This is a genomic window from Pseudomonas sp. PP3, from assembly GCF_905336995.1.
GTDB lineage: Bacteria > Pseudomonadota > Gammaproteobacteria > Pseudomonadales > Pseudomonadaceae > Aquipseudomonas > Aquipseudomonas reinekei.
Genome location: NZ_HG995459.1, coordinates 3,780,506 through 3,838,176, shown reverse-complemented (window position 1 = coordinate 3,838,176; position 57,671 = coordinate 3,780,506). Strand labels below are relative to the sequence as shown.

Below are 57,671 nucleotides of genomic sequence, written 5' to 3'. Positions count from 1 at the left end.
ACGGTCGGGCGGCGCATCACCGCGCTGGAAAAGTCCTTGAGCGCGACGCTGTTCCTGCGCACCTCCGAGGGGTACGCGTTGACGGCTGTCGGTGAAGCGGCGTTGAAGGCGGTTGAGAAAATGGAGCATTCGGCGCTGGAGTTGGAGCGGCGTATACAGGGGCTGGATGATCGGCTGACCGGCACGGTGCGGGTGACCACCACCGACACCCTGGCCATCGATTTTTTGATCCCGGCCATCGCTCGTTTGCATCAGCAACACCCGGACGTGCGGGTGCAACTGGACGCTTCGACGCAAATTCTCAGCCTGGCCAAGCGCGAAGCCGATATCGCGGTGCGCAATACCCGACCGGACAACCCGGACCTGATCGCCCGGCGGATTGCCCGTTGGCCGTTGGGATTGTTTGCTTCGCACGCCTACGTCGAGGCGCATGGCATCCCGGAACCCGGGACGGCGTTCGACGGGCATGATCTGGTGGTGTATCAGCCGTATCTGCAAAGCGGCAAGGACATGACGCTGGTCGGGGAACCGATCGGTCGCGGGCGAATTGTCTCGAGTCTGAGTTCCAGCCTGCTGGTGCGACGGTCCATTGCTGCGGGAATCGGCATAGGGGAGGTGCCCATCCACATGGGCGAGTTGGACGGGCTGGTCAGGCTCTGGCCGGAGCGGACGAATCCGGTGCCGTATGACATCTGGCTGGTGACCCACGCCGATTTGCGGCATACCGCCAGGGTGCGGGTGGTGATTGACGAGATTGTTGCGGGGTTTGCCGGGACGGGTGAATAAAAGATCGCAGCCTCGGGGAGCGAGGCTGCGATCTCTTCGGTTACGGCATTTCAGGCAGTTCCTGCGGGCGCAGGTCGAACACCAGTACTTCGGCATCCACGCCGTTGTTCAAGGTCAGCACCTGTTCTTTGCGAACCCGCACGCCGTCGCCTTCCTGCAACGGCATGCCGTTGAGTTCGACACTGCCGCGTGCCACATGCACGTAGGCATAGCGGTCGGCGGCCAGTTCCAGGGTGGCGCTTTCCTTGCCGTCTATCAGGGCGGCATACACCCGCGCATCCTGGCGCACCTTCAGCGAACCCTTGGCACCGTCGGGCGAGATGATCAATTGCAGGCGACCGCGTTTTTTCTGCGTGCTGAAGTGCTCTTGCTGATAGCGCGGTTTGGCGCCACTGACCTGCGGCACGATCCAGATTTGCAGGAAGTGCACGGGCCGGGTGTCCGAGTGGTTGTATTCACTGTGGGCCACGCCGCTGCCGGCGCTCATCAACTGCACGTCACCGGGGCGAATCACCGAACCGGTGCCCAGGGTGTCCTTGTGTTCCAGCGCGCCTTCGAGCACATAGGAAAAAATCTCCATGTCGCGGTGCGGGTGCTGGCCGAAACCTTTGCCGGCGGCGACACGGTCATCATTGATCACCAGCAGGTCGGAAAAACCCTGTTCTTTCGGGTTGCGGTAGTTGGCGAAGGAAAAGGTGTGGAACGACTTCAACCAGCCATGGTTGGCCATGCCACGATCAGAAGCTTTGCGAAGGGTCAGCATGATGGAATCTCCTGCGGGGACGTTGATTCGTCCGAGTGAGGAGAAGGTTAATGGTTACCCTGAGATGCAATAAGTAGATGGAAATTGAAATACTGTCTCTTTTGAGTTGACAGTCATGGGTGGATTTAATCGCCGATTTCACCCGATACGGCCATAATGAACAGCATCAAAACCTGTGGGTGCGAGCTTGCTCGCGATGGCTGCTTCACATTCAATACTTGTGTCGACTGATCCACCGCTGTCGCGAGCAAGCCCGCTCCCACAGGGAACCGCGTTCGCTAAGCCTTTTGTTCAATTACTGTGATCTCTAACCCATGAAAACCGTGGCAATGGTGCTGTTCCCCGACTTCCTCCTGCTCGACATGGCAGGCCCCTTGGAGGTGTTTTCCATCGCCAATCGCTATCTCAAACCCGACGATCACTACGTGCTGACGACCATCGGCACCGAGCCGGGCGCATTGCGGGCCTCCAACGGTGTAAGCGTGCACGCCGACCTGTTTATCGATCAGGCCTGCGACGGCTATGACTTGCTGCTGGTGCCCGGTGGCCCCGGTGCCTACAACGAAAAACATCCGCCGTTGCTTGACTGGCTCAGGCACAACATTGGCCGGTCCGCCGGTTACGGCTCGATCTGTACCGGGGCGTTTGTGCTCGGGCATGCGGGGCTGCTCGACGGGTATCGCGTGACCACGCATTGGCATTACACCGAACGCCTGATCAAGGCATTCCCGTCGGCCACCGTCGAAACCGACCAGATCTTTATTCAGGACCGCAACCTGATCACCTCCGGTGGTGTCACCGCCGGCATCGATCTTGCGCTGTCGGTGGTCGCTCGGGACCATGGCAAAAAAGTTGCCCAGGATGTGGCCAAAGTGTTACTGGTGGTGATGAAACGCCAGGGTGGCCAGGCGCAGTTCAGCCCGCTGATGGCGGCGGTGGCGCCCCACGAAACGGCGATCACCCGCGTGCAGAATCACGTACTCGAACACCTCGACGAAGCCTTCAGCATCGAACGCATGGCCAGTCTGGCGACCATGAGCCCGCGTCACTTCGCCAGGGTGTTTGCCCGGGAAGTGAACATGACGCCCATGGAGTTTCTGCAAAGTGCACGCATCGATTGCGCGAGGAATCTGCTGGAAACCACGGAGCTGCCGCTCAAGACCGTGGCTTTCAAAAGTGGCTTCGGCAGCGTGCGGCACATGCGTTTTCTGTTCGGAGAAAAACTTGGCCTCACCCCGACCCAGTACCGCGAGCAATTCAGCTAGCCTCCTTGGCCGTCGCGCGCACCGTTATGGCCGTGACGCTCCCCCCGTGGCAGTTGTACCTTCGCCGAGGCCTGCCAAGATACCGTTGAACTCTTTGCATGGACGGTACGGAGCCTGGATGGACCCACGTGCCGGGCAGGTTCCTGTGGGAGAAGCATGAACAGCCTTAGAGATTTTCACGGTGAAACGGTACTGCGCTTCGGCCCCTACGCGTTCCACCTCAACCAGCGACTGGTCTTGCACGGTGACCAGCCGCTGCGTTTGGGCGGTCGGGCCCTGGATATCCTGCAAGTGCTGGTCGAGCACGCGGGCTCGGTGGTCAGCAAGCAAGCGTTGATCGCTCAAGTCTGGCCGCGCTCGGTTGTCGAGGACATCAACCTGCGCGTGCACATTGCCGCACTGCGCCGGGCCTTTCGCGACGGGCAGAACGGTGACTGCTACATCGTCACCGTACCCCAGCGCGGCTACAGTTTTGTCGCCTCGGTGCAGTCCGCATCGCCGGCAATACCGCTGCCGATCGAAACCCCCTATCAACCCCGGCACAATTTACCGGCGCGACTGACCCCGGTCACCGGGCGTGATGCGGTGGTTGGCAACCTGGTACGCCTGCTGCCGTCGCGGCGCTTCATGACCCTGGTCGGGCCATGTGGTATCGGCAAGACCACCGTGGCGTTGCGGGCCGCCGAACTGTTGTTGCAGCACTATCGCGATGGCGTGTGGCTGGTGGATCTGGCGATGATCGACGATCCGGCGCAGGTGGTTGATCACCTGACGCGCACCCTCGGTCTGGACACTGGCACGACCCTCGAAGCCTTGGGCTCATGGCATGCGCTGTTGATCCTCGATAACTGTGAACACTTGCAGGACAGTTGCCGGACGTTGATCGAAGCATTGCTGTCCTCGGCACCGTGCCTGTCGCTGCTGGTTACCAGTCGCGAACCGCTGTTGGCCCCGGGGGAAACGCTGCTGCCGTTGCCGCCGCTGGTGGTGCCACCGGCATCGGCGCTACGCAGTGTCGAAGAGTGCATGGGCTATTCGGCGGTGCAATTGTTTGTCAGCCGTGCCCGGGCACGCCAGCAGGGTTTTGCCCTGCGCGAACAGGATCTCAAGGCGGTGCGGGAAATCTGTCGGCGGCTCGATGGCTTGCCCCTGGCGATTGAATTGGCGGCGGCGCAGATCGATGCGTTGGCGCTGGTGGGCTTGCGGGCGCAACTGGACAACTGTTTTCAACTGCTGACCCAAGGACGTCGCACCGCGGTGCCCAGACACCAGACCCTCAAGGCGGCCCTCGACTGGAGCTACGAGCGGCTGAGTCCGCAGGAGCAAACCGTGTTGCAGCGTCTGTCGGTGTTCAAATCGGCGTTCACCCTGCAAGCGGCCAAGGGCGTGATCAGTTGCGCTACGCTGCAACCGGCGAGCCTGACCCGCGCGCTGGAAAACCTGGTGCTCAAGTCGCTGTTGTCACAGGAAACGGCCAGTGGCATCAGTCGCTATCGCTTCCTCAATACCACCCGCAGCTATGCCCTGGAAAAACTCGAAGCCAGCGGTGCATTGCGCACGTTCGAAATGCGCTATGCCGGTCACATCAATCACGCGCGGTCCTCAGATCGGCAGGTGGCCCTGTAGCTCGTCGAGCACGTGCCGTGCGGCCTTCAAGTCGGGCGTGGCATGACCTTCGGTGAAACGCTGATAGATCGGCGCCAGTAATGTATGGGCTGGCCCGTAGCGACCCTGACGCTGCCAAAGCCGCGCCAGCGAACTGGCGCTGCGCAGCTCCCAGGCCAGGGCGCCCTGGGATTTCGCCACGTTGATGGCCTTGATCAGCACGGTTTCGGCGGTGCAGTTTTTCACCGGGCAATCGGCGGCCAGCAGCGCATCGGCGCGGGCGCGCAGAATTTCCGCCGTGCTCCAGCCCGCGGCACCGCTGTCGGCGCGTTGCAGCAAATCGTCATCGACGAGCGCGGTGTCCAGGGTCACCATGATTTCCTTGATCAGACCGACCGCCGCCCGGGGCGAGGGTGGCGCCTCTGCGCTGTCGATCACTTGCGCGTAGTGTTGCGCCCAGGTGTAGAACAGCTGCACCGAATGCTTTTGCGCCTGTTCCAGCAGCAGCCGCAGCAACTCACGGGCGGTGCGGGTGTTGCCGTTGTAATGGGCGATCAGGCAGCCGGAGAGGGCCAGGGTGTAGCAGATCGAAGTGCCATGGTTGATCTGCAATGCGATGTCCAATGCCTGCCGCGCCGTGCGCCACGCCTGTTCCGGTTGCCCCTGCAACCAGAGGGTGCGCGCGAGGATGGTCAGGGCGGCGACGCTCTGGTCGTATTGCACGCCAAAACCATGGGTGAAACGGTTGAGATGGCCGCTGTGGGCCATGCGCTGGAGCACTTCCTCGGCATTCACCCGAGCCCGATGCTGATCCCCGGCGAAGTGCAGGGCCAGCACCCGCAAACGATGCATGCTCAGCGACAGCAGCGGATCGCCGTCCAGCCCCAGCCGATCAAATTGCTGACTCTGTTCCAGGGCCATTTGATAGTTGCCACAACTGAGATTGACCGCCAGATGACCGGAGATGGCGCGCAATTCTCCGACCACGTCCTGGCACTGTCTGGCCAGGGTTCGTGCGGTGACGAAGGCGCCAATGGTTTCAGCGCTGCCGCCCTGGGCGTGATAGCAGGCGCTGCCCAGCGCCAGTTTCAGGGACATTTTCAGTGGCAGACAGGGCTCTGCTGATGCATCCAGCATGGCCAGGGCCTTGCGCACGTAACCACCGTGTTCCTTGAGCAGCGACAGTTCCTGCCAGAGGGGCGTGGACGCCGCGGTCAGGCGAATCGCCAACGCCTCGGGTCCGCGGGCATTGAGGCCCCAATCGAGCGCCGCGCGGATGTCTTCAAGGCCCCGGGCATAGCGCTCGATCCACAGCGCTGTGGGGATGTGTTCCCAATCGGTCTGCGCTTGTTGCATCAGCGCCAGGCAGCGTTTTGCATGGCGCGCTCGGGTGTCGGGCAACTCGCGGGCCTGTTCGAGTTTTTTCAGCGCATAGCTGCGCGTGGTGTCGAGCAGGCGGTAGAACACCTCTTCGTCACCGACGTCCACGCTCAACAGGGACTTGGCCACCAGTTGCGTGATCGAGCCAAACACCTCGCGCGGCGCGATCTGTTCGCCGACGATCACCGCCGCGGCCGACGCCAGGGTAAAGCCGCCACGGAACACACCCAATCGGCGCAAGCAGGTTTGTTCGCAGGTGTTGAGCAGTTCAAAGCTCCAGTCCAGCGTGGCGTGCAGCGTCTGGTGCCGGGCGAGCGCCGACTGGCCGCTGTGGGTGAGCAGACGAAAACTGTCTTGCAGTTGCGTGAGCAAACCGTCGAGGCCAAGGCTGGCGACTTGTGCCGCCGCCAGTTCCAGGGCCAGAGGAATGCCGTCGAGACGCCGGCAGATGTCGATAGCCAGTGGCAACTCGGCATCGCTCAGTTCGAAACTGTCATGGCTGGCCATGGCGCGCTCGACGAACAACTGCAACGCGGAAAAGGTCAGCGCCCGGGTGCGGTCCAGCTCGGCAGCGGGCGGAGGGCAGTCCAGGGACTCCAGGCGCTGGACGAATTCGCCCTCGGCCCGCAGGCTCTCGCGGCTGGTGGTCAGAATGTGTAAGTGCGGCGCGCCGCGCAGCAGGCTTTCACAGAGCAGCGCGACGCTGTCGATCAGGTGTTCGCAGTTGTCGATCACCAGCAGCATCTGCCGATCGCGCAGGAAGGTCGCGAGATCGCTCATCGGTTCGTTGTCGTGCAGGGACAGGTCAAGCAGCGCGGCCAAATGGCCGGGGATCAGCAACGGGTCGTTGACAGGGGCGAGGTCGAGCAGCCGAATGCCGTCGCGGTAGCGGCCGATCAATTGTTCAGCGACGCGCAAGGCTAAGGTGGTTTTGCCGATACCGCCGGGGCCGATCAGGGTGATGAAACGCTGTCGCGGCAGTTGCGCCACGAGGTTGTCGACCAATGCCTGGCGACCGATCAGGCGGGTGCGGCGCAAGGGCAGGTTATGACCGTTCGTTACCTTGGGAGGGCAGACCGGATGTTGCCCGACCTGCTCCAGCGAGTAAGGCGCGACAAAACTGTAGCCGCGCTGGGCCACGGTAATGATGTAGCGTTGCCCGGCCTGACCGTCGCCGAGGGCTTTGCGCAGGGCTGCCATGTGCACGCGCAGGTTGATTTCTTCGACCACGCTGTTGGGCCAGACTTCGGCGATCAGTTGCTGCTTGCTGACCACGTTCCCGGCGTGCTCCAACAGGATCAGCAAAATATCCATGGCCCTCCTGCCCAGGCGCAGGGGCTGATCAGCCTCCATCACCAGGCGTTGTTCAGGGTAGATTCTGTAGGGGCCGAAAAGCACGGCCCGCTCATGGGAAAGGGTCAACAACACGCTCCTGCCTGCATCCGTCTAGTTCGCGGTTTGCGAGCATGTTCCTCAGGTTTTTCAATCCATGCAAGGTGCTTTCGGGATGACTGTGCGGTGCCTGTCTCGACTGCTGCGTTTGCGCACCGTCGGGCATCGCGCCAGCAATATCGTGGAAAGGTTCTACGCTGAATGTCTGCCCCAATACGCCGACGGCGTTACCCACGGGTTGATACACCCCGACGCGGGCGTAGATCAGCGTCGGTTTTCGCTCCTGATGAGCCGCAGTCCATTGAGAATCCATTCATGAAAAAGCTGACCAACGCCACCGGCGCCCCGGTAGCCGATAACCTCAATATCCAGACCGCCGGGCCACGCGGTCCGGCGCTCCTGCAAGACATCTGGTTGCTGGAAAAACTCGCTCACTTCGACCGTGAACTCATCCCTGAGCGGCGTATGCACGCCAAGGGTGCGGGTGCTTATGGCACCTTTACCGTCACCAATGACATCACTCGTTACACAAAAGCAAATATCTTCAGCTCAGTGGGCAAGCAGACCCCGCTGTTCGTGCGTTTTTCCTCGGTGGCCGGGGAACGCGGTGCCGCGGATGCCGAGCGTGACATCCGTGGTTTCGCAGTAAAGTTCTACACCGACGAAGGCAACTGGGACATCGTCGGCAACAACACCCCGGTGTTTTTCTTTCGCGATCCGCTGCGTTTTTCTGACCTCAACCATGTGGTCAAGCGTGACCCGCGCACCGGCCTGCGCAATGCCACCAGCAACTGGGATTTCTGGACGCTGCTGCCCGAGGCGTTGCACCAGGTGACGATTGTCATGAGTGATCGTGGTATTCCCACCAGTTTCCGCCACATGCACGGCTTCGGCAGCCACACTTTCAGCCTGATCGACCGGGACAACCAGCGGGTGTGGGTGAAGTTTCATTTCGTCTGCCAGCAAGGCATCGAAAACCTCTCCGATGCCGAGGCTGCGGTGGTGGTCGGCCAGGACCGGGAAAGCAATCTGCGGGATTTGTACGAGAACATCGAGCAGGGGCATTTTCCGCGCTGGAAACTGTGCATCCAGGTCATGGAAGAAGAGCAGGCCATCCACTATCGGCACAACCCGTTCGACCTGACCAAGGTCTGGCCACACGGCGAGTTCCCGTTGATCGAAGTCGGCACCATGGAGCTCAACCGCAACGCCGAGAACCATTTTGCCGAGATCGAACAGGCGGCATTCTCGCCGGCCAACGTGGTACCGGGCGTCAGCTTTTCGCCGGACCGCATGCTGCAGGCGCGGCTGTTTTCCTATGGTGATGCCCAGCGCTATCGACTGGGGGTGAACTTCAATCACATCCCGGTCAATGCACCGCGCTGCCCGCACCATAGTTACCACCGTGACGGCGCCATGCGCACCGACGGCAATCTGGGCGGAACGGCCAGTTATTTCCCGAACAGCGTCGGCGAATGGGAGGATTCCAAGGAATTGTCAGAGCCGCCGCTGCCGCTGGAGGGCTTTGCCCAGCACTATGATCATCGGCTTGAAGAGGATCATTACGAGCAGCCGGGCAACCTGTTCCGTCTGCTGGACCCGGCGCGTCAACAGCTGTTGTTTGAAAACACCGCACGGGCCATGAACGGTGTTCCGCAGTTGATTCGCCAGCGGCACATCGATAACTGCACGAAGGCTGATCCGGCTTATGGGCGTGGGGTGGCGGACGCGCTGGAACGGTTGGTGCCGTTGGGCTGAAGCAAGGCTCGCTCCCACAAGGGATCGGCGGCGTACGTCAATCTCGTATACGACACCAATCAACTGTAGGAGCCAGCTTGCTCGCGATGACGGTCGCACATTCAGCATCACCGTTGACTGCTGCACCGCTATCGCCAGCAAGCCGGCTCCTACAATGAATGTTTGCCAGGCACAGATCTTGTGTTCGTCGCAGATCCCCTGTGGGCGAGCCTGCTCGCGAGGGGGCCGGCATTTCCAACATGGATGTCGCCGGCATGGCCGCCTTCGCGAGCAGGCTCGCACGAGCTTCTGATGTCGCGCATGACCTTGCAACGCCAGGCAAACGGATTGATGCCCTCACTGCGGGTGAACATGTGGCAGAAGTGTGCCTGATCGCAGAAGCCGCACTCCAGGCTGATTTGCGTCAGGCTCAGGTCGGTGTGCTGGATCAGCAGCTTGGCGCGGGCGATGCGTTGCTGGCGAATCCACTCTTGAGGCGAGCAGCCGGTGCTGGTTTTGAAGGCACGGGAGAAATGGCTGCGTGACAAGGCACAGGCCTGGGCCAGTTCGGTGACCTCAAGGGTTTCACCGAGGCGTTCGAGAATAAGTTGTTTCACCAACCGTTCGCGCTGGGGGCTGAGGCCGCCAGCGTTTTTCTTTGGTGCTTCGGTGACGGTCGCGCGGGCGGCGGTTTGCTGGAAGTGAGCCATGGCGAAGGTCCGTGTCAGTAGGCTTCATTCTTTGATCCAAGGGCTCTGGCATGCGAGTTAAACGTTGTTAATTCCTTCTGCGTTACGGGATGTCTTGAATAAAGTCAGACACAATCGGCACACTCGAAGCTGACTGAACTCACTCACAAGGAACCCGTGTCTATGAACCGTAACGATCTGCGCCGCGTCGACATGAACCTGCTGGTGATTTTCGAAGCGCTGATGTTCGAAAAGAACCTGACCCGCGTTGCAGAAAAGCTGTTCATGGGCCAACCCGCGGTGAGTGCGGCGCTCGGTCGGTTGCGCGATCTGTTCGACGATCCGTTGCTGTTGCGCAATGGTCGCGGCATGGAGCCGACAGGGCGGGCGCTGGCGATTCTCAAGGAGTTGCAGCCGGCGATGGACGTAATTTCCGGAGCGGTCAGCCGGGCCAAGGAGTTCGACCCGACGACCAGTTGCGATGTGTTCCGCATCGGGCTCTCGGACGATGCCGAGTTCGGCTTGTTTCCACCGTTGTTGCGCCAGTTGCAGGAAGAGGCGCCGGGTATTGTCGTGGTGGTGCGGCGGGCCAATTATCTGTTGATGCCGGCGTTGCTGGCGTCTGGGGAAATTTCCGTCGGGGTCAGCTACACCACCGACCTGCCGGCCAATGCCAAGCGTAAGAAACTGCGTGATATTCCTTGCAAGGTGCTGCGCGGAGACGACCGGCCCGGTCCGTTGACGCTGGACGAGTACTGCGCACGGCCCCATGCGATGGTGTCGTTTTCCGGTGACCTGAGCGGCAATATCGATCTGGACCTGGCCAAGGTCGGACGCTGCCGCAAAGTGGTGCTCGGCGTGCCGCAGTTCAGTGGATTGCGGGCATTGCTCGCGGGCACCGAGATGATTGCCACGGTGCCGGATTACGCAGCCTGTGCGCTGGTCGAAGGCTGCGGCTTGCGCGCCGAGGACCCACCGTTCGAGATCGAAGCGGCACAGTTGTCGATGGCCTGGAGCGGGGTGCACGACAACGACCCGGCGGAACGCTGGCTGCGCTCGCGCATCAACCAGTTCATGTCCGTGCCACTGGACATCCCTGAACCCGCCTGACTGGCCCCGGCCCATAAAAAAACCGCGACCCTCCCCCGAGGGCCGCGGTTTTTTACGCTGCGCGATTATTGCTGCAACACTGTTGCCTGGTTGGCCGAACCAAACTGCTGCACGTTGGCGGTCTGGCTCATGCCACTCTGGTCGACACTGGCAATGTTGCCGGTGCCGCCCTGGGTGACGTAGGCCACGTTCATGGTGTCAGCCTGTTTGACGGTGATCATGTTGTCGTCGCCGTACAGCTGTGTGGTGTACGCCTGGTTGCCCAGGCCTTCCTGATTGAACTCGGTGCTGTTACCGCTGCCGTTAGTGCTGCCCTGGGCCAGGTTGGTGGTGCCGCGCTGATCGGAGATCAGGATGTTGTCGCTGCCGTTCTGGTCGAAGTACAGCTCGTTGAACGAGTCGGCCTGGCTGACCGTGGTTTTGTTACCGGAGCCGGTCTGGTTGGTGGTCATGATGTGGCCGATGCCGTCCTGGGTGAAGCTGGCAACGTTACCGGTGCCGGCCTGGTTGACGGTGGCGCGCTGGTTGCTGCCGAACTGGCCACCCGATTGCGGGCCTTTCCAGTTGCTGGCGTAGACCTTGTTGTCGTTACCCACCGACGTGGCATTGAGCACATGGCTGTCGCCGCTCTGGTAGGTGAAGTGCACGTTGCCGGTGCCCTGTTGATAGAGCGCGACGGTGGAGCCGAGCGATTCGAACTGGTCGGCGTAGATCGCGTTGAGGTCACCGACTTGCAGCACGGTGGCGACGTTGTCCTGGCCGAAGCTCTGATCGACGATGGTTTCGTTGGCGCCGCCGTATTGGTTGATGGTGGCCTGGGCGTTGACCTGGGTGTCCTGCCAGACTTCGGTGCCGTTGCCATCGCCATATTGATTGATGGTCAGGGTGCCACCTTCGCCATAACGCTGGTCGCCATAGGCGTAGTTGGTGCTGCCGGCCTGGTTGATGTTGATCTGGCCGTTCATGTGGCCGATCTGTTCGGCAGTCGCGTAGTTGGTGGTGCCGTACTGGATGATTACGGCATTGTTGGCCATGCCCGGTTGTATCTGTTCGATGTTGGCTTCGTTGCCGTCGCCGAACTGGAAGGTCTGCCCGGACGTGTTTTCCTGACTGTCCTGATAGACGAACGAGAAGTTGCCGGTGCCTTCCTGTTGCTGCAGGGCTTCGCCATTGCCAAGACCAATCGACTGGCTGGCGTGGGCGACGTTGAAGCTGCCGGTCTGGGTCTGGGTGATGGTGCTGTTGTCTTCGAACAGTTGCTCGGCATAGCCGGCGTTGAAGTCCCCGGTCTGGGTCTGGGTAATGACACTGGTGGCCGTGTCTTGCACGGCGGCCGCGTCGTTGCCCTCGCCGAGTTGCTGTTGGGTGGCGGTACTGAACGGAGCACTGCTCTGTTTCACATCGGCGATGTTGGCGGTACCGAACTGGTTTTGGGTGGACACGCTGTCATCGGCCATTGCCTGGGCACTGACTATGACCAGGATGGCGGCTGTGAGGGGCGTCAGTTTGAACATGATGAAACCTCCAAGTGGTGCAGTGCTTTAGCGATATTGAGTGACCGATACGCTCATGCCATTACCTGCCTGGGTCACAGCACTTTGCTGCCCCGTGCCGGCCTGGACGATGTTGGCGTCGTTGTTGTTGCCGTTTTGGGAAATCTGCGCACGGTTATGGCTGCCGGTCTGGGTAATCGACGCGGCGTTGCCGGAACCTTGCTGGTTGATCAAAGCCATCAGGTCGCTGCCTTGTTGCATGATCCAGGCTTCCTGATTGCTGCCTGACTGCACGATCTGGCCGAGCAGCGACTGGCCGTTCTGTTGCAACAGCGCGACGTTGGCCTGGCCGTTCTGGTCGATCAAGGCGTGCTGGCCCACAGGGGGTGGCAGCTCGCCGAGATCGGCACCGGGTGCCAGGTCGTCGTTCTCCATCAAGTCGTCGGCGCGCACGCCGGCACTGCTGCAAAGCAGGAGCAGGCAGAGCAGGGCGGCGGTCGGCGTATTCATGGACGTGGTCCTTTGGTTGAGGGCTTGCCCCACCAGCCGGGTCGGCCGGTGGGGCGAGCGTTTACTGCACGTTGACGTTGACGGTACGCACGGTGCCTTGGGACGAAGTGATGGTGGCTGTCGGGTTCGCCGACGGAATCACCGTTGTGCTGTTGCTCACGGTCAGCCTCCAGCGTCCAGTGAGCGGCACCGTGGTGCTACCGAGCGTTACCAGTCCGGTCGGCGTGGTCACCTGGACGGTGATGGTGTTGCCGGTGGTCACCGATGAGGTCCCCGTGAAGTCCCAGTTGAAGCGGTTGTTGGAGCGGGCCGTCACACTGGCCGCCGTGACCGCAAAGGTTTCCGCAGCAGGTCGTGGCGAGACTTGCACCGTGACCGTGGCCGGTGACGTCGCCAGGGCGCCGAAGCTGTCCCGGGCGATGTAGGTGAAGGTCGTGGTGAACGCCGTGGTGACCGTGGCCGGTGGGTTATAGGTCAGGGTGGTGCCGTTGCTGGTCACCGAGCCGCGATTGAGCGGTGGTTGAGTGAAACTGGCGATTGCGAGCGGCACGTTGCCTTCCGGATCGGTGTCGTTGGCCAGCACGTTGATTGGAATCGACACACCCAGGGTCGCAATGCTGTCGGCGACGGCCACTGGAGGCTGGTTAGGTGCCACGGTGATGGTCACGGTCGCAGCAGCGGTCGAGGCCAGGCCTTTGATGTCTTGCGCCTTGTAGGTGAAGGTCGTGGTCAGCGGTGCATTGACCACGGCTGGCGGGGTGTAGACGACGGCCGTGGTACCGCTCAATGCCACGGAACCCTGGCCGTCGGCTGGTTGGGTCAGCGCGGTGATGCTCAGTGGTGTGTCGCCGTCCGGGTCGCTGTCGTTGGTCAGCAGATTGAGGGTTATCGGCAAGCCGAAGCTTGTGCTACCGCTGTCAGCGACAGCAACCGGGGCCTGGTTTTCACCGGTGTCCGGCGCGGTGCCGACCACGACGACGGGCTCGGTATCGCTGCCACCGGAGGCCGATTTGATCGTCACGGTGGCCGGTGGTTGAGGCAGGTCGGCGACGGTCAGGCGCTGCAGGGTGCCGGACTTGGTCAGCCGTCCGTAACCCTGGGCAACCATGTCCGGCACGACCACTTCGTCGGACGAGGTGGCTTCGATCAGCAGGCTTTGGTTGCTCCAGCTGTAGCGAGCGGTTTGTACTTTGACCACGTCGGAGACTTTGCTCGAGACCGCTGTCGGCCGGGTGGTACTCGTCGGGTCGGTCGCGGTGAGCACAACCACCGGCGGCACGGTGCTGCCGGTCAGACGGTGGCCGAAGAACTGGCCGGTGTTATCGCCGAGCATGCTGGTCAGGCATGGCGTCTGCGGTGGTCCGGGAACCAGGGCCACGGTTTCGCGGAAGCACAGGCTCGAGTTGTTCGACGATTTGCCGAACACTTCTACCCGGGTACTGCTGGTGCCCGGGCCTGTAGCAACGCGACGGTACGTCGCGCGGCTGATTTCCGCAGGGGTTTGTGCACGACTGTCGAGGACTTTGCCGGACACGGTAAAGAGCGTGGTCTGGATGGTCCCGGGTGGGCCCTGGACAAGCAGGAAGTTGGTGTTGTTGGGGCTGCCGGTGACCGCTTCGGTGAGGTTCGGGTCACCCACGAACGTCTCGATGGCGCCGGTGTCCGGGTTCACTTCGGTGTAAGGGCCGTTGACACTGCGCAGGAAGGGCCCGACTTCACCATTGAGCGCGCCGGCGAAGTTGCCCGGCGCGCCGATGCCGATGTCGCGAGTGATGTTGATCGCCCGACGACCCGGCGTGGTGACATTGACCGTTTCCACGCCATACGGGTGAGTAATGGTGTAGGTGCCCGCCACGGGTACGTTTATCCGCAGGCGAATCCGCGCGAAGCTTGCCTGATCGCCGTCGACCGGGTTTTCCGCCGCGAAGGCCGCTTCGATCCCGGCCACATAGGCGTCGACGCCATACCCGCCGACATCGGCGATAGTGGTTTCGGCGAGGTACCAGAAGGTTTCCGGTGGCCAGTTATCCGGAAATACCATCGGCAGGGTGTCGTCATAAACCCCGGGTTCCGGATTCAGGATGCACATGTAGGCTGGCGCGCCAGGAGCGCCAGGTGACCGCGAACTGGTCGCCCGCGACTGGCACAGTTCCAGCGACAGCGAATTGTTGTCCTGATACCACATGGGGAATTTCCCCGTGGCATAGGTGTAGGGGCCAGGGTCGACGGCAGCGAGTTGCGCGAATGCACTGCCGGACAACGATAAAGTCAGTCCCAGGGCGTTGAGCGCCAGGCGTGGCAATTTGTTCATGATGCCTCCTGATGAGGATCTGGGCATATGTGCGTTCATTGCACGACGACCACTTCTTCGGTATCGCTGCCGCCATTGGATGACGTCACTCGAACCTTGGCCGGTGGAATCGGCGAGATGCCGGTCGACAGCGATTTCACCGCGCCGTCGCCGCTGAGCGCGCCGATGGCGACTCCGGTACCGGTGGTGACGGTCAGGACCGGTGGCGATGTTTCATCGCTGGTCGAGGCCACGACGCTGATCTGCCCGCTGCTCAGGCTGTACTGCGCCTGCGAGATCACCACCAGGTCGGTCAACGGCATGGAGATGGAGGTCGGCGTGCTGGTGGGAATGGCCAGGTGGTTGTCGGCGGTTACCGCAAGGGTGCTCGGCAGCGTCGGGTTGGTGGCGGACTGCGCGTACCAGTGGCCGGTGGTATCGGCCTCGGTCAGGTTCAGCACCGGGCTGTTGCTGTCGAGGGTCACGGTGGCCGGTGGCGGCGGGGCCATGACGAAGACGTCCTGTTGCGCCTCCGGTGCACTGGCACCGGCTTTGCGCGAGTAGGTGCTGCGCTCGGCAATGATCGGAGTGGGGCGCACTACCGTCGACAGCTTGCCGGAAATGGTCATTACCGTCGTGCGCAAATCCAGTCCATTAGGGCCTTCGATGCGGATGAAGTTGGTGTTGAAAGGACTGCCGGTGAAGGCCTCGGCCAGGTTCGGATCGCCAATGAATTGTTCGGCGGCACCGGTGACCGGGTTGGTCTCGGTGTAGGGGCCGTTGACGCTGCGCAGGAATGGACCGATGTCGCTTCTGAGCGCGCCGTCGTAGGCTTGCGGCGAGCCGATGCCGATGTCCCGGGTCATGTTGATCGCACGGGTTCCAGCGGCGGGAACGTCAAATATGTCTACGCCGTAAGGGTGAGTGATGGTGTAGACACCGGCAGTGGGCACATCGACCCGAATGCGGATTCGGCCAAAACTGACCTGGTCGCCTTCTTTCACTTCTTCCGCGGCGAAGGCGGCTTCAATAGCGCTAACGTAGGTCAGGTCGATGCCACGGGCGGCGTCGACGATGGCGCCGTCGCCAGTGAACCAGAACGTTTCATCGGGAAAGTTGCTTGGGAAAGCGATGGGCTGCGTGTCGTCGAAAACGCCGGGAGCCGGATTGAGGACGCACATGTAGCTCGGCGCACCGGGTGCACCTGGAACCCTGGAACTGACGGCTTTTGATAAGCACAAGTCGAGGGTTCGGCCGTGGGAGTCCTGATACCAGGCAGCGAACCCACCGGTGGCTGGCAAATAGGGACCGGGATCTACAGCAAACAACGCCGCCTGGGCAGCGCCTTGGGCCAGAGCGGTCACAGCCAGTGCGATCGCGGTTTTGGACAGTAAAGGGTGCATGTGTATTCCCTCTATCAGAGTACCTGCCCCTTGGATGTGGGTCAGTTGACAGGTCTTCGGCAACTCCCATGCCAACCGGTAAAAATGGCCATGAGAGGCCCGGAACAAAGGTGTTTCGTCAATAAGTGATGGCACTTCCCCGATTGTGGGAACGGGCCTCTTTCCCCAGCATTGGGGGAGATTGGGCAACGGGAAAGTCGGGGGAACCGGGGAGGGGGAAAAGACCCGGCAGCCGGGCAAATTGCCAGCAGTGGGCTATAAACCCTATAGGGCTTTTCCGGGAACAACATCCAATGACCACGCTTGCCAAAACCCTGGCCACCGACAAGGCCGACATGCGATTGAGCACGCGCAAACAGCCGTTCAACCTGCTGCGCTGGTTTTCGCTGATCAGCATGGCGGTGATCGGTACGGTGGCGGTGGCGTTGGGCTCGGTGTCCACCAAATTCGTGATTACCGAAAGCGTGCAGCGCGATGCGTTGCTGACCTCACAGTTCATTCAGGCAATCGCCGCCGCCGAAGTCCGCCACGTTGCAATCCCTAACGTGCGGACCATGGGCGAGTTGCTCGACCCGCGCAAAGACCGGGATTTTCCCGACGTCGATCCGATGGCCCGGGCCAACGCCCGGGGGGAATTTCTCGATCACATCGAACATTTGCCCGACGTCATCCTGGCCAATATTTACGCCCCAGACCGGATGATTATCTGGTCGACCAACCCGGCCCTGATGGGCACCACCATTCATGTCGATGAAGACCTGGATAAGGCCTTCGCCTCGAAGACGCCGGTATCGGCCAGTTACCACGACGTCGACCATGCCCGCATGGAACAGAAGTTCATCACACCGCCGGAATACATCTTCATCGAAAACTACATTCCGCTGTTCGATGCCGAAGGCAACAACGTTACGGCGATGGTCGAGATCTACAAGGAGCCCAAGGACCTGATCAATCGCATCGAGCGTGGGCTGGTGTTGATCTGGTTGGCGACGGCGTTGGGCGGCGGGCTGATTTACCTGGGGTTGTACTGGATCGTGCGGCGTGCAGCGATTTTGCTGGCGACGCAACAGAAGCAACTGATCACCAACGAAACGTTCGTGGCGTTGGGCGAGATGTCCTCAGCGGTGGCCCACAGCCTGCGCAATCCGTTGGCGACCATTCGCTCAAGCGCCGAGCTTGCGCTGGAGTTCGACAGTGGTCCGGCGCACAAAAACATCAACGACATCATCGGTCAGGTCGACCGCATGTCGAAGTGGGTCCGGGAATTGCTGCAATCCTTGCGGCCGCTCAACGACGAAGCCGAACCGGTCAACCTGGTCGCGGTGCTACACGACAGCCTCAACGCGTTCGAACAGCAGATCGCCAAGGGTCGGGTCACGGTGGTGTTCACCCCCAAAGAGACACCGATGGTCTTGAGTCAATACGTGCAACTGACGCAAATTCTCAACAGCTTGCTGGCCAATGCGCTGGAGGCTATGGACGCTGGCGGTACGTTGACGATCGCTCTCGACCCCTGCGATTCCCGGCGGGTGTGTGTGACGATCAGCGACACCGGCAAAGGCATGACCGAAGAACAACGGCGCATGGCGTTCCGACCGTTTTTCACCACCAAGCAGGGCGGGCTCGGTGTCGGGCTGGTGCTGGTCAAGCGGATCATGGAGCGCTTTGGCGGCTCGGTGGCGCTCGATAGTCGTGAAGGCGAGGGCACCAGCGTGCGACTGGTGTTCAAGTTAATCCCTTGAAAATGGGGAATGGCTTTCCCCGTTAGCGGGTGACATTCCCCAGTCGTTTTTACGGTCGTGATGCATTGATATCGATAAACGATTGTTTTTTAAGCTGTTAGTGTTTTTGTATAAAACAGTTACAAAGATGGCGAGCTCCTTGCAATCCTCCCATCACCCCTTCCCGTATTCGAGGCGGTTGGTGATGGCCACAAACGCAGTTTCGACTCGCTCACGTGCCTTGGGCATGCACCTGGTGTTGGTGTTGTCGGTCTGTTTACTGGCCAGCCAGTTGCTGGTCGCGAAACCGGCGCCACCGACACCCGTACCGGCGAAAGAAACCGCCGTCGCCGATACCGCCACACCATGGAGTGGCGACTATGTCCCCAACACCTTGCTGACCGACCAGGACGGTCGGCAGGTGCGCTTTCTGTTCGAGCGTTTCGACAAGATCCCGATGTCCAACCTGCGCATGGATGAACATGCCGCGCAGTCGGTCATCGCATTTTTACCAGCACAAACCGATCGCCAGCATCCGCCGGCCAGCGCGTTGGCGGCCGGCAACGATGAGCCCGAACACCGCAACGCAATCGCCGGCCCCGCCAAGGCTACGGTGCAATAGTGGCTAAATAGCTTCATTGCTCAGGCATTGCGAGCAATGCCACCTACACTGATTCGAAACACAGCAGAAAAGGCTTGCAGATCCGCCACCAGGACAGTCCCATGCAGACACTGGAAGAACAAAAAACCGCGGCGCCGACAACACCGGCAGCCGCAGAAGGCAAGGATTGGCGTCCGCCCTTCAATCTTGTCCGCTGGTTTTCCCTGGCGAGCTTTTTCATCATTGCCGCGGTGGCATTGGGGCTCGGTTATATCTCTACACGCTTCGTGGTTGAAGAGAGCATCGAGCGCGACTCGATGCTGACAGCGCAGTTTATCCAGGCCATTGGTGAAGCCGAAGTTCGTCACGCGTCGATCACGCCGACCAGAACCATGGCCGAAATGCTCGACCCCCGCAATGACAATGCTTACCCCGACGTCGACCCTGGTGCCCGTGCCTCGTCGCGCATCGAGTTCCTCGATCATGTCGAGCATTTGCCGGACATTCTGCTGGCCACGGTATACGCCCTGGATCGCACGGTGGTGTGGTCGACCAACCCGGAACTGATCGGTGTGCGCATCGAAGATGACGAGGAACTGGACGAGTCCTTCGAGATGAAAACAGCGGTTTCCACCAGCTATCACGAAATCGATGGGGAACGGCCCGAGCAGCGTCTGTTGCGAGAGCCCCAATACCTGTTCATCGAGAACTACATTCCGATGTTCAACGCCGACAAAAGCAAAGTGATCGCCATGGTCGAGATCTACAAGGAACCGGTGGATCTGGTTGAACGGATCCAGCGCGGTTTCAAGGAGATCTGGCTGACAACGTTGCTCGGCGGGGCGGTCATCTACCTGGGGCTGTTCTGGATCGTGCGCCGGGCGGCCATGCTGTTGCAGAGCCAGCAAAAACAACTGGTGGCCAATGAAACCTTCGTCGCCCTCGGCGAAATGTCTTCGGCGGTGGCGCACAGCCTGCGCAATCCGCTGGCGAACATTCGTTCCAGCGCCGAACTGGCCCAGGAAATCGCCAGCCAGACGGCGCAGAAAAACATCGGCGACATCATCAACCAGGTCGACCGCATGTCGCGCTGGGTCCGTGAACTGCTGGTGTCGTTGCGACCGGTTAACGACGACTTCGAACATGTGGATCTGGTCCTGGCCATCGACGACACCCTGAGTGCGTTCGAGCCGCAGATCAAACGCTCGAACGTCGAGGTGCGATTCATCCCCACGACAGTCCCTGCGGTCGTCAGCCAACAGGTGCTGCTCACGCAAATTCTCAATAGCCTGTTTGCCAACGCTCTGGAAGCCATGCCCAAGGGCGGCGTGTTGAGTATCGATATTGAACAGCCGACGGCCGATGAGGTGTGCATGATTCTTAATGACACCGGCAAGGGCATGAGCAAACAGCAGCAGCAAATGGTCTTCAAGCCATTTTTCACCACCAAACAAGGGGGACTGGGCGTGGGCCTGGCCCTGGTCAAAAGAATAATGGAGCGTTTCGATGGCTCGGTCGAACTGACCAGCCAGGAGCAGGAAGGAACCCGCGTTTGTCTCAATTTCAAAGTGGCAACGGGAGGGGAATATGGAACACAGCATACTGCTGGTCGAGGATGATGAGCTCCTCGCCGAGAATATTCAGACCTACCTGGAGCGCAAAGACTTCGAGGTTACAGTCTGCCACTCGGCTGAGGATGCACTGGAGCAACTGAAGACCTTCGCACCGGATGTCGTGCTCACCGACAACTCGTTGCCAGGCATGAGCGGCCACGGGCTGATCCAGAAGCTGCGCATCAGCGCGCCGGATCTGAAAGTGATCATGATGACTGGCTACGGCAATGTCGAAGACGCCGTGGTGGCGATGAAAGAGGGCGCTTTTCACTACGTCACCAAACCAGTGGCCCTGCCCGAACTCAAACTGCTGCTGGACAAGGCCCTGGCCACCGACCGGATGGAACGCACACTGTCGTTCTATCAGGAGCGCGAGGCGCAGAAATCCGGGGTGCAGGCGCTGATCGGCGATTCCGCGCCCATGGTTTACCTCAAGGGCACCATCGCCCAGCTGCTCGACGCCGAGCGACGCATGGCCAACAGCGATCTGCCCCCGGTCCTGGTGGAAGGCGAGACCGGCACGGGCAAAGAGCTGGTCGCCCGGGCGCTGCATTTCGATGGCCCACGCAGCAAAGGCCCGTTCATTGAATTCAACTGCGCCTCGATTCCGTCCAATCTGGTGGAATCCGAGCTGTTCGGTCACGAGAAGGGCGCCTTTACCGATGCCAAGGATCGTCGACTGGGGCTGGTGGAAGCGGCGGATGGCGGGACACTGTTCCTCGATGAAATCGGCGAGATGGATTTGATTCTGCAGGCCAAACTGCTGAAACTGCTGGAAGACCGGACCATCCGCCGGGTCGGTTCGGTGAAGGAACGCAAAGTCGATCTGCGGGTGATCAGCGCCACCAACTGCAACCTGGAACAAATGGTCCAGCAGGGCAAATTCCGCCGCGACCTGTTTTTTCGCCTGCGCATCATTTCGATCAAGGTGCCACGCCTTTACGCCCGTGGCGAAGACATCCTGCTGCTGGCCAGACACTTCCTGGCGGCCCATGGCAAACGCTATGGCAAGCCAAACCTGCATTTCAGCGATCAGGCCGAAGAGCTGCTGCTCAATTACACCTGGCCGGGCAACGTGCGTGAGTTGCGCAACATGCTCGAGCAAACGGTGTTGCTGGCACAGAACGACACCATCGCCGCGCACCAGCTCAACGTCTGCATGAGCCTGGTGGACGAGCCGCCAATGTTTGCGCATGAAATGCCACCGAGCGAACCACGCCCGACCTACAACGGCAGCGAGTCGATGAACCTGCCGGAAGTCGAACGCGACATGGTGCGCAAGATGCTCGACAAGACCGACTGGAACGTCACCAAATCCGCTCGACTGCTGGGCCTGAGCCGCGACATGTTGCGTTACCGGATCGAGAAACTCGGCCTGGCGCGTCCGGACAAGCGGCAGTGGTAAGCGAGAGCGGCCGGGTTACAAGGACGGCCCCGGCGCACTCAGGCAGGCCAGCATGCAGGTCGGATCGATGACCTCCTGGTTCACGTAGACGCCACGCACCTGATCGTAGGTGCGGATGAACACGCGCACGGTGGCATCCGCTACCGTCGGCAACTGCGAGTCGGAAAACACGTGCTCGCTGGACACCGGAATGAACGTTTGGGGTGAGGTCGGGATGTACGCCCCCGGTGGCACGGTACTCAGCGAAGGTGGCGCGGGGTGGGCGAAAGGCTGATCGGCCCCGTAATAGTGGAATTCAGTGTTCGATTGCTCGGTTTGCATCAGGCTGTCATCCGCCTGCGCAACGCTGGCGGCAGTCAGGCAAAGGGCAAGCAACAACGTGTGTCCGGATTTGTTCATGGCAGCACCTGCGAAGTCGGTTTATCCGCATTCCCCCGAGGTCATTAACTATAGCGCTCCATTGGGCGGGCCACCCATCACAGGCAGCTTTCCATGAATTGCGGCAGCAGCACTGAGCAGAACAGCAGCGCTTGGCAATGCCCAATCGCCACTTCAGATCAGATAGCCCATCCCTCCGAAGTTTCAGCTGATTAGTTACGCCATGTACTAACTGATATTTCAGATCGTCCGTTTATCTTGATGATCGTCATAAATATAGTGACCCCATCGTTCTCCAGAAGCACTGCCAGTTTCAATTTTCAATAAAAAAAACGGCGATGTTGGCTGGCCGGCAGAAGGGGATATCACAAGGTTGAGCATCGACATGACCACAGCGCGCCTATATTTGCCCAAACGGTACTGCTAATTCGAGCATCAACGGGTGCTCGTGGTCCTGAACAGAACTCAGGTCATTTCATCGCTGTTCATTCCATAAAATGGGAGTTCCACCATTATGAAATCACGACGTATCGTAAGCGCCACACTCGCCTTTAGCATGCTGTTGGGCGGGAGCACCCTGGCTGGTCAAGCCCTGGCGGCCGACACTGCTACCAGCCCCCCAAAATCCGCCAGCTCCTCCCCCAACCAGTTTCTTATTGAAAAGGTCAGCCCCGAATACTGGCGAGTGCAGATCAACAACCCGCCTTTCAACATCTATGGCCCGGATTCTACCTTCCAGTTCGAGAAGGTGGTCAACGCGATAGAAAACGACACCAAACTCAAAGTGGTGGTTTTTGAAAGCAAGGTGCCTGGCTTTTTCCTGACCCACTACGACTTTGCGGAGCCCCTGGAGCGGACCCTGGAAATGCCCAACGGGAAGACCGGCCTGCCGCCCCTTCCGGACATGTTGGTACGCCTGAGCAAGTCCCCAGTGGTTTCCATCGCGATGATCAACGGCCGCGCCTCTGGCGTGGGCAGCGAACTGGCCCTGGCCAGCGATATGCGTTTTGCCAGCGACAAGGCAGTGCTTTCCCAATTTGAAATTGGCGCCGGCTTTGTTCCAGGCGGAGGCCCAATGGCGCGCCTGCCACGCCTTATCGGCCGCGGCCGTGCATTAGAGGTCCTGCTAAGCGGTAACGACATCGACGGCAAGCTGGCCGAGCGTTATGGTTACGTAAACCGCAGCTTTCCCGAAAACGAGCTGAACAGCTTCGTCGATGCTCTGGCCCGCCGCATCGCCACCTTCGACAAGCAATCTCTGGGCGAGATCAAAGAACTGGTGAATGTCGCTTCCCTGCCTTCGAACGAAGACATCGGGAAGGAATGGCCCGCTTTTCTCAACTCTGTTCGACGCCCTGCCGCCCAACACCATATCGGCCGCCTTATGCAGCTAGGCCTGCAACAAAAAGCTGATGTGGAAATTAATCTGCCCAAGTATACCGGCCAGGTCAGTGCCGAGAAAAACTAAGGCGCAGGGATCGTGGCGAGCATGATGACGCACGGTCGGGTGGGAATTATCGAGTCGCGTCGAGTGGCAGCAAATGGTCGTCAAGTGGGGCCGGGGTGGCCCCACTCGATTCGTTGATCAAGCCTGCGCCGCCGCCGTCACCACTGGCCGGCCCGGTTTGCGCAGTGGGTCCAGGCGGGAGCCGCTGTAGCGGGTTTCGCGGAAGAAGCGCCAGCGCCCAAAGAGGCCGTAGACGTGGGTGACCCGGCCCTGTTCCTGATAGCCCATGCGGATGTGCAGTTTCAGCGCGGGGATGTTGTGGGTTTCGCACACGTCCACCACCTTGTTGCAACCTTGCGCGGCCATCGCTTCCCACAGCGCGACCTGCACGTCCACTGACAGGCTGCTGCCGAAGTAGGCGCGGATCATTTCTCCGCCAAACTCGAAGAACTCGCCGGGTTTGACCGGAAACCAGCAGCCGTAATAGTGGCGGTCGTGGTAGTCACGGGTGCTGCCCCAGATGAAGCCGATCGCGTGACCTTCCTCGTCCAGGTACATATGCCCGGTGTGACCTTCGGCAGCGAGCTCGGCCATGGTTTGCACGCGGTCACCGAAGTGCTTGGTAAACGCAACTGCGTTTTCCGGGGTGATGGTGACCCTGCGCACGCCGGAGTAGGGGCGCAACTTGTGCGGCGGGACCGGGCTGACCAGGTCGCGCTCCATCCACAACAACTCCCAGTGAAAAAACACATAGCGTTTCCACAGTGTGCTGAACGCGCGGCTCAAGCCTTTTTGTTTGATTCGTTCGCGGAGTTTGTCGATCAGGCTCATGAAGCCCTCCTTGGCCGGGACTGGCCGTGCTTTTGGATGAAGGTACTGATGGGTATAGATCACCATGGCAATTGCATGGCACGTCCTTTAACAGTGTTTTGTTTCAATTTGTGTTTCAGTATTGACACAGTTTTTCCGGCGTCAAAAAGCTGCGCTCCGGCACCTCTGGAGAGGCTTTGAACGGGCAAAAAAACGCGGCTCACGGTCACTCCGTCACGACCTCCACCCGCCTGATGACACGGTCGCCGGCCTCGCCGTAGGCCACCCTCGGCACCCCGGGCAAGCGTTGTTCGAGCAGGGCGCTCAATGACTCCCCCGGTTCCAGATAAGCATCGCCAAAATCGGCGCCGAGCTGGTTGGGGTGGGCGACGATTTCCAGCAAACCGTCAGTGGGCGGCGCGGCGTTGCGCAGATCCACCGGGGTGCAGACGTAGTCGGCGGTCGAGCCGGCCAGGCTGTTCAAACGGTGGTTGAGCAATTGTTTGAACAGGCGCTTGGGCAGGCTGAGGTTTTGCCCCAGGTTGCGCGCCAGCCGCACGGGGACGCCTTGCCGGGCGGCGAACCGCGCGACGATCTCGCCGATGGGCCAGATGTTGTGCACGTGTTGATGGGAGTCCAGATGACTGGGGCGCACGCCGTTATCCAGGCAACGTTGCCATTGCGCTTCGAGTTCTTCCTCGACGGCCAGGCGGTCCTGATGACCGAGCCACAGGCGAGTGCGCGACAGGTTGAGGTCGAACACGCCGGCACTGTCACAGAAGGTCCGGCGGGTGAGAATGCGTCGGCTCAACGGGCTGCCGTAGGTCAGGTTGAAATGCAGGCCGATACGCCCCGCCAGCAACGGATGCTGGGCCAGGGCACACGCCGCTTCGAAGGCTGGCATGTTGGCCATGGCCGTGGCGGAACTGATGATCCCGGCCTGGAACGCTCCCAAAATCACCGCGTTTTCGCAGGCGCTGAGACCGAAATCGTCAGCGTTGACTATGACTTGGTGTGGCATGTTCGCCCTCCATGAGTGTGTCGGTGGATGCCGGCGCCTTGACCGCCGGCGCCGCGACAGGAGCAGGGCTGCTGGCCGCTGCCGCGCGCTTGGCCCGCCACTGTTGCAACCGCGGTTTGATGTGCTGCCAGAAGCGCAAGGCCAGGCCCAGGGCCAAGCCGCTCGGGCGCCAGGAATAGAAGCTCCAGCGCCAGTGTTCCATGTGCCCGGTCATGCGTTCATGCAGTTGATGACTGGAGTTTTCCAGGCTGACCCGCGACGCGTCGATCCAGAGCCAGTTGTCCTCCAGGCCCCAGCGAATCCATTCTTCGAGCAGCACCCGGCCGCTGCCAAGGTCGGCGTACTGCGGCAGGAATGCGAGGTTGTAGTCGTACAGCCGGCCCTGTTCCAGCAAGCCGAGGCGATAGCTGATGCAGCGCCCGTCCAGCTCCAGGGTCACCACCCGCACCAGGCCTTGGGCGGCGAGGGCGGTGAAGGCGGTGTCCATCCATTGGCGGTGACGCTCATCGGCAAAAATGCCCACGCCTTCATCGCCTTTCCAGCTCACCGCTTCCACCTCGGCGATGACCTTGAGCAACGGCCCCATAGTCGTTGCATCGGGGGTAATGCGGCGCACTTGCGCGCCACACGCGGCAATCCGCTTGCGTGCCCGGCGCAGTTTGTAGCGCGGGTCGCCGGACACTTCCTGGCGATCCGCATCGGTAATCAGATGCACCGGCGCGCGACAACTGAGGCGCCGCTCGGCAGTTGAACTGCGCGCGCGCCACGCCGTCAGCACAGTGTCTTCGCCAGCCAGTTCATTGAGTTGCAACAGGGCATGGGGCAAGCGCCGCCGAACCTCGGTCAACGCCTTGCGCATGCCATCGGCATCCACGCACGCGAGCAGCGCAAGACGGTCAGCCAGTGGATAGCCCAAGTGATGCAGCACCCGAAACGGCAGCCCGCCGAAGCGTGAGATGGACGCCACCAAGGGCAGACACAGGACCAACTCATCAGCCTGCCAGCCCAGCAGAACGTGCAGCCGTTCCCCAGCCGTCAGTGCCTGTTGCGACGCAACCATCCAGGCCAGTGCGTTGAACGGCGTGTGGTCCATCACTCGCAGACGCAGCGCTTCATAGGCTGCTGCGGGAAAGTCTGCTGCGCACAACGAAGTACGCCATTCAAATCGCACAGTCATAGGCTCAGGCCACCGAAGGTTTTGCAGGTGAACGTTCCGGTTTGCGCAAGGCATCCAGGCGCGAGCCGGTGTAGCGGGATTCACGGTAAAAACGCCAGCGACCAAACAGTTCATACACGTTCATGATGCGCCCCTGTTCCTCGTAACCGGTGCGTATGTGCAGTTTCAGCGCCGGGACGTTGTGCCACTCGCACACATCCACCACCTTGTTGCAGCCTTGCGCGAGCATGGCTTTCCACAGCTCGGTTTGCAGGTCCATCGACAGCGACGTGCCCCAGTAGCCGCGGCTCAGTTCGCCGCCGAATTCGAAGAACTCGCCTTCTTTGACCGGGAACCAGCAGCCGTAGTAATGGCGGTCGTGGTAGTGGCGTGCGGCACCCCAGATGAACGCCACCGCATCGCCTTTTTCGTCCAGGTGCATGTGACCGGTGTGACCTTCGCGGGCCAGTTCGGCCATGGTTTCCACGCGGTCGCCGAAGTAGCGGGTGAAGGCCACGGCGTTTTCCGGGGTGATCCTGACCACTTGCAGCGGCGGATAAGACTTGAGTCTATGCGGTGGTATGGGACTGACCAGGTCACGCTCCATCCACAGCAGTTCCTGGTGGGAATACACGTAGTGCTTCCAGATTTTTTTCAGGGTGGCCCGCAGGCCTTTCTGTTTGATGTGTTGGCTGAGCTTGTGCAATGCACTCATGTTATTGGCTCCTGACGGGTTGACCCGTAAGTGGAGTGAACCAGCGCGCGGCAATAGGCCTGCGCGGCCAAACAGACGAGCGGCGGTCATGAAGCGCTCCAGCTCAGGGCGAACAGGGTTTGCCCTGGCAGCTCGAAGCTCACGCGACCGTCGGCGCAAGTGAACGGTGCGTCGCGGCTGCGGTTGTCCGCGCCGAAGTAACGCAATGAGCCTTTGGCCAATGGGCACGCCGCACCATTGACGCTGACATGCTGCACGCGCGAGCCTTTGTTGACCCCCAACAGGCTGCGTTTGAGATCGTCGGCCATGGCCAGCACGTCGACCTCGAATGCGTTGTTTTCCAGACGCATCACAGAATGCAGCCAATGCTGCTGGATGAACTGCTGGGCGAGAGCGACCGGTTTCAGTTCGAAACGGTCGTCGCCGAGCATTCGCAGCATGCCCTTGGGGTACTCGGGCTCGTCGGCGGCCTGGAACCAGTTGAGCATCTCCAGCAAACCATCCTGGGACGCGTTGATCACCACCGAGGCCCACCACAACGAGGTGAAGTGGGTTTCCTGATCGTAAGGGCTCAGGCTTGAACCGCTGGACAGGTTGGTCTGGTCCAGCAGCAGCGCCTTGCGTGGCCGACCGTTGGCGTCGAGACCGACGAGGTCGGCGGCCCGGCGCACGCTGTCGCGATAAACCCGGGTCGCCAGCAAATCGCGAATCATCCACTCGTGCCAGGCCAGGGCATCGATCTGATCGCCGGATTCTTTCAACAGGCGTGCGGCCCAGTCGATGCCACGCTTGTCGGCGGCGTTGTCGGCGAACGGGCCGTTGACCAGCCGCGAACTGGCCGGCATGGCGATGCGCACACCGGCCTTGGCGTTGTCGGGGTTGCTGCGCACCTGCCGGGCCATGCTGGTGAAAATGCTCTGGTAGCTGGCGTAGTCCGGGTAGTTGAGGTTCGGCTCGTCGGCGAAACCGATGTAATGGGTCCCTTTGCCACCGAGGGCGCGGGTCGCGGCAAGCCAGGCGTCGAGGCCGGCGTTGCTGGTGGTGTCGGCGCGCAGATCGGCCTGGCGCTGGCTGCCGGCGAGGAGGGTGATGTCTTGGGTGATGCCGAATCGATCCTGATACAAACGACGGAACGCGTCTTCGTAATGCGGCTGTTTTGCCGTGATGTCGACGAAACTGTAATAGGCACCGGCCTGGGGCTTGATGGCGTCGAGCACGGCATAACTGGAGGGCGGCGGCATCACGTAGGGCAGGGCGATCCCCAGCTTCGGCGTGTTGCCGATCACATCCTTGTGCAAGGTCAGGCGGGTTTCACCCTCGTCCTCGCGCAGGGGTTTGAGCTGCTGCGGATTCTGCGCGAACAGGTTGGCCGTACCGTCGAGCCAGAACGCCGCTTTACCGCTGCCTTGCAGGCGCAGGCGCCAGACTTGCTCGGTGCTGGCAACCGGCAGGGCGACCTGATCGAACTGCCAGTAAGCACGGTACGGTTTCAGCGTCAGCGAGACTTGCTGACCGCCGCCGACACGCTGCGCTTGCAGGGCGCCGACACCCCCGTGGAACTTGCCCGCCAGCACCGCGTGTTCACCGGCGCCGACCTTGAAAAACAGCTCGTCGCCGTCGCGGGTTTCCGCGCTGAAATGCACCTTGGCCGGTGCGAACAACGCCACCGTGCGTTCGTCATGTTCGACCTTGTAGCGGCGAAAACTGTAGCCGGGAATCTCCAGTTGATAACTGCTGGCACCCGGCAACAGCGGCCAGCTCTGGCTGCCCCGGGTTTCGCTGGCGGCAATCTTGCGTTCGCCCGCCAACTTGCCCTTGCCGTCGAGCAGATACAGGTGTTCTTCGTTGGCATCCGCCTGCCACGCCGGCACCCAGCGCACGGTCACGTTATCGGGGCGATCCGCTTGCAGATACAGGCTGCCGTCACGAATGTCGGCCCAGCGCATCGGCCCGGCATAAGCGTCGAGCGACAGACCCAGACCCACCGCCAGGGCAAAATATTTCATGCCGATTTCCGTTGCAGGATTTGCAGCATCGGTGCCACGTCGCTGGGCAGGATGATCAGGGTTTGCCACAGCGGCACATGGCTCAAACGGCAATACATCACCAGCAATGCGACGGTCACCGCCAGGTACGCGATGGACGAAGCGGCGGCCGCGCCGACGATGCCATAGGCGGGGATCAGCAACAGGTTCAGCGCCAGGTTGAGCAAGGCGCCGAGGCCCATCAGCAGCGAAATCGAACCGGGTCGATCCTTGCCCAGCAAATCCAGGCGCAGGATGCTCGCGTAGCACAAGCCGAGCAGCCCCGGCAGCAGCGCGAGCAAGGCCGGATACGCCGGCTGATAGGCGACACCGAACAGGGTGACGATCAGCCATTCGCCGATCACCGCCATGGTCAGGCACGCGCCGAGCATCACCGTGGCCGTCAGGCGCAGGGCCAGTGGTGTGACTTTTTCGATGCCTTCTTCTTGTTGCAGCAAGCGTTTCATCAACGGCGTGGTCACCGCTTCCGGGACGATCAGCAGCAACTCGGCGGCGGCGCTGGCCATGGCGTAGTGACCCAGCGCGGTGCTGCCGAGCAGGGCGCCGATGAACAGGTAGTCGGAGCGCAGGATCACTTGCTGGAACAGCATGTCCGGATGGCTGCGGGCGCTGAAACGCAGCAGCTCGTTCTGACTGGCGCGATCCCATTGCAGGCTCAGCGGTTGATTGCGCTTGAGCCAGACCCAACCGACCAGCACCACCAGGCTGATGCCCGCCAGCCAGCTGATCAGCGCCGCTTCCAGCGCGGCGCTTTTCCACATCCAGAACAACGCGAGGAACAGCAACAGCGGTGCCAGCGACTCGATCAGGCGCAGCGCGTTGAACGCCATCACGCCGCCCGAGGCGTTGTGCAATGTCAGCAGCCCGCTCTTGAGCACGGTCAGCGGCACCGCCAGCAACAACAACCAGGCCAGCAGGCCGAGCTGCGTGGTGATGTCCAGTTCGCTGCCGAATTCACGGGTCAGCGCCACCACCAGCAAGGTCAATAACCCCGCGAGCAAACAGCCGAACACTAACACCTGACTGAGCAACAAGCCCATCGGCCGTTGCTTGGCCGCCTGGTAACCCACCGCCGAATTCAGCCCGCCACTGGTGGCGGCGCTGATCAGGTCCGGCAGGGTACTGAGCAACGCGAACAGGCCGCGTTCACTGGGCCCGAGAATCCGCGCCAGCAACACGTTGCGCAGCAAGCGCAAGCCGATCATCGCCAGCTTGGTGCCCATGCTTAGCGCCAGGTGCTTGAGGTAATGGCTGCGACTCATGGGCGAGCCCCACGGTAGATGCGCCAGGACAACAGATCCGGATTGCGCGCGGTGCGCTGGCTGACACCAAAACGCGGCAGGGCCAGGGGATCGTTGGCGCCCCGGTAGATGCCGGTGCCGGTGCCCAGGGCAAACGGGAAGTCGTGGTCGGCCACGTGTTGCCGCACCCGCTCGTCGTTGTCACCGTTGGGGTAGCAGTAGACCGGCAACGGCCGGTTGCAGCCATTCAACAGGGCCTGACGACTGCGGCTCAGTTCTTCATCCAGGGTTTGATCGTCGAGGCCGGTAAGGATCGCGTGACTGGCGCCATGGGGCCCGAAACGAATCAGGCCGCTGGCCTCCAGCGATCGCACCTGTTGCCAGTCCAGCGCTTGCGGCAACGACTCTTGCGGGCACTCATCGGTCAGCCGATTGAGGTCTTGGGGCGACAGGGTTTTCAGGTCCTGCAGAAAGTGCAGCAATGCCAGGCTGCGCCGTTGCACATCCGGGTCATCACACAGTGCCGGCAACGGCCGACCCAGTTGCTGCAAGCATTCGATCAGGTGCGCACGGGCCTTTTCACCGTGGCTGTTCCAGAGGGTTTCGCCGATGCTTTCCCACCAGAAACGCTGGCGGCTGCCGATGAAGTCCGTGGACAGGAAGATACTCGCCGGCACCTGGTATTTCTGCAGCAGCGGGAAGGCGTTCACCGCGTTGTCGCGCCAGCCGTCATCGAAGGTCAACGCCACTTTCGGCCGCTCGGACCTGAGGCTGCCCGGTTGCAGGATCTCCATCAGCGGCACGCAATCGAAGTGTTTTTTCAGCCAGGCCAGCAGGTGCTCGAAAGCCTTTGGTCCGACGCACAGTTCATTGCGGTGGGGCAGGTTGGCGGCGTGGTCGTTGGCCAGCACCCGGTGCAGCATCAGGATCACTCCGGCGCCATGCAATTGCTGGCGCCCCACCGAGGAATTGAGGTAGAGCCAGCCGCTGGTGCGCTTGAGTAACTGTTTGATCGCCATGGCACGTGCCTCTCATCGATTTTGCTCGGGGTTCCATTGCGCATAACGCTGACCGCGCAGGAACTGCCACAGACCCATGCTCATTCCGGCGAGGGTCACCAGGAGGAACGCGGCGAGGCGAAAGGGTTTGGGCAAGCGGTGTTGCGAGTCGAGCAAACCGGCGATGGCCGCCGAGTACCCGAGCAGTTGCGCGATCAGGCTCAGGCGATAGAAACCGTGGTCGTTCCACAGCCAGAAGTTGCTCAGCAGCAGCGGCAGCAACAGGATCGGCGCCAGGCGGCGGATCAATTTGTGGCTGATCAAGGCAATCGCATACAGGCCATGCTTGAGCGGATTGAGCAGTTCGCGGCGCTGGGCCAGGCTCTGCAAACCGCCCACGGTGACCCGCTGGCGCCGACGAAATTGTTTGTCGGCCTCATCGACGCCGGTGTCGATCACCCGGGCTTCGGGCACGTAGATGATCCGCTTGAACGCCACCGGCGCGCAGGTGCTGATAAAGAAGTCGTCGTTGACCTCCGCTGGCACGTTCTGGAACAACTCGCGGCGCAGGGCGAGCAGGGCGCCGTCGGCGGACACCATGCAACCGGTGCGGTTTTCCACGTAGCGCAGCCAGCCTTCGTAGTGCCGATACAGACTGTCGCCGATGCTCAGGCCTTTGCCGGTCACCGGGATCAGCATGTGCCCGGCGCAGGCACCCACCTGAGGGTCGGCCAACGGTGCGAGCAAATGGCCCAAGGTGTCGTGGGACCATTGGTTGTCGGCGTCGGTGAACACCAGGATCTCACCAGTGCTCAGCGCCGCACCGGCATTGAGGGTCGCGGCCTTGCCCTGACGGGGCAGGTCGAGCACGGTGATGCGCGGATCGACGACCTTGCGCGCGCAGGCCACGGTGTCGTCGGTGGAACCGTCGCTGGCGAGGATTATTTGCAGCGAGCGCGCCTGATAATCCTGGGCCAGCACGGTGCGCAGTTTTTCTTCGATGTGCCGCGCCTCGTTGTGCGCGGCAATGACGATGCTCACGTCCATCGGTGCCGCCGGGCCGTGGCGGCGCGCGGCGAAGAACGGCGCGAGCAAGGTCAGCAGCAACGGGTAACCGACGTAGGCGTAGACCGGCAGCAACAGGCACAACCAGAAAATGAACTCAGCCACGGGCGGGCCTCCTGGCATTCCAATGACACAGACTGAGAATGAACGCGGCACCGGCCAGGTGCAGGCGTACCCAATGCAGGCCCCACAGTTGCACGGTCAGGCACGGGTTTCGGTGCTTGGCGGTCTGGCGCACGCTCAGTACCAGCGCTGGAGCAGTGGTCAGCAGCACCATGATCAACGCATGGTGAGGAAAACCATCCAGCAGCGCAGATATCGCCAGAAAGTCCAGCAGCCAGGCACCCAGCGACAGCAGCGGAAAGCGCAGCAGACGCAGGCTCATGCCATGGGTGCGCAGCAATTGCAGATGGCTGCCCTGGCGCCACATTTCCTTGCCCATCCACTCGCGCCAGTTCATTTCGTAGCCCCAGTGCAGGGCGACGTTTTCGTTGATCGACATCAGCCGCGCGCCGTTGGCAGACAGGCGCAAGGTGAAGTCCTTGTCCTCACCCGTGCGCAGGGTTTCGTTGAAACCGCCGACCTTGTCGAACCATGAGCGGCGCATCAGCAGGTTGGCGCTGGGCAGCCAGTCCACCGACTGCACGGTGTGGCGCGAGGGACGCAGGGTGCGCCGTTGCCAGGCGGTGGCATACCAGGGCGCTTGCGCCGGGGTGTGCAAGTCCAGGCCAAACACGTCGGCGACACCGGCTGCTTCCAGTTTCAGCAAATGGGTGAGCCAGTCTTCGGGCATTTCGATGTCGGCATCGATGAAGGCCAGCCATTCGCCCGTGGCGGCCGCGGTGCCGCGGTTGCGCAGGGCGCCGATCAGCACGCCGGGCACGACCAGCACTTGTGCACCGGACTGCCTGGCAATCTCCGGGCCCTGATCCTGTGAGCCGTTGTCGACCACGATCAACTCGCATTCCAGGCCGGCAACATTGGCGGCGCGTTGCGCTGCCAGCAGGGTCCGGGCGATGTGCCGGGCTTCGTTGTACATCGGGATGACGATACTGATGCGGCTCATGCCTTGGCCTCCAGGACTGGACTTTCTTCGGCTTTCAGACGCAGGACGCTGGTCAGGGCGAGCATGATCCACACGTACTTCTGGTTCGGTGCACTGAGGAACATCAAGAACAGCGTCAACGACAGAAAGCTCATGCCCAGGTGCGTCATCAGGTCGGCCTGCTGCCAGTTGCGGCGCTGCATCCAGGCTCGACGGGCGCGCATCAGGTTGTACAAGCCGAGGCCGAGCATGCCGACGAAGAACAGGCCGGCGGGAATCCCCAGTTCACTGAAGATCTCCAGATAGGTGTTGTGAGCGCGGCGGTACAGGTCGCCGACTTTGCGGTTGGCGGAAAACGCTTTGGCGTAACCGGTGGTGGCGTAGTGCAGCGGGAAGGTCCCGGGGCCGGTACCCAGCAATGGGTTTTCGCGGATCATCTGGCTGCCGACGACGATGTACGAAGCCCGGCGACCGAGGGATTCGTCCTGCGCCTTGGCGCCGGAACTGAGGATGCTCAAGGACTGGATGCGTGCCACATAACCCGCCGGCATCGCATAGATGGCCAACGGAATCACGATGGCCAGCCCGACCATGGCAAAACCCAGGTGACGCGGGCGAATGCGTGTCAGGTGCGAGCGGTAGTGCCAGGCGCCAATGACCAGGCTGAGAAACAACACCACCAGGCCCGAACGGGACTCGGTCTTGGTCATGCCGCCCAGCAGCAGGATAAAACAGCCCAGCCAGAACAGGCGATGCAACAGGTTCGGGCTGCGGATCACCAGCAGCAGCGCCAGCGGCACGGCAAATGCGATCAGCATGGCAAAGGCGTTCGGGTCTTCCAGCAGGCCGGCGGCGCGACCCTGGTCCTGGTACTTGCTGGAAAACATCGCCAGCGCGCAGGTGAGGGTGACGCTGAGGGTGACCAGTCGGGCGAACAGGTCCAGGTTCATTTCACGGCCGATCAACAGCGTGATCACAAACAGGATCAGCCCCACGCTCATTTCCCGCAGATGCCCCAGCGACATGCCCAGGTCATCGGTGTTCAGCATGCTCAGCAGATAAAGCACCATGAAACCGATCAGCAAGCGCCAGATGTTGCTGCGCAAACGTTCCGATGGAATCTGGTGCAAGACCAGTTGCAGCATCAGGATCAGCGCCAGAGACGCGCCGATCATCTTGGTGCCGGACAGCGCGCTGTCCTTGAAGAACCCTTCGAGCGGCACCAGCGCCGCAATGCCCAACAGGCCCCAGGCGGGCTTGCGGAACAGCACGGCGACGCCCACCAGGCCCAACACCGCTCCCGGCGCCAGAAAGGGATAAGGGCTGGCCAGCAATGCGAGGCAGACCAGACCGAGAAAACTGACGATCGAGAGCGGAAAAATCACGCGCGTGCCTCCCGTGCAGTACGGATATAAAGCTGCGACCAGCGTTCGGCCAGGGCCTTGAGGTCGTAGCGATCCAGTTGTGTGCGTCGTGCGTTGTCGACCAGCTTGTGCGCCAGCGCCGGGTCACGTAGCAGGGTGTCAATCTGCCGGGCGAGGGCGGCGCTGTCGGCGGGTGTGGCCAGCAGGCCGTTGTGCCGATCCTCCAGCACATCGGGAATCCCGCCGACGCCAAAAGCCACCACCGGCACCCCGGCCTGCATGGCTTCGAGCAGAATCATCGGCGTGCCCTCGGTGCGCGAGCTGATCACCAGCGCATCGAGTTGCCGCCACCACACACGCATGTCGGTCTGATACCCCGGCAGCGTGATGCGCTCCTGCAAACCGGCCTCATTGATTCGTGCCAACAGGCTGTCCCGTTCCGGGCCGTCGCCGAGCATCACGGCGTCCAGTTGCGGGTGTTGCTGACACAGCGCAATCAATGCGTCGAGAAACAGGTCCGGGCCTTTTTCGCTGCTCAGCCGGCCGACGTAACCGGCCAGCCAGCGTGGCCGTTGCGCGTTGTGCGGTTGCAGATCGTGGGTGGCCGGCAGGCCGTTGGGGATCACTTGCAGCTTCTGCGCACTGACGCTGGCCTGACGGTGCAGCGCGGCAATGCTTTCGGCGACACAGACCACGCGATTGACCGACGCGGTCCGGCACAGTTGCAGGCTCAGCCAGGTGTAGAACTTCTGCTTGCGACTGCGCGGAGTGAAGCCGTGCTGCGTGATCACCAGCGGCAGGCGCAACACAGTCGCGCCCACCCAGCCAAACAGCAAACCCTTGAAGTTGTGCGTGTTGATCAGCGGCCGCTCGGCCCGTCGCTCACGCAAATGCGCAAGCAACGCCCCCAGCCCGGTGCAACCGCGACAGTCGACCCCCGCCTCGCGAAACCGTGCGAGCAACTCGTACGGTGCATCGAGAAACAGCACCTGATGTTGCCCCGGCGTCGCCAGGCAGTGGTCGAGCAACATCCGCTCGGCCCCATAGAAGCCGCCACTGCTGAGCAAATGAATGATCGGCAGTGATGGGCTGCTGTGCCCGGTCGACAGGGGCGCGTTCAATTGCGCACCCAATGGACGAAGCTCGGCACGCTCCAGTTCTTGTGCGGGTTGCCCGGCTCGGCGTTTTGATCGTTGATCACCAACAGCACCGGCAGACCCAGTTCATGGGTGATTTGCGCTGGATGCTTGAAGCGATGATCGAAGAACTCACGCACGTAGACGAAGGCAATCGCCAACAACAGACCGGTGAACAAGCCGAACGGAATGATCAACAGCGGTTTGGGGAACGCCGCCTCGGTCGGTTCGAACGGCGGGCTGAGTACCCGGGCGTTGGACAAGTCATTGTCCAGCGAACGGGCGGTGCTGCTTTCGGCAAAGCGCTGGGCGTAGGTGGAGAAGGCCGCGTGCAGGGCGTCGATCTCGGTGTCCACCTGGCGCAGCTTGCTCTGGGTTTCCTGCAACTGGTGGATGCGGTTCTTGAACTCGGCAATGCGCGCGGTTTTCTGGTCGATCACCGAGCTGACAATCGCCAGGTCATTGGTGCGTTCCTGAATCCGGTTGCTGACCACTTTGAGGAACTGCTGGCGGGTGCGGGCGATTTGCTCGCGGGTCAGCAGCATCGGCTCACTGCCGGGCTGGAAGATCGCCAGATCGTTCATGTAGCGACTGACCTGGGCGGTCAGCGCCTCACCCATTTGTTTGATCTCGCGGTCTTCGAATGCCACGTTGTCGACGGTGGTGGTGAAGGTGTAGGGGAAGGTGTAGTCGTTGAGTTTGGAGTCCTTGGCGGCGGCCAGGCTGGTTTTCAGATAGTCGAGCCAGCGTTGGCTTTGCAGCAGGCGATCACGGTACAGGTTGAGCGCTTGCTCCTCGGTATTGATCGCGTTCAGGCGAAAGGTAATTTCTTCCTTGGGATCGGACGCACCGATAGCGCCCAGCAAATCCTGGCGGTTGCCTTCCAGGCCATCGAGACGCACCTGATATTGGGTTTTCTTGGTTTCGTAGAAGCTCTGCGGCAGGTCGATCGATTGCAGCGCCTGACGGCTGACCAGGTAGTTTTGCAGCAGCGACGCGACAAACCTGGTGCCCTGGGCCGGGTCGGGAAAGCTGTAGATGATCGAGATCACGTTGGAGCCCGGCAGGGTTTCGATCGTCAGGCTGTCGATGGCTTCTTGCGTCAGGGCGTCGAGCGCGGTGTCGCGCACCGGATCGGTTTCCATCCCCAGCGCCGATTTCACCGGGTTGATTACGTGCTCACGCAGTGGCGTGCTGACGTAGTTCTTGAACGGTTGCGCCAGCAGTTTATTGAACAGGCCAGGGGGCGGGGTGTACTCGCCCTTGTCGCGCAATTCGCTGATGGTCTGCCGGATCAGGGCCGGGGAGCGCAGGATATTGCTCTCGGTTTCCATGTCGGCCAGTGATGGTGGAATGAAGGTTGCGTTTTCCTGATTCAGCGACGTGGTGGCGTCACCCTGGGAGAGTTTTTTCGACTGCACGATCACCTGTGCGGTGATATCGAAGCTCTGCTTGAGCATCAGCGGCAGTACCAGTGCGATCACTGCAAAGACCAGGAACACGCGCTTCACCAATTGTTTGTTGGCGAAGAAGATCCTGAAGAACTCGTGCAGGTAGTTTTCCTTTGGATTCATGTCGGGTCACCTGAGAGTAAGTTAGTCGTCACTGTCTTTGTTATCGACGCGGTAGCCGAAGCTGAAACCCACACCCTGGAACAACACCACATCCGCCAGTTGCCGTGCGAGCTCACCGGCGCTGGCCAGTTTGGTCTTGGGCACGTAGAGCATGTCGTCCGGTTGCAGGTAGGCGATCTGCGAGGCATCGCCGGCCAGGGCTTTTTCCACGTCGTAACGACGGGCTTGGACCTGATTGCCGTTGCGGCGCATGATCACCACCGAATCCAGGCGCGCCTTGACGTTGGAGCCACGGGCCAGGGTCAGCGCTTCGAGCACCGAGACCGGACGGCGGATCGGGTAGGAACCCGGCTGGCCGACTTCACCGAGCACGTAGATTTCGTTACCGGCGGTGGACTTGAGCAGCACGTCGACGGTCATCCGCCCCGGCAGCTGTGCGTACTTTTTATTGAGGAAGGCTTCCAGCTGATTGACCGTCATGCCTTGCAGCGGCACGGCGCCGATCTCCGGGAAACTGGCGTAGCCGTCGGTGCCCACGGTGATCTCCCGGCTCATGCCGGTGGCCGGGTGGTTCAGCGCGTTTTTGAGGTTCTGCTCGTTGGTCAGCGGACTGATGATCTGCACGGTCAGCTGATTACGGTTGGGCTGGAACAACTGCTTGCGCTGATAGGCTCGCTGGATTTCCTCGCGCGCTTGTTCACTGGTCAGCCCGGCGATTTTCACCGAGGTGTTGGCGCCCGGCAGTTCGATGGTGCCGTCGGGCAGCACCAACTGGTTGCCGTTGAGCTGGCTGGCAGCGGTGAAGTTCAGGCCGATCTGGTCACCGGACTGCACGCGGTAGGCATCCGAGCCACTGGTGCTGATGTGGAAGATCACGTCCAGCACATCCTGCGGGCGCAAGGTCTGTTCGATCTTGGGCATGTCAGTGGCCTGGGCGTTGGCCGGTGAGGCCGTGAGGATATTCACCGGCATGTTCTGGGTTTCCGAAGTGCTGGTGCAACCTGCAAGCGGCAGCAACAGCAGGACAAGCAATTTGGCGTTCATGGCGTCATCCTTTTTGCGAGGGCTTACAGGTTTTTGTAGAGCCACTTGGGCATGTAGTACTTGCGCCGGTTGAACACGCTGCCGACCAGTTTCGCGCCGGCCTGGGTCAGGCGTTGAACCGCCGCCTGCGCCACTTCCCAACGCGTGTCTTCAGAGCGCACGACCATGATCACGCCGTCCACCTGAGTGCTGATGACCAGCGTGTCGGCGGCCGAATACACCGCGTCACCGTCGATCACCACGAAGCGGTACTGACTGCCGAGCTGATCGAGCAACGGGCTCAGGCGCTCCGGTGTCAGGTGTTCAGTGCCCCGCGAAAAACGCCCGAACGGCAGGACGTGGAAGGGCAGGCTCGACACGTTGACCACACAGTCCTGCAACAGCGGCGGGCTCTGCTCGTTGAAGAGCAGGTCGCGAAAACCGCGTTCCTTGCCGAGCCCCAGTTGTTGGGTAAGGTTGGTCGAGGACTGGCTGGCATCGACCAGCAGCACCTGGCCGCTGCTCATTTGCGCCAGTTGGCTGGCCAGCGCCAGGGCGCTGGTGGTGGTGCCCGCGCCGGGGTTGGCCGCGGTCAGAAACAGGATGCGCAGATCCTGATCCAACACGGCCGACGTCAGGTTGGACTCGCTCGGGTTAGCGATGCTGAGGCTTTTTGCAGTTGAACCGTCCATTAGCTTGCTCCGTGGCCGCTGAATACTTTGAAGGGGGTTTTCAACAGGATCTTCAGATCAAGCAGCAGGCTCTGCTCGGCGATATAGCTGAGGTCCAACTCAACGCGCTGGTCGAAGTCGATATTGCTGCGCCCGGAGATCTGCCAGAGACCGGTCATGCCGGGGTAGATGCTCAGGCGCGCGAGATGATTGTCCTTGTAGCGATAGGCGTTGAACGACGTTGGCCGTGGGCCTACCAGTCGCATGTCGCCCGTCACCACATTGATCAGGTTGGGCAGTTCGTCGAGGCTGGTGCGCCGCAGGAAACCACCGATGCCGGTGATCCGCGGGTCCTTGTCGATCTTGAAGTCGATCGCGTCCTTCCCGTGTTTGTTCAAATGCCGCAGCGACTCCTTGAGCTCCTCGGCGTTGGCCACCATGGTGCGGAACTTGTACATGCCGAACATCCGGCCGCGATAGCCGGTGCGTTTCTGCACGAACATCACCGGGCCCGGGCTGGTGAGCCTGATGGCCAGTGCCAACACCAGCAGGACTGGCGAGATCAGCAGCAAAATCACCAGTGCGCCGAAGCAGGCAAACACCCGGTTGGTGCGCGACAACGTCCATGGCCGGCCACCGTCACGGCCTGTCACCCAGCCGCGTCCCTGCATATGAATGGCGGCGTCGAGGCGCATTCGGTGTTCGGGATCCAGGCGCTTGTCACGGCGCAGGTGTTGGATGGGTACACCTTGTTCATGTCCAGTCATTGAGCAGTCCTCCGCTGGAATTCAGCCGCGAGCGGCGCTTGGGCGATAGGCAGTGGGTAGTAATCACGAAACCAGGCGATGAACCGCCCGAGTCCTTCATCCAGCTCGATACGGGGCTGGAAACCGGTGGCGCGGGCCAGATCGCTGGCGTCGGCGCAGGTGTTCAAGACATCGCCGGGTTGCAGTGGCAGCAACTCGACCCGGGCTTTTTGCCCCAGGTGTTTTTCCAGCAAGGCCAGGTAATCCTTGAGCGCTACCGGGTGCTGGCCGCCGATGTTGTAGATCCGCCATGGCGCCATGCTGCTGGCCGGGTCCGGTTGTTCGCGGTCCCAGTCGGCGTTGGCTTGCGGCGCGCGGTCGATCAGCCGGGCGATGCTTTCGATGATGTCGTCGATGTAGGTGAAGTCGCGCTGATGCTCGCCGTAGTTGAACAGCTTCAACGGTTGCCCTTGGGCAATCGCCCGGGCGAACTGGATCGGCGACATGTCCGGCCGGCCCCAGGGGCCGTACACGGTGAAAAAGCGCAGGCCGGTGCAGGGAGTGCCGAACAGATGGCTGTAACTGTGGGCCATCAGTTCGTTGGCTTTCTTGGTCGCGGCGTACAACGATAGCGGGTGGTTGACGCCGTCTTGTACCGAATACGGGGTGTGCTGGTTGGCGCCGTACACTGAGCTGGACGAGGCGTAGATCAAATGCTTGACCGGGTGCCGGCGGCAGCTTTCGAGAATGTTCAGGAAACCGTTCAGATTGCTGTCGAGGTAGGCCCGGGGATTGTCCAGGGAGTAGCGCACGCCGGCCTGGGCCGCGAGGTGAATCACCACGTCGGGTTGTTCCTGGGCAAACAGTGTCTCGATGGCCGGAGCATCGGCCAGGTCAACCGTTGAGAGCTGGAAAGGGCCGACCTGCTCCCGCACCCATTGCACACGGTCGTGCTTGAGTTGCGGGTCGTAGTAGTCGTTGAAGTTATCCAGTCCGAATACCTGATGCCCGTCGCGCAACAGCCGCAACACACAGTGGGCACCAATGAATCCGGCGGCTCCGGTCACGAGAATCTTCATGGGCGCGGCGCCTCGGGCACGACGTGACGCAAACCGATGCCGCTGTAATGCAGGCCCGCCGCCGCAACGTGTTCGGGGTTGTACAGATTGCGCCCGTCGATGATCACCCGCGAACGCAGCTTGCTCGCCAGCAGGTCGAAGTCGACCACACGGAAATTTTTCCACTCGGTGCAGATCACCAGCGCATCGGCATCTTCCAGGGTGTCGTCGCGGGTGGCGCACAGGTGCAGGTCGTTGCGATAGCCATAAATGCGTCGGCATTCGGACATGGCTTCCGGGTCATAGGCCTGAACGCTGGCGCCTTCGGCCCACAAGGCATCCATCAAATAGCGGCTGGGTGCCTCGCGCATGTCATCGGTGTTGGGCTTGAACGCCAGGCCCCAGATCGCAATGGACTTGCCGGCCAGCCCTTGGGGAAACTGCGCCTTGAGTTTGCTGAACAGGATGTGGCGCTGGCTGTCGTTGACGTCGGTAACGCTACGCAACAGACGCAACGGCATGCCGTTGTGTTCGGCAGTGTGCAGCAGGGCGCGCAGATCCTTGGGGAAGCATGAGCCGCCGAAGCCGCAACCGGGATAGATGAAGTGATAACCGATGCGTGGGTCCGAACCGATGCCTTTGCGCACCGCTTCGATGTCGGCCCCGAGCAATTCAGTCAGGTTGGCCAGTTCGTTCATGAAACTGATGCGAGTGGCGAGCATCGCGTTGGCCGCGTACTTGGTCAGCTCGGCACTGCGGTTGTCCATGAACATGAGTTTTTCATGGTTGCGGCAGAAGGGTGCGTACAGCTCGCTCATCTGGCTGCGGGCGTCGTCATCGTCGGTGCCGACGATGATCCGGTCCGGACGCATGCAATCGGCCAGGGCACTGCCTTCCTTGAGAAACTCGGGGTTGGACACCACCCGCACCTTGAGCGCGCCCTTGTCCCTGCGTTGCAGTTCCTTGAGGGCGGTGGCGGCGACCTGGTCGGCGGTCCCGACCGGCACCGTGGACTTGATGATCAGGGTGCGATCGGCCTCCATGTAGCTGGCGATCTGCCGCGCCACATTCAGCACGTGGGTGAGGTCGGCGGAACCGTCTTCATCGGCGGGTGTGCCGACGGCGATGAAGATCAACTCGGCGTGCTCGACCGCGTCACTGGCCTGGGTGGAGAACAGCAACCGTCCTGCCTTGATGTTTTCTTCCAGCGTGCCGGAAAGTCCCGGTTCACTAATCGGTGGAACGGCTTGTTGTAGTTGCTTGATCTTATTGGGATCAATGTCGACACATAAGACACGATGTCCGACATCGGCCAGTGCCGCTGCTTGTATCAGGCCAACATAGCCCGTACCAAATACGCTCACGTCCATATTGGCGTGCCTCGTAAGTTCGCTGGAAAGATCAGAAATGAGACTGTCAAAAGGGGTATAGCCCAGCCTTGGCAAACCGTGTCAGCAAAATGACATGTTAAAAGAGTAAGACACCCCCGCTTTTGGGGGGCCAATTGCCATCAAAGGCTTGCCGCAGTTGGGTTTACGTTGAATTTGAGCGGGTGGAACATTTTTCGGGAATGCGATAAACGGTCGTAAGGCTTGAATTACAAGGCTTGTAGGCACTTGAGTGTGTCAGATTTGAGACGTTTTTTTTTTGACGCTTTTGTCTCTTTTACGTCATTGCTTGCGCTTTGATGGCCCGGTGCTAGTGTCAAAAAATGGCCGACTACTTATTGACCGTCATTGTGAACGAGTATTGGAAAACTAATGATTGGATATCTCAAAGACATATTCATAGCTGTCTATTTTATTACCCATTACGACTATTACTTTGGGCGTATCAGCGCGATCGGAATCAGCTATCCATTAGTTTTATTTGCGGGAATGTTCGTCGTATTGACAGTAGCGCTGTTCATGTCGGCTTATATTCGCCAAACATTTATTCGGCATTTCTTCGCCCTCGGCATATTTGGCTCGGCGGTGTTCTTCGATGTGTATTCGCGGGTTACTGCCGATTACCTGACCTACAGCAGCTTTGTTTCGCTGGTGTATTCCGGTGGTTTTATCCAGGAGGCGCTCATCCAGTACCGCGATGCGATCATCTGGGGGGTGCTGGGTGGTTTGCCGCTGCTGTTCGGTATTGGCTTGAAGCCGCGTCGACGCCTGCCTCTGCCGGGAGCGCTGCTGGTGGCAGCACCGGTGCTGGGTGTGCTGCTGCTCAGTGCGGTGCTGTTCGTGCGCGCGGGCGAGGGCGCCCGTGGCCTGCCCCAGATGTACACGCCGCTGGCCTATCTGAACCTGTTCGCCTATGAATCCCTGCACAACACCGTCGGCCCGCGTGAACCGGTAGGTCTGGCGCGCGTCGACAAAGCGGTGAGCCACGACATTGTGCTGATCATCGACGAGAGCATCTCCGGCAACTACCTGGACATCAACGCGCCGTTCGGCGTGCACAGCAACCTCAAGGCGCCGCGCCCCGGGGTCGACATCTTCAACTATGGCTACGCGGCGTCCATCGCCAATTGCAGCGCCGACACCAATATCACCTTGCGTTATGGCGGAACCCGCGCCGATTACATGCGCATCAACAGCACGATGCCGTCGATCTGGCAGTACGCGAAGAAGGCCGGGTTGCGCACGGTCTACATCGATGCCCAGCGCACCGGCGGCAATCTGCAGAACCTGATGAGCGACACCGAGAAAAGGGACATCGACGAGTTCGTGCAATTCGACCAGACCAGCGTGCGCGAGCGTGACATGGCCGCAGCGGCGAAACTGATCGAACTGCTAAACGACGACAAGGCGCAGCTGGTGGTGATGAACAAGGTCGGCGCGCATTTTCCGGTGCACGACAAGTACCCGGATGCGTTCATGGCCTACCGCCCGACACTGCCTCGCGGGCAGTTCGTCGAGGTGGCCGATACCGGCGAGCGCGATGGTTTCAATGGCCAGCCCGATGACTGGGAGCTGTATCGCAATGCCTACAAAAACACCTTGCTGTGGAACGTCGGGGAATTTTTCTCGCGGGTATTCGCCCAGGCCAACTTGAACAACGCGTTGCTGATCTACACCTCCGACCACGGTCAGGACTTGCATGAGCGAGGCAACCCCGGCCTGAACACCCATTGCGGTGGCGACCCGGTGGAAGAAGAAGGCCTGGTGCCCCTGGTGGTGATCCAGGGCAGCGGTTTGAAAACCCTTGATTGGCAAGCGCAACTGGCCGACAACAAGGATCGCTCCAGCCACTACAACATTTTCCCGACCTTGTTGCAGCTGATGGGCTACGACCTGGCGGGAGTGGAGGCGGTGTATGGCAAGCCGCTAAACGTGGCCACCGGCGATGAATTCACCTTCAACTACCGGTTCAATGCGCGGCTGGGGGCCAAGCCTGAGTGGAAGTTTATCGATCTGAACAGCATTGTGACGCCAACCGAGGCGCCAGCCAGTGTGGCGGCGGGGCAGTGAGGTTTTGAGCGGTTGGGCTGGCCTCATCGCGGGCAAGCCCGCAGGGATCTGAAGTGGACACAAATTTTGTGCACACCGCCGAACACTGTAGGAGCGGGCTTGCCCGCGATGAGGCCAGTCCAGTCAACGCACTTTGCCCGCGATGACAGGGCGGCGTTGGGTCGCGGCGGTTATCGCCAACGGACAAAAAACATCCAGGCCCGCTATCCTTGGCCCACGCTCATCGAACGGGTCTTTCCATGCTTGAAGTCCAGGGTGTCTTTAAAAGTTACGCCACGCCGCAAGGGCCGTTGCCGGTGCTGCAAGGCGTCGACCTGACGCTCAAGCCCGGCAGCAGCCTGGCGCTGATGGGCGAGTCGGGCAGTGGCAAGAGCACCTTGCTGCACCTGATCGCCGGGCTGGACAAGGTCGATCGCGGCAGTATCCGCAGTGGCGAGCATCGGCTTGAGCTGATGAACGAAGGGCAACTGGCGAGCTGGCGGCGCACCGAGATCGGCCTGGTGTTCCAGCAGTTCAACCTGATCGGCAGCCTGCGGGTGGAGGACAACCTGGCTTTCCAGGCACGGCTTGCCGGTCGTCATGATCCACGCTGGCAGGCGCATCTGGTACAGCGTTTGGGGCTTGGCGATTTGCTCAAACGCTATCCGGAACAACTCTCTGGCGGTCAGCAGCAGCGGGTTGCACTGGGGCGAGCGCTGGCCTCGCAGCCGAAACTGTTGCTGGCCGACGAGCCCACCGGCAGCCTCGATGAAACCACCAGCGCCGAGGTGTTGAGGTTATTGCTGGAGTTGCTCGATGACAGTGCCACGACGTTGTTGATGGTCACCCACAGCCCCGGCGTGGCGGCGCAGCTGGCCGAAAAAGTGGTGCTGCACGGTGGTCGCCTGGCCGCTGTGGACGGTCGCTGAGGTGCGCATCTTCGGTGAAACCCTGCGGGCGCTGCTCAGCCACTGGCGGCAACACCCGGTGCAGTTTTTCAGTGTACTGACCGGGTTGTGGCTGGCCACCAGTCTGTTGACCGGTGTGCAAGCCTTGAACAGTCAGGCGCGAGAAAGCTATGCGCGCGCCAGTCAGTTGATTGGCGGCGAACCTCAGGCCAGCGTCAGTGCTATCGCTGGCGGCACGTTCCCCCAGCAATGGTTTGTCGACCTGCGCCGCGCCGGTTGGCCGGTGTCGCCGGTGTTGCAAGGACGACTGACGCTCAAAGGCCATGAAGATCAGCGACTGCAACTGATGGGCATCGAACCGGTGTCGCTGCCGAGCGGTTCGCCAGTGGCGGGGCAGGCGTTGGCGATCGAACAGGTTGTCGAATTTTTTACACCACCGGGCAGTGCCTGGATTTCGCCATCGACCTTGCAGTCGTTGGGCCTGCGCGAAGGTGATCGGCCGTTGAGCGCCAACGGGCGGCCATTGCCGCCACTGCGTGTTCAAACCGATATGGCCCCCGGGGTGTTACTGGTGGACATCGGTTTCGCCCAACAGATTCTCGGCTTGCCGGACCAGCTGTCGCGCCTGCTGCTGCCCACGGATTTCACCGCGCCGCTACCTGACGCGTTCAAGGGGCAACTGCAATACAAAAGCAGTGCTGAAGAAAACAACCTGGCGCGCCTGACCGAGAGCTTTCATCTGAATCTCAATGCATTGGGGTTTCTGTCGTTCGTGGTCGGGCTGTTTATCGTCCATGCCGCGATTGGGCTTGCGCTGGAACAACGCCGTGGTTTGCTGCGGACAATGCGCGCCTGCGGGGTCAGCGCGCGGATGTTGATCGCTTGCCTCGCGGTTGAACTGGGTGGGCTGGCCTTGATCGGCGGCGTCGCCGGGGTGGTCAGTGGTTATTTGCTGGCCGGCGTGCTGCTGCCGGATGTCGCCGCCAGCCTTCGCGGCCTGTACGGCGCGGAAGTGGCGGGGCAGTTGAACCTCAGTCCGCTGTGGTGGCTCGCAGGTATCGGCTTGAGCCTGTTCGGCGCTTTGCTCGCCGGGGCCAGCAGTTTATGGCGGGCGTCGCGTTTGCCATTGCTGGCCCTGGCCGATCCGCAGGCGTGGCATCAGGCGCACGCCCGCTGGTTGCGGCGCCAGGGTTGGGTGGCGACGCTGGCCTTGGGCATCGCCGGGCTGGCGCTGATCTTCGGTGACAGCCTGATCAGTGGGTTTGTGTTGATGGCGACACTGTTGATCGGCGCCGCACTGGCGTTGCCCGTGGTGCTCAATGTGCTGCTCAACTTGTTGCTGCAACGCAGTCGCTCGGTGCTCGGCCAGTGGTTTCTCGCCGACTGTCGCCAACAGTTACCCGCCCTGAGCCTGGCGTTGATGGCGTTGTTGTTGGCGTTGGCCGCGAACATCGGCGCCGGCAGCATGACCGCCGGTTTTCGCCAGACCTTCAGCGACTGGCTCGAACAACGGCTGACCGCCGAGCTCTACCTCAATCCGCAAAACCCGACCCAGGCCCGTGAGCTGCACAGCTGGCTCGCGCAGCAGCCGCAGCTCACGGCGGTGTTGCCCAACTGGCAGGTGTCGATTCAATTGCAAGGCTGGCCGGCGGATGTGTTCGGGGTGATCAATCATCCGACCTATCGTCAGCACTGGCCGCTGCTGGAAGCCTTGGGTGACAAACCGTGGGAGCAGCTCGCGACGGACGATGCGGTGATGCTCAGCGAACAGCTGGCCCGGCGTTTGAAAGTTGGCTTGGGCGATCATCTGTCGATCTCGACCCCTGGCGGTCCGTGGTCGCCGCGCATCGTCGGGATCTATGCCGATTACGGCAATCCCAAGGGCCACGTGCTGGTCAACATCAACCATCTGCTGCGCGGTTGGCCGCAATTGACGCCCAACCGGTTCAATCTGCGCATCGAGCCGGCGTTGATTGCGCCGTTCCTGCAAACGCTGCAAGCGCGTTTCGACCTGGAAGACAGTCGCATTGTCGATCAGGCACGGCTCAAGGGTTGGTCCACGCAAGTCTTCGAGCGCACGTTCGCCGCCACCGCCGCGCTCAACAGCCTGACCCTGTGCGTAGCCGGCGTGGCGTTGTTCATCAGCCTGCTGACCCAAAGCCAGAGCCGCCTCGGACAACTGGCGCCGTTATGGGCGCTGGGGGTGACGCGACGGCAATTGATGCTGCTCAACCTTGGGCAAACCTGGTTGCTGGCGGTGCTGACACTGGTGCTGGCGCTGCCGCTGGGCATTGCGCTGGCCTGGTGCCTCGACACGGTGATCAACGTCCAGGCGTTCGGCTGGCGCTTGCCTTTGCGGGTGTTCCCCCTGCAATTGCTGCAGCTGATGGGGCTGGCATTGATGGCGACGTTGCTGGCGTCGGCATGGCCGCTTTACGCGTTGTATCGCACGCAGCCGGCGGACTTGCTGAGGACCTTTGCCCATGAGGATTAAGCTCGCCGTGTGCCTATTGGCGTTGTGGTTGAGCGGCTGCGATCAACCGGCGCCAACGGAAAAAGGCTTTGCGGGGCTGGGCAACCAGGCGGCCGCGTTCACGCCGGTGGTGCCGGACCGGGTGTTCAGCTTCCCGACGGATCATGGCCCCCACGACGGTTTTCGCATCGAGTGGTGGTACGTCACCGCCAACCTCAAGGACGCACAGGGTCACGAATTCGGCGTGCAGTGGACGTTGTTCCGCAGCGCCTTGAAAGCCACGCCCGAGGTGGCGGGGTGGGAGAACCAGACGATCTGGCTCGGGCATGCGGCCGTCACTTCGGCGACGGTGCATCACGCGGCCGAGCGTTATGCCCGGGGGGGCGTTGGTCAGGCAGGTGTCAGCGTGGCGCCGTTCAATGCGTGGATCGACGACTGGGCTTTCAGCAGCCAGGCCTCTTCTGATAATCCGTTGGCTGACCTGCAGCTCAGCGCCCGCGACACATCCTTCAGCTACCAGTTGCGGCTGACCTCGACACGACCGTTGGTGCTGCAAGGCGACAAGGGCTTCAGCCAGAAATCCGAGCAGGGCCAGGCGTCGTATTACTACAGCCAACCGTTTTTCCAGGCCAGCGGTACCCTGGAGATCGACGGCCAGCACTATCAGGTCAGCGGCCCGGCATGGTTGGACCGTGAATGGAGCAGCCAGCCCCTGACCGCTAACCAGACCGGTTGGGACTGGTTTTCCCTGCACCTGGACAGTGGCGAACAGGTGATGCTCTATCGCATGCGGCACAAGGACGGTGAGCCTTATCTGACCGGGACATGGATCGATGCTCAAGGCCAGACCCAGAGGCTCGGGGCCGGCGACATCCGCCTCGTCCCGCAGGACACCGCTACCGTGGCGGGCCGCAAGATGCCGGTGCGCTGGTCGATCCAGATCCCCGGCAAACACCTCGACATCGTCATCAACGCCCTCAACCCCAATGCCTGGATGGATTTGCGCATTCCTTACTGGGAAGGCCCGGTGCGCTTGAGCGGCAGCCACGGGGGGCAGGGCTATCTGGAGATGACCGGGTATTGAGTCGGAACTCTCGGCAGCGCGCGGGCCTCCTAAATCATGAAGGCCATTAATGTGGCCCGGGAAGTTGACGACCCCGAGGCCTGAGGAAAATCCCCATGAACCCTGCACCGGAAACAGAAAACCCCGACGAACCACGACCACCCGGAGAAACCGAGCGCGACAACGATGCCCTGCGTCCCACCGACCCGACGCGGCGCAAGGAAAGCGGCAAAGGCACGTCGAGCGGCGAATCCACTGCGCAAGAAACAGCAAAGAATGCAGATTAGCGTCGCTCTTCCGGAACAGCGTCTATGCTCATTCGCACGCGGCGTTGAACGTGGGTTCAACGCCGTTTGTCGCCAATGATCACAGGGAATGTTCTGCCTATGAAACGCCACGCACTGACCAAAGCCATCACCCTTGCCACCTTGCTCTCTGCCACCAGCCTGAGCGCCGTTGCCGCGGACATTCCGCTGTCTGCCGTCGTGGAAGCGGATCAAGTCACCACCAAGGTCGTTTCTGTCGATGCCGCCAACCATCAAGTCGTACTTGAGGGGCCTGAAGGCAATCAGGTGCATGTGCAAATGACCGACAAAGCCAAGAACCTCGGCAAGTTGAAAGCCGGGGATCAGGTCGACGTCAAGGTAACCCGCGCTGTCGCGGCCTACCTCGACACCGATATCGACAAGGGCCTGCCAGGCAGCATCGAGCGAACCGGTGAAGTCCGCGCCGCGCCGGGCAGTGACAATCCTGGTGGCGAAGCCTACCGTCAGGTACAGGTACAGCTGAAAATCACCGGTATCGATGCGAAGAACAATCGAGTGACCTTCGAAAACCCTAAAGGCCAGTCCAAGACGGTTGATGTGGTAAGGCCGGAAGTTCAAGCCAAACTCAAAGACCTGAAAGTAGGCCAAAGTGTGTATGTGACCTACACCGACATACTGACCGTGACCAGCAGAACCGGAAGTTGAGTGACTGCTCTATTTATTGATTATTCCTGTACAAGTTGTATAGGAATAATCACTCGTTTGGACGATTTGGCGCGTTCTAATGCCGGTTGGATTAATATTTGAATCGACATTTGATAAATATGTATCGGTAAATTTCATATTTATACTCGCGGACAACTTCATCGAGTTGATTTAAAATGCGCCTCGTTCGCCCAGTGTCACGGCTCTTTACCAGTGCATGGATTGCCGAGGCCATTGCACTGGGCGAACACCTTCGTAGGTTTTATATCAAGATTTCATAGGGCAAAGGGCGACGGTCATGTCGCCCTTTTTTATGGGTTCTGTTTTATTCGGTTTTCATCTTGCGCCAGTCATCCGAGCCGGAAGTGCTGGATGCAATGTGAGTCCACGAAATTTTCCGATAGGAAAACTCTACATCTTGCAAGTGAGTAAAGTGTGCGTTGGCAGGGTCTTGGCAGTTATGCATGTAGTCTTTGATATTGACGATGATTGCGTCCTCCAAAACGGTTGTGTAGTAGTGCTCTTGAACGCCATGCCCTGAAGTACGGAACCATTGGATTTCGATTTTTGTAAGGCATTCGCCGGATGTCAGCGCTGCCAGCAACAGTGGAGAGGACTTGTCGAATACCTTGGTGATCACCGCAGGTTTATGAAGGCGCTGGCCGGTAGGCTGACCGGACTGCGAGTCACGCGGAATGCTTATTTCGTGCTTGAAACCTTGAATCATTACCTGGTCTTCGTGACCTTCCTGATAGGTGTTGCCAACGGAGTCGGCCGTGAAGGCGCCAGCAGTGATCAGGCCCTGTTTCTCGCCGGTGACGGACATATACGCGGGTGTAGCCATGGATGCTCTCCTTGCTAGGATTGGGTTAGGCTCTCGAAAGGTACGATCGCCAGATGGGAGCCACACGATTAACAAGGTCCGTGCCACACCCCGCAAAGCCCCGAAAGCCGCCAGTCGAGTCAATTCAGGGAACGTTTGCTCGCAAAATCACCTCGATATTTGCGCAGGAAGTTGCGCGACAGGAGGCGGATTTTGGCGCACCTTGTTGAATCGCCCGACAGACCGAATGATCCACTTCGCGCCAAGCCCCATGCAGCCTGCCAAGCGGGCAGTTTTTGGCGCATCACGGCTATAGGCCACCACCGCAGTCCCGAGACGGAGTGACGACATGAAAATCCTGATGGTTTTAACGTCCCACGATCAATTGGGTAACACCGGCAAGAAAACCGGATTCTGGCTGGAAGAATTCGCGGCACCGTATTTCGCCTTTAAGGATGCCGGCGCTCAATTGACCCTGGCCTCGCCCAAGGGCGGTCAACCACCGCTGGACCCGAAAAGCGACGAGCCGGATGCGCAAACCGAAGCCACCGAACGTTTTCGCAAGGATTCGGCGGCGCAGTCGGCCTTGGCGTCAACGGCGTTGCTCAGCTCGGTAAACGCCGGCGACTACGATGCGGTCTTCTATCCCGGCGGCCATGGCCCGCTGTGGGACCTGGCCGAAGACAAACACTCGATTGCCCTGATCGAGGCGTTCTACAACGCCGGCAAACCGGTCGCGGCCGTTTGCCATGCGCCCGGTGTTTTACGGCATGCCAAAACCGCGGACGGCCAGCCTTTGGTCAAAGGCAAGAAGGTGACGGGTTTTACCAACAGTGAAGAAGACGCCGTGCAGTTGACCGATATCGTGCCGTTTCTGGTGGAAGACGAGCTCAAGGCCAAGGGCGGGATTTTTTCCAAGGGGCCGGACTGGGCGAGCTATGTGCTCACCGATGGTCTGTTGCTGACCGGGCAGAATCCGGCGTCGTCCCAGGCGGCGGCCGAGGCTTTGTTGGCGAAATTGAAGTCGTAGAAAATCAAAAGGTCGCAACCTGCGACAGCGCCTACAGGGGCATGTGAACACCTGTAGGCTGTCGCAGGCTGCGATCTTTTTTGTTTATCCGTTCAATGCGGTAAAGCACTGCTCGATCGAGCGCCGCTGCGTTTCTGCATACAGCCCCAACTCGTCAATGGTCGGGCGGCCCAACGCCTTCTCGAACGCTTGCTGATTGGAGTGCACGCCGTAGTGGGTTTGCGCAGCGTCCCCCAGGTTTGACTGAAAAATGCCCGCTGCGCTGACCGGCAGAAAGTCCTCGTACACCAACGGTTCTACTCGCAAATAGCCGCCACTGACCAGGTCTTCCAGTGGCAAGGTTTTCAGTTCGGTCGCTGCCAAGCCTTTTTCCGTCACGAAGTAGCGAAAGTACGCCAGTTCCTCACGGCGCATGCCCTCGTAGGTGTCAGGAAATTCGCTGAAGTGTTGCGCCATCAGCGTGTTGTAACGCTGGGCGTTGGCTTCATTGGGGAAGTCCTTGAGTTCGTCCCGCGCAGCATTGAGCAAACGGTCATACAGCGCCCGGCCTTTGGGGGTGAGGGCCGCACCGCGTTGTTCGATTTCGCCGAAGCGAGCGCTATGGCTGCCGCGTGTCTGGGCCTGGTCGGTGAACGCCACCGGTTCGTCGAGGGCTTTGAAACTGGTTTGGCGCAGCAGGATCGGGCACTGGCGACGCGGTGGGCCTTCGATCACCGCTTTGGGGGTGATGCCGTGGGCGGGCATCTGTGCCTGAACGATGTCGATGTCCAGGGTGCGCGGCGTCAGGTGATTGATGTGCGGGCCTTTGAACGCCACCACGTCGGCAATCAGGCGATGTTGAGCGCTGAGTTTCTGGTACTGCTCGGCAGTCACCGTCGCGCTGTGGTGCCAGCGGAACGTTTCCAGCGCCTGCTCGACGAATGTTTCAGCCTCTTGTTCAGTAAGCCCACCCTGGTTTTCAGCGCGCTCGATCAACTTCAATGCAACTGGAGTGAAGATCGAACGCTTGTCCAGCACCGACTGAGCGAATGCCCGCAGTTCAAGGTCTTCAATCAGCTCCAGGCGCAACAATGAGGTGAAAACGCGGAACGGGCTGACCTGCAGCGCCAATTCATGCACCGCACGAAACGCCGTGGAATGCACCGGCACGCCGGCCGGCGTCAGGTCGTAATACCCCACCGGCTGCATGCCCATCACCGCGAACAGGCGGGCGAGGGTGGCCAGTTCAGCGGCGGTGCCGACGCGAATCGCACCGTGGCGCTCCAGGTCCAGTCGCTCGATTTCGCCGGTGCTGTGCAACTGCTGCGCCACTTGCGGATCGCTGTCGAGCACGTGGCGGTTGGTTTTTTCAACCAGTTCCATCAACGCGCCGTACAGCGGCACTTCCTCGCGGTACATGTCGGACATCGCTTTGGAGAAGCGTTGGCGGATCAGGTCAGGGCTGACGAAGTTCGGGTGGTTCATGAACAGAATTCCTGGCGCGGTGACGAGAAGGATGGAAGAAAAGATCGCAGCCTTGGGCGTCGCCGACAAACGAAGTTTCTGACGGACTTCATTCTGCAAAGGACTGCATCGTTAATGCAGTCGTTGATCCTGCGGGCTTTCCGATCGTAACGATGCCAAAAACTCCCGATAAAGGTGAGCTGATCCGGCCGGTGCCTCGACCATCGGCATATGACCGATGCCTTCCCAGATTTCCACCCGCAGATCCGCGATGCCTTTGCTCCAGATCGCCACGCTGCTGACGTCGATCAAGCGATCCTTGCGTCCCCACAGCAACAACGCCGGGGCTTTGATCGACGGCAGTTTCGGCTCCATCGGCGGGCTGGCGCGAAAGTCGCGGAAGATTTCTTCCAGTTCGTCCCGTGCCTGTTCATAGCGATGGGCGATGGCGTCCAGTACCACGCGCGGCACCCACGGTGGATCGGCCATGGTCATGGCATAGAAATAGTTGAACTCTTCCCGCGAGTTGATCAGGAACGGGTTGTGGCCCTTGGCCAAATGCCGCTCCAGATCACTGGGCTCCGGCGCGGTGACGCCCGCCGGATCGATCAGGGCGACCGAGACAATGCGCTCCGGATACGTGGCCGCCAGCCATGCCGCCAGGTAGCCCCCCATCGAGTTGCCGATCACATGGACCTTGTCCACGCCGCAGACATCCAGCAACTGGATCATGCGCTTGGCCTGCAGCGGGATGTCATAGCCGCCACCGGCCTTGAAGCCGGTTTCGCCATGGCCGGCGATGTCGGGAATGATGACCCGATAGTTGCCGACAAAATATCGGGCAAAGCGCAACCAGATGTTTTTGTCGGCGCTGTAGCCATGCAGCATCAACACGTTGCTGGACGCTTCATAAGGGCCGCCTTGCCAGGTCGAGACGGTCATTTCGGCGATGGGCACAACAATCTTGTGCAGCTTGTACAGCTTGGCTTCGGCGGCCGTGCTCAAGTTGTAAATCAAATAGCCGATGGCCGGGTAACTCAGCCAGCTCCAGGCGGCAAACACCGCGATAGCGACAACCAGTAAAAGCATCAGGCGCCTTCCTTCTGACGGATCAGGACAATATGTGATCGGCCGGTTTCAGGGTTCGGGTCAAACGGTGGAAGCTGAAACTGAACCCCGGGAACATGGCTATCACATGACCGCTCTTGCTTTGATACCAACTGTGGCAGCCTCCCGACTTCCACACCGTGCGCTCCATTTCTCTATGGATCATTTCAGTGTAGGTACGTTCTGCCTCGGGGCGAACTTCAATGCTGCGCAAACCTTGTGCTTTTAACGTGCGAATGCAGTCGAGGATGTAGTTCATCTGCGATTCGATGATAAACAACGCCGAGGTATGGCCGATGCCGGTGTTCGGGCCGGTGACGATAAACAGGTTGGGAAAGTCCGGCAGGGCGGTGCCGAGGTAGGCTCGGGGAAATTCGGCCCAGACATTTCGCAGTTGCGTGCCGTCTTTGCCGGTGACCGGGTAGGAAATTACCCCGTCGGTGGCGTCATAACCGGTGGACCAGACAATCAGGTCGAGGTCGATGTGCTGGCCGTCCTGCATGACGATGCCGGTTTCATCGATTGCGGCGATGCCTTGTTCGCGGCTGTGCAGCGTGACGTTGCTACGCGCCAGTGCCGGGTACAGCGTGCTCGACAGAATCACCCGTTTGCAGCCGATGGTGTAGTCCGGCGTCAGTTTTCGCCGAAGTTCGCTATCTGCAACCTGGCGCTTGATGAACCGCAGGGCCTGTTGCTGGACCATTCGCACCGCCGGTTTTGAGTATTTGAAGGCAATTACCCGGGTTTCGAACTGCCAGTAGATCATCCAGCGCAGCAGCGTGTAGGCCGGCTTGAGCCCAAGCAACCAGCGCTGGAAACGCCCGAATGTGCGGTCAGCCCTGGGCAACACCCAATGCGGCGTGCGCTGGAACACGTGCAAATGCCCGACGTCCGGGGCTATCGCTGGAATCACCTGGGCCGCACTGGCGCCGCTGCCGACAATGGCAACGCGTTTTCGCCGGTAATCGTAGGCATGGTCCCAATTATTGGTGTGAAAGGTTTTGCCCTGAAAGCGTTCCTGCCCTTCGAAGTGTGGGACTACCGGCTGGCTCAAAGGGCCTGTGGCGTTGATCAGGAATTGTGCGTGGAACGTGCCTTTGGTGGTGTGCACGGCCCAGCGTTTGCCGGCATCGTCCCATTCGACACGCTCGACATTGGCTTGCAGTTCCACCCGGTCGCGCAGGCCGAATCGCTCCATCACATAACCGGTGTAACGATGAAGTTCGTCCTGCGCGGCGAACATCTGCGTCCAGCGGTAGGGGGCAAAGGACAGCGAATACAGCGGCGAGGGCACGTCGACCGCCGCGCCGGGGTAGGTGTTCTGGCACCAGGTACCACCGAAGAAGTCCCGCCGCTCCAGCAGTCGAAAGTCGGTGATGCCGGCCTTGAGCAAATTGACGGCGGCGCACTGGCCACCAAAACCGCTGCCGATGATCAACACTTGAAAGGTCTGCATGCGCCTCCTTGTTTATCGTTTTCAGGCAATGCCTTTCTTCATGTATAGCCAAACGCCGGGCCATTGCATCCGGGATTGATGTCGCCTGAGAAGCCTGCTGGCGGTCCTGCCATAGCGGGCTGCCAGCCGGTGATGGCTATTTAACGTTGCCCTGTTAGACTCCAAACATACCTGCAACCCCGGTGTTATCAGGTTTCGTTCCGTGTGGCAGAGGTCCCAATGGGAAAGATGGGAGGAAATGGACTTTCACTGGCCAGGAGGCTCTACACATCGCGCATCCTCGGCCTCGTGCTGGGTTTGTTATGCGTGGGTGTGGCGATGTACCCACTCAATCCGGCGCCCTGGGTCTGGGGCCTCATGCTATTCAACGGTTTGCTCTGGCCGCACCTGGCTTTCCAATGGGCGCGCCGCGCTGCGCGTCCCTATCATGCGGAACACCGTAACTTGCTGGTAGACGCCTTCATGGGGGGCTTTTGGGTGGTCGCCATGCACTTCAACCCTTTGCCCAGCGCCACCACCATTTCCATGATGGCGATGAACAATGCCGCCATCGGCGGCTTGCGTTTTCTGCTGGCGGGCAGCGCCGCGCAGGTGCTCGGGATGGGCGTCGGCTGGCTGATATTCAGGCCTGTGCTTGTTCCTGAAACCAGCCAGCTCCAGCTCTATGCCTGTTTGCCGCTGATGTGTTTTTATCCGCTGGCGCTGGGTTTGATCTGCTATCGCCAGGCGCATACCCTCGGGCGACAGAAGCGTGAGTTACTGGCCCTGAGCCGCACCGACAGCCTGACCGGGCTGCTCAATCACGGCGCCTGGAAGGACCAACTGGAAGTCGAATTCCAGCGCTGCCAACGGCAACAGCAGGGCGCGGCGATTGCCCTGATCGACATCGACCATTTCAAAAGCATCAACGACACCTACGGCCACGTCGCCGGTGACATCGTGTTGCGGCAACTGAGCAAGATCCTCAAGCAGAACCTGCGGGCCACTGATGTCGCCGGGCGTTATGGGGGAGACGAGTTCTGCGTGATCCTTCCGGACCTGCCCCTGAACAGCGCCGCTGCGGTCATGGAGGGCCTGCGGGATCGCTTCGCCACGCTGGGGTATGAACAGAATCCAGCGCTGAAAGTCAGCCTGAGTATTGGCCTTGCGGCGTTCAATCCTGGGCACACGGAGGCGACGCTGTGGCTCAATGATGCGGATCAGGCGTTGTATGAGGCCAAGAGCACAGGGCGCAATCGGGTGATCTGCTGCGGTGACGGGCGGGCGCATCAGGAACTGCTGGATTCCGTTTGACCCTGTTTGCGAGGTTGCCCGCGAAGGCGCCGAGTCAGGCGCCGGCGGACGGGCTACCCATCATTCCTTGACGCTCATGAACTCCTCCGCATAGCGGATGTATTCCTCAGGTTGCGTGTAGGTGTGGGTCAGTTCGGTGGCGCTCAGGTCCGAGGCCTGGGTGAAGATCTGGCGCTGTTCGCGCAGGCTGTCGTAGGTCGCCTTGATCGCGGCGAAGTAGGCGCCATGGCCGTCGATGGTGACGCGCACGCCGAGTTCGGCCAGGCGTTTGTCGTCGCGCAGCAGCGGGTTGCCGTAAGTCACCAGCATCAGCGGGACGCTCAGGTGTTCGGCGATTTGCTCCAGGTGGTCGAAATCCTTCACGCCTACCATGCAAATGCCATCGGCACCTGCGCGCTGGTACTGCTGGGT

General features: G+C 60.9%; 47 protein-coding genes and 1 pseudogene (2 of these 48 running past the window's edge). 18 read left to right on the top strand and 30 right to left on the bottom strand.

Annotated features, from left to right (window positions below; genetic code table 11):
• Nucleotides 1-786: the 3' portion of a LysR family transcriptional regulator gene (locus KHO07_RS17310; protein ID WP_212625009.1), read on the top strand. The gene continues 90 nt to the left of window position 1, outside the view; only the last 786 of its 876 coding nucleotides appear in the window; the start codon falls outside the window, past its left edge; it ends in the stop codon at nucleotides 784-786.
• 40 nt (nucleotides 787-826) lie between these two features.
• Here the strand turns inward: KHO07_RS17310 and KHO07_RS17305 are convergent, their stop codons facing one another.
• Nucleotides 827-1,549, bottom strand: a complete 723-nt coding sequence (locus tag KHO07_RS17305; RefSeq protein ID WP_075945771.1) for a pirin family protein — start codon at nucleotides 1,547-1,549, stop codon at nucleotides 827-829.
• A 314-nt stretch (nucleotides 1,550-1,863) separates the two neighbouring features.
• On the opposite strand from KHO07_RS17305, the gene KHO07_RS17300 reads away from it, so the two are divergent.
• Both KHO07_RS17300 and KHO07_RS17295 read left to right on the top strand, forming a co-directional pair.
• Entirely contained in the window at nucleotides 1,864-2,814 is a 951-nt protein-coding gene (locus KHO07_RS17300) for a GlxA family transcriptional regulator (RefSeq protein ID WP_212625008.1), read from the top strand.
• A 156-nt stretch (nucleotides 2,815-2,970) separates the two neighbouring features.
• Nucleotides 2,971-4,440 carry a winged helix-turn-helix domain-containing protein gene (locus KHO07_RS17295; protein WP_212625007.1) on the top strand — a complete coding sequence of 490 codons (1,470 nt, stop codon included), beginning with the start codon at nucleotides 2,971-2,973 and terminating at the stop codon, nucleotides 4,438-4,440.
• Here the strand turns inward: KHO07_RS17295 and KHO07_RS17290 are convergent.
• Nucleotides 4,417-7,221 (bottom strand): winged helix-turn-helix domain-containing protein, encoded by a 2,805-nt coding sequence (locus tag KHO07_RS17290; RefSeq protein ID WP_212625006.1) that lies wholly within the window; start codon nucleotides 7,219-7,221, stop codon nucleotides 4,417-4,419. The two genes, KHO07_RS17295 and KHO07_RS17290, sit on opposite strands and share 24 nt — an antisense overlap.
• A 285-nt stretch (nucleotides 7,222-7,506) precedes the next feature.
• Between KHO07_RS17290 and KHO07_RS17285 the strand changes: the two genes are divergently transcribed.
• Nucleotides 7,507-8,949 (top strand): catalase, encoded by a 1,443-nt coding sequence (locus tag KHO07_RS17285; protein WP_150733510.1) that lies wholly within the window; start codon nucleotides 7,507-7,509, stop codon nucleotides 8,947-8,949.
• A 293-nt stretch (nucleotides 8,950-9,242) separates the two neighbouring features.
• Here KHO07_RS17285 and KHO07_RS17280 read toward each other — a convergent pair.
• Nucleotides 9,243-9,638, bottom strand: a pseudogene (locus KHO07_RS17280) (AraC family transcriptional regulator); the annotation flags it as partial.
• 162 nt (nucleotides 9,639-9,800) lie between these two features.
• On the opposite strand from KHO07_RS17280, the gene KHO07_RS17275 reads away from it, so the two are divergent.
• Nucleotides 9,801-10,727 (top strand): LysR family transcriptional regulator, encoded by a 927-nt coding sequence (locus KHO07_RS17275; RefSeq protein ID WP_150733513.1) that lies wholly within the window; start codon nucleotides 9,801-9,803, stop codon nucleotides 10,725-10,727.
• A gap of 65 nt (nucleotides 10,728-10,792) precedes the next feature.
• Here KHO07_RS17275 and KHO07_RS17270 read toward each other — a convergent pair whose 3' ends face one another.
• The 4 genes from KHO07_RS17270 to KHO07_RS17255 form a co-directional block, all read right to left on the bottom strand.
• Nucleotides 10,793-12,241, bottom strand: a complete 1,449-nt coding sequence (locus tag KHO07_RS17270; protein ID WP_212625004.1) for a curlin — start codon at nucleotides 12,239-12,241, stop codon at nucleotides 10,793-10,795.
• Nucleotides 12,242-12,268: 27 nt separating this feature from the next.
• On the bottom strand, nucleotides 12,269-12,730 hold the full coding sequence (locus KHO07_RS17265; RefSeq protein WP_212625003.1) for a curlin: 462 nt from the start codon (nucleotides 12,728-12,730) through the stop codon (nucleotides 12,269-12,271).
• A 61-nt stretch (nucleotides 12,731-12,791) separates the two neighbouring features.
• Complete coding sequence (locus KHO07_RS17260) at nucleotides 12,792-15,041, bottom strand: Ig-like domain-containing protein (protein WP_212625002.1); 2,250 nt, start codon at nucleotides 15,039-15,041, stop codon at nucleotides 12,792-12,794.
• Between the two features lie 35 nt (nucleotides 15,042-15,076).
• Entirely contained in the window at nucleotides 15,077-16,423 is a 1,347-nt protein-coding gene (locus tag KHO07_RS17255; RefSeq protein WP_212625001.1) for a hypothetical protein, read from the bottom strand.
• A gap of 293 nt (nucleotides 16,424-16,716) precedes the next feature.
• Here KHO07_RS17255 and KHO07_RS17250 point away from each other — a divergent pair, with 293 nt between their 5' ends.
• The 4 genes from KHO07_RS17250 to KHO07_RS17235 all read left to right on the top strand — a co-directional run bounded on the left by KHO07_RS17250 (nucleotide 16,717) and on the right by KHO07_RS17235 (nucleotide 21,763).
• The gene (locus KHO07_RS17250) at nucleotides 16,717-18,165 is read left to right on the top strand and encodes an ATP-binding protein (RefSeq protein WP_212625000.1); all 1,449 of its coding nucleotides are present in this window, start codon (nucleotides 16,717-16,719) and stop codon (nucleotides 18,163-18,165) included.
• A gap of 184 nt (nucleotides 18,166-18,349) precedes the next feature.
• Complete coding sequence (locus KHO07_RS29440) at nucleotides 18,350-18,766, top strand: hypothetical protein (protein ID WP_212624999.1); 417 nt, start codon at nucleotides 18,350-18,352, stop codon at nucleotides 18,764-18,766.
• Between the two features lie 101 nt (nucleotides 18,767-18,867).
• Entirely contained in the window at nucleotides 18,868-20,364 is a 1,497-nt protein-coding gene (locus tag KHO07_RS17240; protein WP_150733520.1) for an ATP-binding protein, read from the top strand.
• Nucleotides 20,333-21,763 carry a sigma-54 dependent transcriptional regulator gene (locus KHO07_RS17235; RefSeq protein ID WP_212624998.1) on the top strand — a complete coding sequence of 477 codons (1,431 nt, stop codon included), beginning with the start codon at nucleotides 20,333-20,335 and terminating at the stop codon, nucleotides 21,761-21,763. Before KHO07_RS17240 ends, KHO07_RS17235 begins: the two co-directional genes overlap by 32 nt.
• A 15-nt stretch (nucleotides 21,764-21,778) precedes the next feature.
• Here KHO07_RS17235 and KHO07_RS17230 read toward each other — a convergent pair whose 3' ends face one another.
• Nucleotides 21,779-22,162: a hypothetical protein gene (locus tag KHO07_RS17230; protein WP_150733522.1), complete on the bottom strand. Its 384-nt coding sequence runs from the start codon at nucleotides 22,160-22,162 to the stop codon at nucleotides 21,779-21,781.
• Between the two features lie 493 nt (nucleotides 22,163-22,655).
• On the opposite strand from KHO07_RS17230, the gene KHO07_RS17225 reads away from it, so the two are divergent.
• Nucleotides 22,656-23,609, top strand: coding sequence for an enoyl-CoA hydratase/isomerase family protein (locus KHO07_RS17225; RefSeq protein WP_150733523.1), 954 nt, complete (start codon nucleotides 22,656-22,658; stop codon nucleotides 23,607-23,609).
• 117 nt (nucleotides 23,610-23,726) lie between these two features.
• Here the strand turns inward: KHO07_RS17225 and KHO07_RS17220 are convergent, their stop codons facing one another.
• The 17 genes from KHO07_RS17220 to KHO07_RS17140 form a co-directional block, all read right to left on the bottom strand.
• Nucleotides 23,727-24,419, bottom strand: coding sequence for an N-acetyltransferase (locus tag KHO07_RS17220; RefSeq protein WP_212624997.1), 693 nt, complete (start codon nucleotides 24,417-24,419; stop codon nucleotides 23,727-23,729).
• A gap of 205 nt (nucleotides 24,420-24,624) precedes the next feature.
• Nucleotides 24,625-25,419, bottom strand: a complete 795-nt coding sequence (locus KHO07_RS17215) for a ChbG/HpnK family deacetylase (protein WP_212624996.1) — start codon at nucleotides 25,417-25,419, stop codon at nucleotides 24,625-24,627.
• On the bottom strand, nucleotides 25,391-26,596 hold the full coding sequence (locus KHO07_RS17210) for a GNAT family N-acetyltransferase (RefSeq protein WP_212624995.1): 1,206 nt from the start codon (nucleotides 26,594-26,596) through the stop codon (nucleotides 25,391-25,393). Before KHO07_RS17210 ends, KHO07_RS17215 begins: the two co-directional genes overlap by 29 nt.
• 4 nt (nucleotides 26,597-26,600) lie before the next feature.
• Nucleotides 26,601-27,290 carry an N-acetyltransferase gene (locus tag KHO07_RS17205; RefSeq protein ID WP_212624994.1) on the bottom strand — a complete coding sequence of 230 codons (690 nt, stop codon included), beginning with the start codon at nucleotides 27,288-27,290 and terminating at the stop codon, nucleotides 26,601-26,603.
• 86 nt (nucleotides 27,291-27,376) lie between these two features.
• Nucleotides 27,377-29,296 carry a hypothetical protein gene (locus KHO07_RS17200; protein WP_212624993.1) on the bottom strand — a complete coding sequence of 640 codons (1,920 nt, stop codon included), beginning with the start codon at nucleotides 29,294-29,296 and terminating at the stop codon, nucleotides 27,377-27,379.
• Nucleotides 29,293-30,597 (bottom strand): lipopolysaccharide biosynthesis protein, encoded by a 1,305-nt coding sequence (locus tag KHO07_RS17195; protein WP_150733529.1) that lies wholly within the window; start codon nucleotides 30,595-30,597, stop codon nucleotides 29,293-29,295. The genes KHO07_RS17200 and KHO07_RS17195 overlap by 4 nt, the downstream gene beginning before the upstream one ends.
• Nucleotides 30,594-31,595: a polysaccharide deacetylase family protein gene (locus tag KHO07_RS17190; protein ID WP_212624992.1), complete on the bottom strand. Its 1,002-nt coding sequence runs from the start codon at nucleotides 31,593-31,595 to the stop codon at nucleotides 30,594-30,596. The genes KHO07_RS17195 and KHO07_RS17190 overlap by 4 nt, the downstream gene beginning before the upstream one ends.
• 12 nt (nucleotides 31,596-31,607) lie before the next feature.
• Nucleotides 31,608-32,744, bottom strand: coding sequence for a glycosyltransferase family 2 protein (locus KHO07_RS17185; RefSeq protein ID WP_150733531.1), 1,137 nt, complete (start codon nucleotides 32,742-32,744; stop codon nucleotides 31,608-31,610).
• Complete coding sequence (locus KHO07_RS17180; protein WP_212624991.1) at nucleotides 32,737-33,705, bottom strand: glycosyltransferase; 969 nt, start codon at nucleotides 33,703-33,705, stop codon at nucleotides 32,737-32,739. The genes KHO07_RS17185 and KHO07_RS17180 overlap by 8 nt, the downstream gene beginning before the upstream one ends.
• Nucleotides 33,702-35,069, bottom strand: coding sequence for an O-antigen ligase family protein (locus KHO07_RS17175; RefSeq protein WP_212624990.1), 1,368 nt, complete (start codon nucleotides 35,067-35,069; stop codon nucleotides 33,702-33,704). Before KHO07_RS17175 ends, KHO07_RS17180 begins: the two co-directional genes overlap by 4 nt.
• Nucleotides 35,066-36,169 (bottom strand): glycosyltransferase family 4 protein, encoded by a 1,104-nt coding sequence (locus tag KHO07_RS17170; RefSeq protein ID WP_212624989.1) that lies wholly within the window; start codon nucleotides 36,167-36,169, stop codon nucleotides 35,066-35,068. The genes KHO07_RS17175 and KHO07_RS17170 overlap by 4 nt, the downstream gene beginning before the upstream one ends.
• Nucleotides 36,166-37,758 (bottom strand): Wzz/FepE/Etk N-terminal domain-containing protein, encoded by a 1,593-nt coding sequence (locus tag KHO07_RS17165; RefSeq protein ID WP_150733535.1) that lies wholly within the window; start codon nucleotides 37,756-37,758, stop codon nucleotides 36,166-36,168. Before KHO07_RS17165 ends, KHO07_RS17170 begins: the two co-directional genes overlap by 4 nt.
• A gap of 21 nt (nucleotides 37,759-37,779) precedes the next feature.
• The gene (locus tag KHO07_RS17160) at nucleotides 37,780-38,802 is read right to left on the bottom strand and encodes a polysaccharide biosynthesis/export family protein (RefSeq protein WP_212624988.1); all 1,023 of its coding nucleotides are present in this window, start codon (nucleotides 38,800-38,802) and stop codon (nucleotides 37,780-37,782) included.
• Between the two features lie 23 nt (nucleotides 38,803-38,825).
• Nucleotides 38,826-39,473 carry a CpsD/CapB family tyrosine-protein kinase gene (locus KHO07_RS17155; protein ID WP_150733537.1) on the bottom strand — a complete coding sequence of 216 codons (648 nt, stop codon included), beginning with the start codon at nucleotides 39,471-39,473 and terminating at the stop codon, nucleotides 38,826-38,828.
• The gene (locus KHO07_RS17150; protein ID WP_212624987.1) at nucleotides 39,473-40,219 is read right to left on the bottom strand and encodes a sugar transferase; all 747 of its coding nucleotides are present in this window, start codon (nucleotides 40,217-40,219) and stop codon (nucleotides 39,473-39,475) included. The genes KHO07_RS17155 and KHO07_RS17150 overlap by 1 nt, the downstream gene beginning before the upstream one ends.
• A complete protein-coding gene (locus KHO07_RS17145; protein WP_212624986.1) occupies nucleotides 40,216-41,277 on the bottom strand; it encodes an NAD-dependent epimerase in 1,062 nt (353 codons plus the stop codon). The genes KHO07_RS17150 and KHO07_RS17145 overlap by 4 nt, the downstream gene beginning before the upstream one ends.
• Entirely contained in the window at nucleotides 41,274-42,626 is a 1,353-nt protein-coding gene (locus KHO07_RS17140; RefSeq protein WP_075945732.1) for a UDP-glucose/GDP-mannose dehydrogenase family protein, read from the bottom strand. The genes KHO07_RS17145 and KHO07_RS17140 overlap by 4 nt, the downstream gene beginning before the upstream one ends.
• A gap of 390 nt (nucleotides 42,627-43,016) precedes the next feature.
• Between KHO07_RS17140 and KHO07_RS17135 the strand changes: the two genes are divergently transcribed.
• From KHO07_RS17135 to KHO07_RS17110, 6 genes are all read left to right on the top strand, one after another.
• A complete protein-coding gene (locus KHO07_RS17135) occupies nucleotides 43,017-44,714 on the top strand; it encodes a sulfatase-like hydrolase/transferase (RefSeq protein WP_212624985.1) in 1,698 nt (565 codons plus the stop codon).
• Nucleotides 44,715-44,953: 239 nt separating this feature from the next.
• The gene (locus KHO07_RS17130; protein ID WP_212624984.1) at nucleotides 44,954-45,622 is read left to right on the top strand and encodes an ABC transporter ATP-binding protein; all 669 of its coding nucleotides are present in this window, start codon (nucleotides 44,954-44,956) and stop codon (nucleotides 45,620-45,622) included.
• A 1-nt stretch (nucleotide 45,623) separates the two neighbouring features.
• Nucleotides 45,624-48,095, top strand: a complete 2,472-nt coding sequence (locus tag KHO07_RS17125; RefSeq protein ID WP_212627651.1) for an FtsX-like permease family protein — start codon at nucleotides 45,624-45,626, stop codon at nucleotides 48,093-48,095.
• The gene (locus KHO07_RS17120; RefSeq protein WP_212624983.1) at nucleotides 48,085-49,158 is read left to right on the top strand and encodes a lipocalin-like domain-containing protein; all 1,074 of its coding nucleotides are present in this window, start codon (nucleotides 48,085-48,087) and stop codon (nucleotides 49,156-49,158) included. The genes KHO07_RS17125 and KHO07_RS17120 overlap by 11 nt, the downstream gene beginning before the upstream one ends.
• Before the next feature lie 95 nt (nucleotides 49,159-49,253).
• Nucleotides 49,254-49,424: a hypothetical protein gene (locus KHO07_RS17115; RefSeq protein WP_212624982.1), complete on the top strand. Its 171-nt coding sequence runs from the start codon at nucleotides 49,254-49,256 to the stop codon at nucleotides 49,422-49,424.
• Nucleotides 49,425-49,523: 99 nt separating this feature from the next.
• Nucleotides 49,524-50,108 (top strand): hypothetical protein, encoded by a 585-nt coding sequence (locus KHO07_RS17110; protein WP_212624981.1) that lies wholly within the window; start codon nucleotides 49,524-49,526, stop codon nucleotides 50,106-50,108.
• Between the two features lie 325 nt (nucleotides 50,109-50,433).
• Here the strand turns inward: KHO07_RS17110 and KHO07_RS17105 are convergent, their stop codons facing one another.
• Nucleotides 50,434-50,952, bottom strand: a complete 519-nt coding sequence (locus KHO07_RS17105) for an Hcp family type VI secretion system effector (protein ID WP_150733545.1) — start codon at nucleotides 50,950-50,952, stop codon at nucleotides 50,434-50,436.
• A gap of 328 nt (nucleotides 50,953-51,280) precedes the next feature.
• Between KHO07_RS17105 and KHO07_RS17100 the strand changes: the two genes are divergently transcribed.
• Nucleotides 51,281-51,961 carry a type 1 glutamine amidotransferase domain-containing protein gene (locus tag KHO07_RS17100; protein WP_212624980.1) on the top strand — a complete coding sequence of 227 codons (681 nt, stop codon included), beginning with the start codon at nucleotides 51,281-51,283 and terminating at the stop codon, nucleotides 51,959-51,961.
• Nucleotides 51,962-52,045: 84 nt separating this feature from the next.
• Here KHO07_RS17100 and KHO07_RS17095 read toward each other — a convergent pair whose 3' ends face one another.
• The 3 genes from KHO07_RS17095 to KHO07_RS17085 form a co-directional block, all read right to left on the bottom strand.
• A complete protein-coding gene (locus tag KHO07_RS17095; protein WP_212624979.1) occupies nucleotides 52,046-53,425 on the bottom strand; it encodes a VOC family protein in 1,380 nt (459 codons plus the stop codon).
• A gap of 111 nt (nucleotides 53,426-53,536) precedes the next feature.
• On the bottom strand, nucleotides 53,537-54,493 hold the full coding sequence (locus KHO07_RS17090; protein ID WP_212624978.1) for an alpha/beta fold hydrolase: 957 nt from the start codon (nucleotides 54,491-54,493) through the stop codon (nucleotides 53,537-53,539).
• 22 nt (nucleotides 54,494-54,515) lie between these two features.
• Entirely contained in the window at nucleotides 54,516-55,967 is a 1,452-nt protein-coding gene (locus KHO07_RS17085; RefSeq protein ID WP_212624977.1) for an NAD(P)/FAD-dependent oxidoreductase, read from the bottom strand.
• 219 nt (nucleotides 55,968-56,186) lie between these two features.
• Here KHO07_RS17085 and KHO07_RS17080 point away from each other — a divergent pair, with 219 nt between their 5' ends.
• Nucleotides 56,187-57,260 (top strand): diguanylate cyclase, encoded by a 1,074-nt coding sequence (locus tag KHO07_RS17080; RefSeq protein ID WP_150733550.1) that lies wholly within the window; start codon nucleotides 56,187-56,189, stop codon nucleotides 57,258-57,260.
• A 60-nt stretch (nucleotides 57,261-57,320) separates the two neighbouring features.
• Here KHO07_RS17080 and KHO07_RS17075 read toward each other — a convergent pair whose 3' ends face one another.
• A protein-coding gene (locus tag KHO07_RS17075; protein ID WP_150733551.1) for an oxaloacetate decarboxylase crosses the window boundary here: on the bottom strand, nucleotides 57,321-57,671 show its end. It continues 519 nt past the right edge of the window; the window shows 351 of its 870 coding nt (coding positions 520-870); the start codon falls outside the window, past its right edge; it ends in the stop codon at nucleotides 57,321-57,323.

Bases quoted from the DNA above. Each gene is read 5' to 3' on its own strand.
- KHO07_RS17305 (WP_075945771.1), bottom strand. From the start codon at position 1,549: ATGCTGACCCTTCGCAAAGCTTCTGATCGTGGCATGGCCAACCATGGC.
- KHO07_RS17300 (WP_212625008.1), top strand. From the start codon at position 1,864: ATGAAAACCGTGGCAATGGTGCTGTTCCCCGACTTCCTCCTGCTCGAC.
- KHO07_RS17295 (WP_212625007.1), top strand. From the start codon at position 2,971: ATGAACAGCCTTAGAGATTTTCACGGTGAAACGGTACTGCGCTTCGGC.
- KHO07_RS17285 (WP_150733510.1), top strand. From the start codon at position 7,507: ATGAAAAAGCTGACCAACGCCACCGGCGCCCCGGTAGCCGATAACCTC.
- KHO07_RS17275 (WP_150733513.1), top strand. From the start codon at position 9,801: ATGAACCGTAACGATCTGCGCCGCGTCGACATGAACCTGCTGGTGATT.
- KHO07_RS17270 (WP_212625004.1), bottom strand. From the start codon at position 12,241: ATGTTCAAACTGACGCCCCTCACAGCCGCCATCCTGGTCATAGTCAGT.
- KHO07_RS17265 (WP_212625003.1), bottom strand. From the start codon at position 12,730: ATGAATACGCCGACCGCCGCCCTGCTCTGCCTGCTCCTGCTTTGCAGC.
- KHO07_RS17260 (WP_212625002.1), bottom strand. From the start codon at position 15,041: ATGAACAAATTGCCACGCCTGGCGCTCAACGCCCTGGGACTGACTTTA.
- KHO07_RS17255 (WP_212625001.1), bottom strand. From the start codon at position 16,423: ATGCACCCTTTACTGTCCAAAACCGCGATCGCACTGGCTGTGACCGCT.
- KHO07_RS17250 (WP_212625000.1), top strand. From the start codon at position 16,717: ATGACCACGCTTGCCAAAACCCTGGCCACCGACAAGGCCGACATGCGA.
- KHO07_RS29440 (WP_212624999.1), top strand. From the start codon at position 18,350: ATGGCCACAAACGCAGTTTCGACTCGCTCACGTGCCTTGGGCATGCAC.
- KHO07_RS17240 (WP_150733520.1), top strand. From the start codon at position 18,868: ATGCAGACACTGGAAGAACAAAAAACCGCGGCGCCGACAACACCGGCA.
- KHO07_RS17235 (WP_212624998.1), top strand. From the start codon at position 20,333: ATGGAACACAGCATACTGCTGGTCGAGGATGATGAGCTCCTCGCCGAG.
- KHO07_RS17230 (WP_150733522.1), bottom strand. From the start codon at position 22,162: ATGAACAAATCCGGACACACGTTGTTGCTTGCCCTTTGCCTGACTGCC.
- KHO07_RS17225 (WP_150733523.1), top strand. From the start codon at position 22,656: ATGAAATCACGACGTATCGTAAGCGCCACACTCGCCTTTAGCATGCTG.
- KHO07_RS17220 (WP_212624997.1), bottom strand. From the start codon at position 24,419: ATGAGCCTGATCGACAAACTCCGCGAACGAATCAAACAAAAAGGCTTG.
- KHO07_RS17215 (WP_212624996.1), bottom strand. From the start codon at position 25,419: ATGCCACACCAAGTCATAGTCAACGCTGACGATTTCGGTCTCAGCGCC.
- KHO07_RS17210 (WP_212624995.1), bottom strand. From the start codon at position 26,596: ATGACTGTGCGATTTGAATGGCGTACTTCGTTGTGCGCAGCAGACTTT.
- KHO07_RS17205 (WP_212624994.1), bottom strand. From the start codon at position 27,290: ATGAGTGCATTGCACAAGCTCAGCCAACACATCAAACAGAAAGGCCTG.
- KHO07_RS17200 (WP_212624993.1), bottom strand. From the start codon at position 29,296: ATGAAATATTTTGCCCTGGCGGTGGGTCTGGGTCTGTCGCTCGACGCT.
- KHO07_RS17195 (WP_150733529.1), bottom strand. From the start codon at position 30,597: ATGAGTCGCAGCCATTACCTCAAGCACCTGGCGCTAAGCATGGGCACC.
- KHO07_RS17190 (WP_212624992.1), bottom strand. From the start codon at position 31,595: ATGGCGATCAAACAGTTACTCAAGCGCACCAGCGGCTGGCTCTACCTC.
- KHO07_RS17180 (WP_212624991.1), bottom strand. From the start codon at position 33,705: ATGAGCCGCATCAGTATCGTCATCCCGATGTACAACGAAGCCCGGCAC.
- KHO07_RS17165 (WP_150733535.1), bottom strand. From the start codon at position 37,758: ATGAATCCAAAGGAAAACTACCTGCACGAGTTCTTCAGGATCTTCTTC.
- KHO07_RS17160 (WP_212624988.1), bottom strand. From the start codon at position 38,802: ATGAACGCCAAATTGCTTGTCCTGCTGTTGCTGCCGCTTGCAGGTTGC.
- KHO07_RS17155 (WP_150733537.1), bottom strand. From the start codon at position 39,473: ATGGACGGTTCAACTGCAAAAAGCCTCAGCATCGCTAACCCGAGCGAG.
- KHO07_RS17150 (WP_212624987.1), bottom strand. From the start codon at position 40,219: ATGACTGGACATGAACAAGGTGTACCCATCCAACACCTGCGCCGTGAC.
- KHO07_RS17145 (WP_212624986.1), bottom strand. From the start codon at position 41,277: ATGAAGATTCTCGTGACCGGAGCCGCCGGATTCATTGGTGCCCACTGT.
- KHO07_RS17140 (WP_075945732.1), bottom strand. From the start codon at position 42,626: ATGGACGTGAGCGTATTTGGTACGGGCTATGTTGGCCTGATACAAGCA.
- KHO07_RS17135 (WP_212624985.1), top strand. From the start codon at position 43,017: ATGATTGGATATCTCAAAGACATATTCATAGCTGTCTATTTTATTACC.
- KHO07_RS17130 (WP_212624984.1), top strand. From the start codon at position 44,954: ATGCTTGAAGTCCAGGGTGTCTTTAAAAGTTACGCCACGCCGCAAGGG.
- KHO07_RS17120 (WP_212624983.1), top strand. From the start codon at position 48,085: ATGAGGATTAAGCTCGCCGTGTGCCTATTGGCGTTGTGGTTGAGCGGC.
- KHO07_RS17115 (WP_212624982.1), top strand. From the start codon at position 49,254: ATGAACCCTGCACCGGAAACAGAAAACCCCGACGAACCACGACCACCC.
- KHO07_RS17110 (WP_212624981.1), top strand. From the start codon at position 49,524: ATGAAACGCCACGCACTGACCAAAGCCATCACCCTTGCCACCTTGCTC.
- KHO07_RS17105 (WP_150733545.1), bottom strand. From the start codon at position 50,952: ATGGCTACACCCGCGTATATGTCCGTCACCGGCGAGAAACAGGGCCTG.
- KHO07_RS17100 (WP_212624980.1), top strand. From the start codon at position 51,281: ATGAAAATCCTGATGGTTTTAACGTCCCACGATCAATTGGGTAACACC.
- KHO07_RS17095 (WP_212624979.1), bottom strand. From the start codon at position 53,425: ATGAACCACCCGAACTTCGTCAGCCCTGACCTGATCCGCCAACGCTTC.
- KHO07_RS17090 (WP_212624978.1), bottom strand. From the start codon at position 54,493: ATGCTTTTACTGGTTGTCGCTATCGCGGTGTTTGCCGCCTGGAGCTGG.
- KHO07_RS17085 (WP_212624977.1), bottom strand. From the start codon at position 55,967: ATGCAGACCTTTCAAGTGTTGATCATCGGCAGCGGTTTTGGTGGCCAG.
- KHO07_RS17080 (WP_150733550.1), top strand. From the start codon at position 56,187: ATGGGAAAGATGGGAGGAAATGGACTTTCACTGGCCAGGAGGCTCTAC.